The sequence below is a fragment of the Pseudomonas sp. GW823-FHT05G12 genome (assembly GCF_058795575.1).
This window is the reverse complement of sequence record NZ_CM179501.1, coordinates 3,693,793-3,750,545: the sequence shown is the minus strand read 5'-3', so window position 1 is coordinate 3,750,545 and position 56,753 is coordinate 3,693,793. Positions and strand designations below refer to the sequence as shown.

52 protein-coding genes and 2 pseudogenes (1 of these 54 running past the window's edge) are annotated in these 56,753 nt (G+C 59.2%); 37 read left to right on the top strand and 17 right to left on the bottom strand.

The genetic code is table 11. The features are described 5' to 3' along the window. The 7 genes from AC3RCM_RS17055 to AC3RCM_RS17025 form a co-directional block, all read left to right on the top strand. Positions 1–268: the 3' portion of a Dabb family protein gene (locus AC3RCM_RS17055; protein ID WP_103469151.1), read on the top strand. It extends 26 nt beyond the left edge of the window; only the last 268 of its 294 coding nucleotides appear in the window; the start codon falls outside the window, past its left edge; the stop codon is at positions 266–268. A gap of 86 nt (positions 269–354) precedes the next feature. Beyond that, a complete protein-coding gene (locus AC3RCM_RS17050; protein WP_103469150.1) occupies positions 355–1,644 on the top strand; it encodes an MFS transporter in 1,290 nt (429 codons plus the stop codon). A gap of 34 nt (positions 1,645–1,678) precedes the next feature. Continuing rightward, the gene (locus AC3RCM_RS17045) at positions 1,679–2,488 is read left to right on the top strand and encodes an NAD-dependent epimerase/dehydratase family protein (RefSeq protein ID WP_103469149.1); all 810 of its coding nucleotides are present in this window, start codon (positions 1,679–1,681) and stop codon (positions 2,486–2,488) included. Further along, positions 2,485–3,573: a mandelate racemase/muconate lactonizing enzyme family protein gene (locus AC3RCM_RS17040; protein ID WP_103469148.1), complete on the top strand. Its 1,089-nt coding sequence runs from the start codon at positions 2,485–2,487 to the stop codon at positions 3,571–3,573. The genes AC3RCM_RS17045 and AC3RCM_RS17040 overlap by 4 nt, the downstream gene beginning before the upstream one ends. Positions 3,574–3,654: 81 nt before the next feature. Further along, the gene (locus tag AC3RCM_RS17035) at positions 3,655–4,524 is read left to right on the top strand and encodes an aldose 1-epimerase (RefSeq protein WP_103469147.1); all 870 of its coding nucleotides are present in this window, start codon (positions 3,655–3,657) and stop codon (positions 4,522–4,524) included. A 39-nt stretch (positions 4,525–4,563) separates the two neighbouring features. Further along, on the top strand, positions 4,564–5,844 hold the full coding sequence (locus tag AC3RCM_RS17030) for an OprD family porin (RefSeq protein ID WP_103469146.1): 1,281 nt from the start codon (positions 4,564–4,566) through the stop codon (positions 5,842–5,844). Between the two features lie 15 nt (positions 5,845–5,859). Continuing rightward, the gene (locus tag AC3RCM_RS17025; protein ID WP_247726818.1) at positions 5,860–6,789 is read left to right on the top strand and encodes an alpha/beta hydrolase; all 930 of its coding nucleotides are present in this window, start codon (positions 5,860–5,862) and stop codon (positions 6,787–6,789) included. A gap of 12 nt (positions 6,790–6,801) precedes the next feature. Here the strand turns inward: AC3RCM_RS17025 and AC3RCM_RS17020 are convergent, their stop codons facing one another. Beyond that, positions 6,802–7,839 (bottom strand): LacI family DNA-binding transcriptional regulator, encoded by a 1,038-nt coding sequence (locus AC3RCM_RS17020; protein ID WP_103469145.1) that lies wholly within the window; start codon positions 7,837–7,839, stop codon positions 6,802–6,804. Between the two features lie 281 nt (positions 7,840–8,120). Between AC3RCM_RS17020 and AC3RCM_RS17015 the strand changes: the two genes are divergently transcribed. The 4 genes from AC3RCM_RS17015 (at position 8,121) to AC3RCM_RS17000 (ending at position 13,706) form a co-directional block, all read left to right on the top strand. Continuing rightward, positions 8,121–9,506, top strand: a complete 1,386-nt coding sequence (locus AC3RCM_RS17015) for an MFS transporter (protein ID WP_103469144.1) — start codon at positions 8,121–8,123, stop codon at positions 9,504–9,506. A 16-nt stretch (positions 9,507–9,522) separates the two neighbouring features. Next, positions 9,523–10,710, top strand: a complete 1,188-nt coding sequence (locus tag AC3RCM_RS17010) for an L-talarate/galactarate dehydratase (protein WP_103469143.1) — start codon at positions 9,523–9,525, stop codon at positions 10,708–10,710. Positions 10,711–10,775: 65 nt separating this feature from the next. Further along, positions 10,776–12,308 (top strand): UxaA family hydrolase, encoded by a 1,533-nt coding sequence (locus tag AC3RCM_RS17005; RefSeq protein ID WP_103469142.1) that lies wholly within the window; start codon positions 10,776–10,778, stop codon positions 12,306–12,308. A 153-nt stretch (positions 12,309–12,461) separates the two neighbouring features. Continuing rightward, positions 12,462–13,706, top strand: a complete 1,245-nt coding sequence (locus AC3RCM_RS17000; protein ID WP_103469141.1) for an OprD family porin — start codon at positions 12,462–12,464, stop codon at positions 13,704–13,706. An 88-nt stretch (positions 13,707–13,794) separates the two neighbouring features. Here the strand turns inward: AC3RCM_RS17000 and AC3RCM_RS16995 are convergent, their stop codons facing one another. From AC3RCM_RS16995 to AC3RCM_RS16985, 3 genes are all read right to left on the bottom strand, one after another. After that, the gene (locus AC3RCM_RS16995) at positions 13,795–15,102 is read right to left on the bottom strand and encodes a c-type cytochrome (RefSeq protein ID WP_103469140.1); all 1,308 of its coding nucleotides are present in this window, start codon (positions 15,100–15,102) and stop codon (positions 13,795–13,797) included. An 11-nt stretch (positions 15,103–15,113) separates the two neighbouring features. Beyond that, positions 15,114–16,889, bottom strand: a complete 1,776-nt coding sequence (locus tag AC3RCM_RS16990) for a GMC family oxidoreductase (RefSeq protein ID WP_103469139.1) — start codon at positions 16,887–16,889, stop codon at positions 15,114–15,116. An 86-nt stretch (positions 16,890–16,975) separates the two neighbouring features. Continuing rightward, the gene (locus tag AC3RCM_RS16985) at positions 16,976–17,680 is read right to left on the bottom strand and encodes a gluconate 2-dehydrogenase subunit 3 family protein (RefSeq protein ID WP_103469138.1); all 705 of its coding nucleotides are present in this window, start codon (positions 17,678–17,680) and stop codon (positions 16,976–16,978) included. Between the two features lie 206 nt (positions 17,681–17,886). On the opposite strand from AC3RCM_RS16985, the gene AC3RCM_RS16980 reads away from it, so the two are divergent. The 8 genes from AC3RCM_RS16980 to AC3RCM_RS16945 all read left to right on the top strand — a co-directional run bounded on the left by AC3RCM_RS16980 (position 17,887) and on the right by AC3RCM_RS16945 (position 25,329). After that, positions 17,887–18,930 carry a LacI family DNA-binding transcriptional regulator gene (locus tag AC3RCM_RS16980; RefSeq protein WP_103469137.1) on the top strand — a complete coding sequence of 348 codons (1,044 nt, stop codon included), beginning with the start codon at positions 17,887–17,889 and terminating at the stop codon, positions 18,928–18,930. 127 nt (positions 18,931–19,057) lie between these two features. Next, entirely contained in the window at positions 19,058–20,260 is a 1,203-nt protein-coding gene (locus AC3RCM_RS16975; RefSeq protein WP_103469136.1) for a mandelate racemase/muconate lactonizing enzyme family protein, read from the top strand. A 61-nt stretch (positions 20,261–20,321) separates the two neighbouring features. Continuing rightward, a complete protein-coding gene (locus tag AC3RCM_RS16970) occupies positions 20,322–21,710 on the top strand; it encodes an MFS transporter (RefSeq protein ID WP_103469135.1) in 1,389 nt (462 codons plus the stop codon). A gap of 26 nt (positions 21,711–21,736) precedes the next feature. Continuing rightward, on the top strand, positions 21,737–22,924 hold the full coding sequence (locus AC3RCM_RS16965; protein WP_103469134.1) for an L-dopachrome tautomerase-related protein: 1,188 nt from the start codon (positions 21,737–21,739) through the stop codon (positions 22,922–22,924). Positions 22,925–23,052: 128 nt separating this feature from the next. Then, on the top strand, positions 23,053–23,538 hold the full coding sequence (locus AC3RCM_RS16960) for a GlcG/HbpS family heme-binding protein (RefSeq protein WP_232099724.1): 486 nt from the start codon (positions 23,053–23,055) through the stop codon (positions 23,536–23,538). A 64-nt stretch (positions 23,539–23,602) separates the two neighbouring features. Beyond that, positions 23,603–24,115 carry a GlcG/HbpS family heme-binding protein gene (locus tag AC3RCM_RS16955; RefSeq protein ID WP_103469132.1) on the top strand — a complete coding sequence of 171 codons (513 nt, stop codon included), beginning with the start codon at positions 23,603–23,605 and terminating at the stop codon, positions 24,113–24,115. 12 nt (positions 24,116–24,127) lie between these two features. After that, positions 24,128–25,030: a DoxX family protein gene (locus tag AC3RCM_RS16950; protein WP_103469131.1), complete on the top strand. Its 903-nt coding sequence runs from the start codon at positions 24,128–24,130 to the stop codon at positions 25,028–25,030. Positions 25,031–25,104: 74 nt separating this feature from the next. Further along, the gene (locus AC3RCM_RS16945) at positions 25,105–25,329 is read left to right on the top strand and encodes a helix-turn-helix domain-containing protein (protein ID WP_197862837.1); all 225 of its coding nucleotides are present in this window, start codon (positions 25,105–25,107) and stop codon (positions 25,327–25,329) included. Between the two features lie 142 nt (positions 25,330–25,471). Here AC3RCM_RS16945 and AC3RCM_RS16940 read toward each other — a convergent pair. From AC3RCM_RS16940 to AC3RCM_RS16925, 4 genes and pseudogenes are all read right to left on the bottom strand, one after another. After that, positions 25,472–25,963 (bottom strand): annotated as a pseudogene (locus tag AC3RCM_RS16940) (flavin reductase family protein); the annotation flags it as partial. A gap of 94 nt (positions 25,964–26,057) precedes the next feature. Further along, positions 26,058–26,474, bottom strand: coding sequence for an ester cyclase (locus AC3RCM_RS16935; RefSeq protein WP_177410017.1), 417 nt, complete (start codon positions 26,472–26,474; stop codon positions 26,058–26,060). A 23-nt stretch (positions 26,475–26,497) separates the two neighbouring features. Continuing rightward, a complete protein-coding gene (locus AC3RCM_RS16930) occupies positions 26,498–27,379 on the bottom strand; it encodes a phytanoyl-CoA dioxygenase family protein (protein WP_103469129.1) in 882 nt (293 codons plus the stop codon). A gap of 36 nt (positions 27,380–27,415) precedes the next feature. Then, positions 27,416–28,843 carry an APC family permease gene (locus AC3RCM_RS16925; RefSeq protein WP_103469128.1) on the bottom strand — a complete coding sequence of 476 codons (1,428 nt, stop codon included), beginning with the start codon at positions 28,841–28,843 and terminating at the stop codon, positions 27,416–27,418. A gap of 292 nt (positions 28,844–29,135) precedes the next feature. On the opposite strand from AC3RCM_RS16925, the gene qhpR reads away from it, so the two are divergent. Continuing rightward, positions 29,136–30,191 carry an AraC-like transcriptional regulator QhpR gene (gene qhpR / locus AC3RCM_RS16920; protein WP_103469127.1) on the top strand — a complete coding sequence of 352 codons (1,056 nt, stop codon included), beginning with the start codon at positions 29,136–29,138 and terminating at the stop codon, positions 30,189–30,191. An 11-nt stretch (positions 30,192–30,202) separates the two neighbouring features. Here qhpR and AC3RCM_RS16915 read toward each other — a convergent pair whose 3' ends face one another. Genes AC3RCM_RS16915 through AC3RCM_RS16905 form a run of 3 tightly spaced genes read right to left on the bottom strand, consistent with a single transcriptional unit; the run spans position 30,203 to position 33,059 of the window. After that, positions 30,203–31,975, bottom strand: a complete 1,773-nt coding sequence (locus tag AC3RCM_RS16915) for an FUSC family protein (protein ID WP_103469126.1) — start codon at positions 31,973–31,975, stop codon at positions 30,203–30,205. After that, positions 31,972–32,853, bottom strand: coding sequence for an efflux RND transporter periplasmic adaptor subunit (locus AC3RCM_RS16910; protein WP_103469125.1), 882 nt, complete (start codon positions 32,851–32,853; stop codon positions 31,972–31,974). Before AC3RCM_RS16910 ends, AC3RCM_RS16915 begins: the two co-directional genes overlap by 4 nt. Continuing rightward, a complete protein-coding gene (locus tag AC3RCM_RS16905) occupies positions 32,850–33,059 on the bottom strand; it encodes a DUF1656 domain-containing protein (RefSeq protein ID WP_103469124.1) in 210 nt (69 codons plus the stop codon). The genes AC3RCM_RS16910 and AC3RCM_RS16905 overlap by 4 nt, the downstream gene beginning before the upstream one ends. A 95-nt stretch (positions 33,060–33,154) precedes the next feature. Between AC3RCM_RS16905 and AC3RCM_RS16900 the strand changes: the two genes are divergently transcribed. Next, positions 33,155–33,928 carry an IclR family transcriptional regulator gene (locus AC3RCM_RS16900; RefSeq protein WP_103469123.1) on the top strand — a complete coding sequence of 258 codons (774 nt, stop codon included), beginning with the start codon at positions 33,155–33,157 and terminating at the stop codon, positions 33,926–33,928. Between the two features lie 109 nt (positions 33,929–34,037). Here the strand turns inward: AC3RCM_RS16900 and AC3RCM_RS16895 are convergent, their stop codons facing one another. Next, the gene (locus AC3RCM_RS16895; RefSeq protein WP_103469122.1) at positions 34,038–34,370 is read right to left on the bottom strand and encodes a heme-binding protein; all 333 of its coding nucleotides are present in this window, start codon (positions 34,368–34,370) and stop codon (positions 34,038–34,040) included. Between the two features lie 102 nt (positions 34,371–34,472). On the opposite strand from AC3RCM_RS16895, the gene AC3RCM_RS16890 reads away from it, so the two are divergent. From AC3RCM_RS16890 to AC3RCM_RS16870, 5 genes are all read left to right on the top strand, one after another. Continuing rightward, positions 34,473–35,501: a LacI family DNA-binding transcriptional regulator gene (locus tag AC3RCM_RS16890; RefSeq protein ID WP_103469121.1), complete on the top strand. Its 1,029-nt coding sequence runs from the start codon at positions 34,473–34,475 to the stop codon at positions 35,499–35,501. 241 nt (positions 35,502–35,742) lie between these two features. Next, on the top strand, positions 35,743–36,465 hold the full coding sequence (locus AC3RCM_RS16885) for a gluconate 2-dehydrogenase subunit 3 family protein (protein ID WP_103469120.1): 723 nt from the start codon (positions 35,743–35,745) through the stop codon (positions 36,463–36,465). A gap of 17 nt (positions 36,466–36,482) precedes the next feature. Beyond that, complete coding sequence (locus tag AC3RCM_RS16880) at positions 36,483–38,249, top strand: GMC family oxidoreductase (protein ID WP_103469119.1); 1,767 nt, start codon at positions 36,483–36,485, stop codon at positions 38,247–38,249. 8 nt (positions 38,250–38,257) lie between these two features. Further along, positions 38,258–39,577 carry a cytochrome c gene (locus AC3RCM_RS16875; RefSeq protein WP_103469118.1) on the top strand — a complete coding sequence of 440 codons (1,320 nt, stop codon included), beginning with the start codon at positions 38,258–38,260 and terminating at the stop codon, positions 39,575–39,577. 111 nt (positions 39,578–39,688) lie between these two features. After that, positions 39,689–41,014, top strand: a complete 1,326-nt coding sequence (locus AC3RCM_RS16870) for a carbohydrate porin (RefSeq protein WP_232099759.1) — start codon at positions 39,689–39,691, stop codon at positions 41,012–41,014. A gap of 295 nt (positions 41,015–41,309) precedes the next feature. Here AC3RCM_RS16870 and tnpC read toward each other — a convergent pair. The 3 genes and pseudogenes from tnpC to tnpA all read right to left on the bottom strand — a co-directional run. After that, positions 41,310–42,770: pseudogene (tnpC, locus tag AC3RCM_RS16865) on the bottom strand (IS66 family transposase); the annotation flags it as partial. A gap of 57 nt (positions 42,771–42,827) precedes the next feature. Continuing rightward, entirely contained in the window at positions 42,828–43,160 is a 333-nt protein-coding gene (tnpB, locus tag AC3RCM_RS16860) for an IS66 family insertion sequence element accessory protein TnpB (protein WP_146050472.1), read from the bottom strand. Continuing rightward, on the bottom strand, positions 43,157–43,477 hold the full coding sequence (gene tnpA, locus AC3RCM_RS16855; protein ID WP_103469116.1) for an IS66-like element accessory protein TnpA: 321 nt from the start codon (positions 43,475–43,477) through the stop codon (positions 43,157–43,159). Before tnpA ends, tnpB begins: the two co-directional genes overlap by 4 nt. A 344-nt stretch (positions 43,478–43,821) precedes the next feature. Here tnpA and AC3RCM_RS16850 point away from each other — a divergent pair, with 344 nt between their 5' ends. From AC3RCM_RS16850 to AC3RCM_RS16835, 4 genes are all read left to right on the top strand, one after another. After that, complete coding sequence (locus tag AC3RCM_RS16850; protein WP_103469115.1) at positions 43,822–44,724, top strand: type 1 glutamine amidotransferase; 903 nt, start codon at positions 43,822–43,824, stop codon at positions 44,722–44,724. Positions 44,725–44,818: 94 nt separating this feature from the next. After that, the gene (locus AC3RCM_RS16845) at positions 44,819–46,186 is read left to right on the top strand and encodes an aldehyde dehydrogenase family protein (protein ID WP_492629033.1); all 1,368 of its coding nucleotides are present in this window, start codon (positions 44,819–44,821) and stop codon (positions 46,184–46,186) included. Between the two features lie 34 nt (positions 46,187–46,220). Continuing rightward, entirely contained in the window at positions 46,221–47,237 is a 1,017-nt protein-coding gene (locus AC3RCM_RS16840) for an IS30 family transposase (protein ID WP_008435491.1), read from the top strand. Between the two features lie 61 nt (positions 47,238–47,298). Next, the gene (locus AC3RCM_RS16835) at positions 47,299–48,075 is read left to right on the top strand and encodes an N-formylglutamate amidohydrolase (protein ID WP_103469113.1); all 777 of its coding nucleotides are present in this window, start codon (positions 47,299–47,301) and stop codon (positions 48,073–48,075) included. An 84-nt stretch (positions 48,076–48,159) separates the two neighbouring features. Here AC3RCM_RS16835 and AC3RCM_RS16830 read toward each other — a convergent pair whose 3' ends face one another. Continuing rightward, positions 48,160–48,705 (bottom strand): helix-turn-helix domain-containing protein, encoded by a 546-nt coding sequence (locus AC3RCM_RS16830; protein ID WP_104887395.1) that lies wholly within the window; start codon positions 48,703–48,705, stop codon positions 48,160–48,162. Positions 48,706–49,033: 328 nt separating this feature from the next. Further along, complete coding sequence (locus AC3RCM_RS16825; RefSeq protein ID WP_103469473.1) at positions 49,034–49,786, bottom strand: SDR family NAD(P)-dependent oxidoreductase; 753 nt, start codon at positions 49,784–49,786, stop codon at positions 49,034–49,036. A 359-nt stretch (positions 49,787–50,145) separates the two neighbouring features. Between AC3RCM_RS16825 and AC3RCM_RS16820 the strand changes: the two genes are divergently transcribed. The 7 genes from AC3RCM_RS16820 (at position 50,146) to AC3RCM_RS16790 (ending at position 56,729) form a co-directional block, all read left to right on the top strand. Next, entirely contained in the window at positions 50,146–51,129 is a 984-nt protein-coding gene (locus tag AC3RCM_RS16820) for an NAD(P)/FAD-dependent oxidoreductase (protein WP_103469111.1), read from the top strand. Continuing rightward, positions 51,130–51,450, top strand: a complete 321-nt coding sequence (locus tag AC3RCM_RS16815; RefSeq protein WP_103469110.1) for a 4Fe-4S dicluster domain-containing protein — start codon at positions 51,130–51,132, stop codon at positions 51,448–51,450. 62 nt (positions 51,451–51,512) lie between these two features. Beyond that, positions 51,513–52,892: a glutamine synthetase family protein gene (locus AC3RCM_RS16810; protein ID WP_103469109.1), complete on the top strand. Its 1,380-nt coding sequence runs from the start codon at positions 51,513–51,515 to the stop codon at positions 52,890–52,892. Between the two features lie 62 nt (positions 52,893–52,954). Continuing rightward, entirely contained in the window at positions 52,955–54,115 is a 1,161-nt protein-coding gene (locus tag AC3RCM_RS16805; RefSeq protein ID WP_103469108.1) for a cytochrome P450, read from the top strand. A 13-nt stretch (positions 54,116–54,128) separates the two neighbouring features. Beyond that, positions 54,129–54,323 carry a ferredoxin gene (locus AC3RCM_RS16800; protein ID WP_103469107.1) on the top strand — a complete coding sequence of 65 codons (195 nt, stop codon included), beginning with the start codon at positions 54,129–54,131 and terminating at the stop codon, positions 54,321–54,323. 147 nt (positions 54,324–54,470) lie between these two features. After that, on the top strand, positions 54,471–55,208 hold the full coding sequence (locus AC3RCM_RS16795; RefSeq protein WP_158664648.1) for a glutamine amidotransferase-related protein: 738 nt from the start codon (positions 54,471–54,473) through the stop codon (positions 55,206–55,208). A gap of 69 nt (positions 55,209–55,277) precedes the next feature. After that, positions 55,278–56,729, top strand: a complete 1,452-nt coding sequence (locus tag AC3RCM_RS16790; protein ID WP_103469105.1) for an APC family permease — start codon at positions 55,278–55,280, stop codon at positions 56,727–56,729. Positions 56,730–56,753: the final 24 nt, after the last annotated feature.

Here is a 56,753-nt window from a genome sequence, read left to right as displayed (position 1 = left end):
CCGCCTGCCGGGCGTCGAAGCGCAGCCTGAACGGGAAGCGGTGCTGGTGGCGCGGATGCGCGACCTGACTGCAGAAATCGACTTCATCCGCGACTGGCGCGTCGCGGCCAACGAACTGGATCGGCCGATCTGCTGGGACTACATCCTCGAGTCCAGCTTCGACGACGCCGACGCGGTACAGCGTTACCTGCCACACCCGGCGCACCAGGCCCTGGTCGCCGACCTCAAGCAGTACTTCGAGTGGGTGGCAGTGGACTACAGCGTCTGATTGACCCCAGAGGCACCTGGCCCTCTGCGGGGCCAGGCGTTATAACAAAAAAGATCCGGCATCACAGGTGCCGGGCGGAGTCGTACATGAACAAGAAAAACAACTACCGCTGGACGATCCTGACCATGTTGTTCCTGGCCATGATCATCAATTATGTCGATCGCGCTGCCCTGTCGATCGCCATGCCGTTCATTACCCAGGAGTACCACCTCACGCCCGCCGAGAAGGGCATGATCTTCAGCAGCTTCTTCTTTGGCTATGCGCTGTTCTGTTTCGTCGGTGGTTACCTGGCCGACCGCTTCGGGCCCAAGCGTGTGCTGACCTGGTCGATGAGCTTCTGGTCGCTGCTGTGCGGCTCCACCGCGCTGGCCTTCAACTTCTGGTCGCTGCTGATCGTGCGCGCGCTGTTCGGCGTCGGCGAAGGCCCGGTGTCGACCACCGCCAACAAGACCGTCAACAGCTGGTTCCCGATCAAGGAGCGCGCCCGCGCCATCGGCATCAACCAGGCTGGCGGCCCGCTGGGCGGCGCCCTGGCCGGCCCGATCGTGGGTTTTCTTGCCCTGTGGCTGGGCTGGCGCGTGGCCTTCGTGGTGATCGCGGTGATCGGCGTGCTGTGGGCCATCGCCTGGTACCGCCTGGCGGCCTCGACGCCCAAGGAGCACCCGCAGGTGTCGGCCGAAGAGCTGGCGCTGATCAACGAGGGCCGTGAAGCCCCGGTCACTGCCGTCGCAGACGCCCCGCGCACCCCGGTGCTGCAGATCATCCTGCAGCGCTCGGTACTGGTCACTGGCGTTTCGCTGTTCTGCTACAACTACATCCTGTACTTCTTCATGACCTGGTTCCCCAGCTACCTGATCGAGGCCAAGGGCATCGACCTCAAGGCCATGAGCATCGTCACCGCACTGCCGTGGCTGGTGGGTACCGTCGGCTTCATCTGTGGCGGGCTGCTGATCGACTGGGTGTACAAGCGCACCGGCAAGCAACTGTTTTCGCGCAAGGTGGTGCTGGTCAGCTGCCTGCTGGTGGCTGCGGTATGCATCGGCCTGACCGGCCAGGTACAGAGCGTGACCAGCACCGTGGTGGTGATGACCGTGGCCATCGGCTTCCTGATGCTGACCGCGCCCGCCTACTGGTCGCTGATCCAGGACGCCGTGCCGGACCATCAGGTAGGTACTGCCGGCGGCTTCATGCATGGCCTGGCCAACCTGTCCGGTATCGTTGCGCCGACCGTGACCGGCTTCATCATCCAGTCCACTGGCACCTACAGCAGCGGCTTTGGCCTGGCTGCCGTGCTGGGCATTGTCGGCGCGCTGATCGTGGCCTTGTTCGTCGGCCAGAAACCGGCCCGGCAAGCCAATGTCATCGCAGCCGCTTGAACTGAATGCAACCCACGTTTTACGGGACTACACCATGCCTACGCTTCTAGTCACCGGCGCCGCCGGAATCGTCGGAACCGCCCTGCGGCCGTACCTGCGCGAGCGCTTCAGCCTGCGCCTGCTGGACCGCCGGCCGGTCAGCGAGCTGGCCGCCAATGAAACCGCCCTGGTCGGCGACCTGACCGACCCGGCCTTCGTCCGCCAGGCCTGCGAGGGTGTCGACGCGGTGCTGCACCTGGCCTGTGCCCACGGCACCGATATCCAGTTCCAGGCCACGGTAGAGCCCAACTACCACGCCACCCTGTACCTGCTCGAAGCCGCCCAGCGCGCCGGGGTGCGGCGTTTCGTGTTCGCCAGCAGCCACCATGTGCTGGGGCAGTACCGCACCCAGGCTGGCGAACAGTTCGACGACCACCCGGTGGCGCCGGACAGCTACTACGCGTTGAGCAAGGTGTTCGGTGAAGCGGCCTGCGCGACCTTCTCCCAGCGCAGCGAGCTGGCCACGTTCATCGTGCGCATCGGCAACGCCGACGCCAAGGTCGCCGATGCCCGTCGTCTGCGCCTGTGGACCAGTGCCCGCGACCTGGCCCAGTTGGTGCTGATCGGCCTGGAGCACCCCGAGGTGCGCCACGAGATCGTCTACGGCGTGTCGGAATGCCCCCAGGCGCTGTTCCACAACAACCGTGCCCGCGCCCTGGGCTACCGGCCACAGGACCATGCGGCCGAGCACCTGGCCGACAACTTCCTCGCCTATGACGCCATGGCTCCGGTCGGTTCCGGCCGTGACCATGTAGGTGGCGCCTATGCCGGGGTGGCCCTGGCCAGTGTTCTGGAGCAAGCATGAAGATCGTCCGCATCGATACCCAGATCGTCGAAATCCCCTTCCACGACGGCGGTCGCGGGGTGGGCGGCACGCCTTCGGCCTGGCGCACACTGGAGAACGTGCTGGTGCGCGTCGAAGACGAACTGGGTAACGTTGGCTGGGGCGAGGCGTTCGGCTACTTCGTCGCCGACGCCACCAAGGCCCTGATCGACCGCCTGGTGGCGCCCCAGGTGCTGGGCCGCGAGGTCACCGACATTGCGGCGTTGAACATGGAGCTGCAGCAACGCCTGCACCTATTCGGCCGCTACGGCGTGACGATGTTCGCCATTTCCGGCCTCGACATCGCCCTGTGGGACCTGGCCGCCCGCCGGCAGCGCTTGCCGTTGCACCGCCTACTCGGCCAGGCCTATCGCGAACAGGTACCGGCTTATGCCAGCCTGGTGCGTTACGGCGATGACCAGGTGGCCCCGGCCACCTGCGAAAGGGCGCTGGAACAGGGGTTCAGCGACATCAAGCTGCACGAGGCCACCCTGCATGACATCGGCGCTTGCCGGCGTGCTGTCGGCGATGATGTGCCGCTGTCCACCGACGTCAATTGTTCCTGGACCGTGCAGGGCACCCGCGACTGGCTGCCGGCGCTGGCAGAGCTGAAGCTGGCCTGGCTGGAAGAGCCGATCTTCCCGCCCGAGGACTTCACTGCCCTGGGCAGCCTGCGCGGGCAGGGCGTGGATATTTCTGCCGGGGAAAACTGGTGCACCGCCGTGCAGTTCGAACAGGCCCTGGTGACCGCTGCGGTGGATTCCATACAGCCCAGTGTGACCAAAGTCGGTGGCATTTCCGAATGCCTGCGCATCGACCGCCTGGCCGAGCAGCATGAGGCGGTGATTCTGCCGCACTGCCCATACTTCGGCCCGGGCCTGATCGCCACCCTGCACCTGGCCGCCGTACAGCGTCGGGTGCCGCAGGTGGAGTACCTGTTCGTCGAGCCGGCTGGCTGGTTGTACCCGGTGGAGCAACTGCGCCAGGGTAACCAGCTGCAGATCCCTCAGGGCCCAGGTTTAGGCCTGGACATCGACCTGCAAGTGGCCGAGCGCTTCCGCCGCTAACCCGCCCCGTTAACGCCTCACCGCCGGGCCTCGGCACGGCGGCAGAGGCTGTGCATGCCTGAAAATGGCATTGGAGGTTCTATGCACACCGTGGTTCTGAGCAATGCCACCTGGTCGCTGGGCGTGCTGCCGGCCTGGGGCGGGCGCATCGCCCACCTCAATGCCGAGGGGCTGGACATCCTGCTGCCGATCAACGCCAACCGGTTCAACCCGCTGGACTGGCCACGGGCTGGCGCCTACCCGCTGATGCCGTACTCCAACCGCATCCGCAACGCGCGGTTGCAGTTCACCGGCACCGAGTACGCGTTGCCCGCACATCCGGCGGCACTGCCCCATACCTTGCATGGCGTGAGCCACACCCAGCCTTGGCAGGTAGTGGACAGCGGCAGCGATCGCTTGAGCATCACCTGCGACTACTTAGGCGAGCACTGGCCCTGGGCGTTTCGCGCCGAACAGCACTTCGCACTCGACGGCGCACGCCTGCGCATCACCTTGGTGCTGATAAACCTGGGGCAAACGCCCATGCCTGGCGGCCTCGGGCTGCACCCGTACTTCCAGCGCCACCCCGGCATGCGCGTGCAGTACCGCACCGGGCGCGAGTGGCAGATCGATGGGGAGTACATGGCGACCGGCGCGTACCAGGAGGGCGCCAGGGACTGGTCGATCAATGCGGATGCCGGCGAACCGCTCGCGCATTACCAATCACGCTGGAATGGCCAGATGCAGATCGATTACGCCAATGGCCATGTGCACCTTCAGGCCTCGCCGGTGCTGAACCACTTCGTCGCATTCGCCCCGGTCGGCAGCGCGTACCTGTGCCTGGAGCCGGTATCGCATCTGGCTGACGCGTTCAACCAGCCCCGCGACAGCTGGGCCGAAACCGGCACCCATGAACTCGCCCCGGGCCAGCGCCTGGAGGCCACCCTCGAATTCACCTGGCAACACCGCTAACGCAACACCTCACATACCTATAAGAAGAGCACAACAACAATGAAACACTCCTCGACTGGAGCGGGCTTTGCTCGCGTTGCAAAACCCTTGTCCCTGCTGCTCGGGCTCGGCCCGCTGTATGCTCAGGGAGCATTCCTCGAAGACAGCAAGGCCAACCTGACCTTTCGCAACTTCTACTACAACCACGACCTGCGCGATTCGACCAAACCTGCCCAGTCGAAGCTGGAGGAGTGGGCCCAGGGCTTCATTCTCAAGGGCGAGTCGGGTTATACCGATACGGCTGTCGGGGTGGGCGTGGATGTATACGCAGGCCTCGGCCTGAAGCTCGACTCGTCGCCCTCGCGCAGCGGCACTGCGCTGCTACCCGGGGCCTACAATCGCGCCGGCGGGCCGCGCAATGCCGACCCGCGCTCGGTGGACGAGTTCTCCGAGGCCACGGCGGCGGTCAAGTTCAAGTACTCGAAGAGCGAGCTCAAGGTGGGCGGGCTGTTCCCGAAGATTCCGCTGGTCAGTTCTGGCGACGCACGCCTGCTGCCGCAGTTCTTCGAAGGGGCGATGCTGGATATTCGCGAACTGGACAACGTCGATATCGGCCTGGGCCAAATGCGCAAGGTCAATCAGCGCGAGTTCGCCGGGGCCCGGGATATCCAGGTGGGCAACTACTACAGCGTGTTCAGCGACCGCTTCGATTACCTCGGTGGCACCTGGCGCGCCACGCCGCAAACCTCGTTGGGGGTATGGACCGGCCGCCTGGCGGATGTCTACCAGCAAACCCTGTACACCGGCACCCACACCCTCAAGGCCGGTGACTGGAACCTCTCCGGCACGCTCAACTACCTCGACACCGGCGAATCCGGCAGCGAAAAGGCCGGCCAGCTCGACAGCCGCATGACTTCGGCAATGCTCAGCGCCAACCTGCGTGCCCAGACGTTCCGCCTTGGCTACCAGTACAACGCTGGCGACAGTGCCTTGCCGTTCATCCACGACACCGACTTGCCCGGGGTGGCCAACGCCGTGCAGGTGCTGCGCTTCGACCGCGCCCAAGAGCGCTCCTGGCAGGCCCGCTACGACCTTGACTTCGCTGCCCTTGGTGTACCGGGGCTGACGGCATTCGCCCGCTACGTGAAGGGCGACAACTTCAAGGTGGCCGGCGAGGACGGCAGCGAATGGGAGCGCAATGTGGACATTACCTACGTGATCCAGAGCGGGCCCCTGAAGAACCTGGCGCTGCGCTGGCGCAACGTCCAACTGCAGGGCGATGCCACCGGCCGGCGTGATGAAAACCGGGTGATCATCGCCTACACCTTGCCTTTGCTCTGACCTGGAGGATTGCCCGTGGTATCCCGTCCGCTCGACCCTGCCATGCAGGCCTACATCGACAACAGCCAACGCTTCGCTCCGCATGACGGCAGCCTGGCGGCCCGGCGCGAAGCCTTTCTCGCTGCCTGCCTTGCCTGCACGCCGCCGCGGCCGGCGGGCTGGCAGGTTGCCGATATCGACCTGGAGGGCTTGCGCCTGCGCTGTTACACCCCCCCGGGCGCAGTGCCGCCCGGGGGGTGGCCGACGCTGCTGTACCTGCACGGCGGCGGCTGGGACCTGGGCAATCTCGACACCCATGACTGGTTTGCCCATGCCCTGGCGCGGCGGGTGCCACTGGCGATCGTCGCCGTGGAGTACCGGCTGGCGCCGGAGCATGCCTATCCGGCGCCGCTGGAGGACTGCCTGAACGCATGGCTCGGTTTACGGGCCGGGGTTGTCGACCCCCGTCTCAGCACGGCGTGCCTGATGGTGGCGGGGGACAGCGCGGGTGGCACGCTGGCTGCGGGCTTGTGCATGGCATTGCGCCGTGACGGGTTGGAGCAGCCGCGGGGGCAGTTGCTGGTGTATCCGGTGCTGACGGCTCGGCAGCACTTGCCATCGATGCGCGAACAGGCCGAGGCGCCGATGATGACGGTGGCGGGGTTGATGAAGTCATTGGCAGGCTTCGTGCCCGCAGCGCCGCAGCGTAATGACCCCTGCGCCATGCCGCTGGAAGCTGAAGACTTTTCCGGGCTGGCACCGGCGTTGGTGCTGGTGGCGCGAGTCGACCCGCTGTGCGATCACGGGCTGGCCTATGTCGATGCGCTGGCGGCGGCGGGCGTGGCGGCCCGTGCTTGTGTGGGCGAGGGCATGGTGCACTCAAGCCTGCGGGCATTCGGGGTGGCCGAAGTCGAACAGGCCTGGGATCACATGGCGGCGCAGCTGCAGCGCTGGGCTGGCGATTGACGCGCGCAGCCCTCAGGTGCTTTCGCGAACCACCAGGTTGAAGCCCACATCTTCCACCTGTTCCCCACGCCCCAGGCTGCCTTCGATCCGCTGCAGCAGCAACTCTGCCGTACGCAAGCCAATGCGCCCGCCGTCAACATTCACCGTGCTCAAGCGCGGATGGGTGTGTGCGGCGAATTCCAGGTTGCCAAAACCCATCACTGCGAGGTCCTGAGGCACCCGCAGGCCGTTGGCCTGGGCCTCGGCCATGACCCCCTGGGCGAGCAGGTCGATACTGCAGATCACTGCATCCATCGGCACCTTGGCCGCCAGCAGCCGGGCCATGGCTTCACGGCCGTGGCCCATATCCACCGGCACGGCTTCGAGCTCGCAGGCGACCACTTTGACGCCTGCCTTGCGCAGGGTATCGGTACACGCCTGGCGCCGTCGGGTGGCGCGGGCGTCGTCGCTCCAGACCAGGCCGACGCGGCAGTGGCCGCGTTCGATGATGTGCTCGGCCATGGCCTGGCCGACGGCCTCGTGGGAAAAACCGACCACAGTGTCGATCGGGTCCTGCGCCAGCTCCCAGGTTTCCACCACCGGAATGCCACGGGCGATCAGCTTTTCCCGCGCTTCAGGGCTTTGCAGCTGGCGGGTCAGCACGATGCCGTCGGGGCGGCGGGCGAGTATCGCATCGATCAGTTCCGCTTCACTGCTGTTTGCCAGGTCTGACTGGCTCAGCAGCAACTGGTAGCGTGCCGTGGCCAGGCGCTGGCCGAGCTGGGTGATGGTGTCGACGAAGGCACGGTTGGCGATGTTCGGCACCACCACAATGACCAGCCGACTGCGCTGCGAAACCAGGGCGCCCGCGAGCATGTTCGGCACATATCCGGTCTTGCGGATGGCATTGCGCACCTTTTTCTGGGTTTTCTCCGACACCAGTTCCGGCCGGTTGATCACTCGGGAAACGGTGATGGGCGAGACCTTGGCCATCTTCGCCACGTCATCGAGGGTGGCAGGGGCAGCCAGCAGTGGTTTCGGATCAGCGACGGTAGCGGGCGTTTCCAGCATGGGGGCCTCTGGACGGGAGCTTTGAGCATATTGCCGATTCTACCGGAACGGCGCGCGTTTTTTTGCATTTCCTGCTAATTCCCAATGCATGGGAATTCACTGCGAACAGCGATTTGCAAAGCCCGCCAGCTCAGGCCTAGGATTAATGACAGCGCTGTCATTTGGTAACGCTGTCATTGGTCGGAATCAGCTCTTCAAAAGGGCTGCGAGCTGCCAGAATCCGAAGCAGGTGCCGGTGCAAGGCCCTGCACGACGCCAATAAAAACAATGAGGCTACCGCGATGCACAACCACGACACCTACGCCGCCGGGCCTGCCCCTGGCGCCGTGGCCGCGTCCACCACGGCTACCCGCTATCGTTATTTGATCCTGGCCCTGATCACCATGGTCTTGGCCCTGAGCAGCGGTGATCGCGCCGCCCTGTCGGTGGCCGGTTCCGACATGAGCAAGGAGCTCGGCATCAGCTCGGTGGAAATGGGCTACCTGTTCTCCATCTTCAGCTGGGCCTACGTGATCTTCCTGATCCCTTCCGGCTGGCTGGCTGACCGCTTCGGCTCGAAGAAAACCATGGCCCTGGCCATCTGCGTGTGGTCGGCATTTACCGTGTGCATGGGTCTGGTGCACTTCGTCGGCATGATCGTGCCGCTGCTGCTGGCTCTGCGCTTTCTGCTGGGTGTGGCCGAGGCGCCAGTGGGGCCGGCCTCGACGCGGGTGATCGCGTCCTGGTTCCCGTCGGCAGAGCGGGGCATGGCCGGGGCCATCTTCAACAGTGCGCAGTACATCTCGCTGGCGTTCTTCACCCCGTTCATGGGCTGGCTGTGCTACGCCTTCGGCTGGGAATACGTGTTCATCGTCATGGGCATCGTCGGCTTCGGCATCGCCGCGATCTGGTGGAAAAACTACTACCTGCCGGTCAGCCACCCAAAGATGAATGGCGAGGAACTCGACTACCTGCGCAAGGGTGAAGCGCTGGTCGACCTCGAAGCCCAGGCCTCGCTGCCCAAGGAAAAGCGCCGCAGCTCGCTGGCGGAAGTCGGCCTGCTGTTCAAGAGCCGCATGCTGATCGGCATGTTCATCAGTCAGTACTGCGTCAGTGCGGTCACCTGGTTCTACGTCACCTGGTTCCCGATCTACCTGGTCAAGGAGCGTGGCTTCGACATCCTCCAGGCTGGCCTTGTCGCTTCGATTCCGGCCCTGTGCGGGCTGATCGGCGCGGTGTCGTCGGGCTTCTTCTCTGACTACCTGCTGCGCCGCACGAAGTCTCTGAGCATTGCCCGTAAAACGCCAATCATCACCGGCGTGCTGCTGAGCTCGACCATGATGCTGTGCAACTACGTCGATGCCCAGTGGCTGGTGATTGCGGTGATGAGCCTGGCGTTCTTCGGCAAGGGCTTTGGCAACCTCGGTTTCAGCGTGGTGGCCGACACCGCGCCGCGGGAAATGATCGGCATGACCGGCGGCGTGTTCAACGCCCTGGGCAACACCGCCGGCATCGTCACTCCGGTGGTGATCGGCTACCTGCTGCACTCCAGCGGCTCGTTCAACAGCGCACTCATCTATGTCGGCGCCCACGGCCTACTGGCGGCGTTCTCCTACCTGGTGATCGTCGGCCGCATCCAGCGTTTGCAGCTCTCCGACCTGACCGGCAAACCGGCCAATGCTCAGTGATTCAGAGGACCACGCCATGATCGAAAGCAACGTCTACATCGACCCGAAGATCGCCGCCCTGCAACCTGGGCCAGCGACCACTGACAGCATCGCCTGGATCAAGCTGTCGTACACCGTGCTGCTGCTCGGCGCGCCAATCAGCGATGCCAAGGTACTGACCGGGCGGCAGAAGCCGCTGACCGAAATCGCGTTCATTTTTGCCGAGATCCGCACCCGCGAAGGCCATGAAGGCATCGGCTTCGGTTACTCCAAGCGCGCCGGTGGCCCAGGCATGTACGCCCACGCCCAGGAAATTGCCCCGACCTTGCTGGGCGAGGACCCCAACGACATCGCCAAGCTCTACAACAAGCTGCTCTGGGCCGGTGCCTCGATGGGCCGCAGCGGCCTGACCACCCAGGCCATCGCGCCGTTCGACATCGCCCTGTGGGACTTGAAAGCCAAGCGCGCCGGCTTGCCATTGGCCAAGCTGCTGGGCGCTCACCGCGACTCGGTGCAGTGCTACAACACCTCCGGCGGCTACCTGTCGACGCCGCTGGAAAAGGTTCTGGAAAACGTACAGACCTCCCGTGGCAATGGTATCGGCGGCATCAAGATCAAGGTCGGCCAGCCGGACACCAGCATCGACTTCAATCGCGTGCAGGCGGTGCGCGAGCAACTGGGCGAAGGCTTCCCGCTGATGGTCGACGCCAACCAGCAATGGGACCGCGTCACCGCCCAGCGTTTCTGCCGCAAGCTCGAACAGTTCGACCTGACCTGGATCGAGGAGCCGCTGGACAGTGCTGACGTCGAGGGCCACGCCGCCCTGGCCGCATCGCTGGACACTGCCATCGCCACCGGCGAGATGCTCACCAGCTTCAACGAGCACGCCCAGCTGATCACCGCAAACGCCTGCGATTTCGTCCAGCCCGATGCGCCGCGGGTCGGCGGTATCACGCCGTTCCTGCAGATCATGAGTCTGGCCAGCTTCAAGGGCCTGAAGCTGGCGCCGCACTTCGCCATGGAAATCCACCTGCATCTGGCCGCGGCGTACCCGGAAGAGCCATGGCTGGAGCATTTCGAATGGCTCGAGCCGATGTTCAACGAGCGCCTGGAGCTGCGTGAAGGCCGCATGTGGGTACCCAATCGCCCGGGCCTGGGCTTCTCCCTCAGCGAACAGGCCCTGGCCTGGACCCAGCACAGCATCGAGTTCGGCAAACGCCCTTGAGCAAGCCATGGCGGTGGCGCTTGTGTCGCCACCGCCATGGGTGACAACACCCACAGGAAAACACCATGAGTCACCGTGAAGTCAGTCCAGTCATTCGCCTCGATGCCGCCGACAATGTCGTGGTCGCGCGTATCGAAATCCCTGCCGGCACCGCCATCACCGGTGAAGGTGTCACCACCCAGCAAGCCGTGCCGCTGGGGCACAAGGTCGCTGCCCGGCTGATCGCCAAGGGCGAGCCGGTGCTCAAGTACAACACGGTGATCGGTTATGCCGCCGAGGACCTGCCGCCTGGCACCTGGATGCACAGCCACAACATCGCCTTCGGCGAAACCGACCGCGACTACCGCTACGGCCTGGACTACATCCCCACCGACCTGCTGCCGGCCGAACAGCGCGCGACCTTCCAAGGCATCGTCCGCGAGGACGGCCGCGTGGCCACGCGCAATTACCTGGGCGTGTTCGTTGTTGGCAACTGCGGCGCCACGGTGGCGCGCAAGATCGCCAACCACTTCGACGAGCGCCGCCTGGCCGGCTTCCCCAACATCGATGCCGTGGTGCCCTATGTGCACGAAATCGGCTGCGGCATGGAAATGACCGGCGAGCCGATGGACCTGCTGCGGCGCACCATCGCTGGCTACATCAAACACCCCAACACCGTGGGCGCGGTGGTAATTGCCCTGGGCTGCGAGCGCAACAACATCCATGGCTTCTTCGAGCAGGAAGGGCTCGTGGAAGGCGATATGCTGAAGAAGCTGGTGATCCAGGACGTTGGCGGGGTCAAGAGCGCCACCGACCAGGGCATCGCGCTGATCGAAGGCATGCTGCCCAAGGCCGACCAGGCGCGGCGCGAGCCGGTGTCCGCCGAGCACTTGATGATCGGCATGCAGTGCGGTGGTTCAGATGGTTTCTCCGGCCTTTCGGCCAACCCGGCGCTGGGGGCGGCGGTGGATATCCTGGTGCGCCATGGCGGCACCGCGATCCTTTCGGAGACTTCGGAAATCTTCGGTGTCGAACACACCCTGACTGCCCGCGCCGCCACCCCGGCGGTGGGCCGAAAGCTGATCGAGCGCATCGAGTGGTGGCTGGAGTACAACCGCGGCCGCGATACCCAGATCAATGGCCGGGTCAGCCCCGGCAACAATGCCGGTGGCCTGGCCAACGTGCTGGAAAAGTCCCTGGGCGGCGCGAAGAAGGGCGGCAACGCGCCGCTGATGGACGTGTACGAGTATGCCCACCCGGTGAAGACCCACGGGCTGGTATTCATGGACACTCCCGGCTACGACCCGGTCTCGGCCACCGGCCAGATCGCCGGCGGTGCCAACCTGATCGCCTTCACCACCGGCCGCGGCTCGTGCTTTGGCTCGGTGCCGGCGCCGACCTTCAAGCTGGCAAGCAACTCGCCCATGTACCAGCGCATGAGCGACGACATGGACATCAACTGCGGGCAGATCATCGACGGCGACAAGACCATCGCCCAGATGGGCCAGGAAATCTTCGAGCGCCTGCTCGCCCATGCCTCGGGGGAGGCAACCAAGAGCGAACTCAACGGCCTGGGCGAGGATGAATTCTGCCCGTGGCAGATAGGCGTGCTCGCCTGACCCGGCCTCTTCGCGGCTAAAGCCGCTCCCACAGGATTCACCTTGATCCCAGGGGCTGCACAGTCCCTGTGGGAGCGGCTTTAGCCGCGAAAGGGCCCTCTCGGAAAATCACAACAACAATGGCCGGTGCGAAACCCGGCCAAGGGACCTGTCATGCATAAAAACAACAAGACGCTGCCCGCTGCCATCCTGCTGTCCGCTACGCTCCCGGCCCACGCCCAAGGTTTCCTTGAAGATAGCCAGGCCTCGCTGAAAGCCCAGAACTTCTACCTCAACCGCGACTTCCGCGAAGACGCGGGCATTTCCAAGCGCGAAGAATGGGCCCAAGGCTTCATCCTCGACTTCCGCTCCGGCTACACCCCCGGCACCCTCGGTTTCGGCGTCGATGCCCTCGGCATGCTCGGCCTGAAGCTCGATTCAGGCCCTGGCCGCAGCGGCACTGGCCTGCTGCCGGTCGGCGACGACGGTCGCGCCCCGGACCAGTACAGCAAGTTCGGCATCACCGCCAAGGCGCGGCTGTCGAAGACCGAACTGAAGATCGGCACCCAGCTGCTCAAGTACCCGACCATCGCCTCCAGCACCGGACGCATCCTGCCGCAGACCTTCCAGGGCGGTGTGCTCACCTCCAAAGAGTTGGATAGCCTGACTTTCACCTACGCGCAGATCGACCGCACCACCAAGCGTGACTATTCCCACACAGAGGCCATGAGCCTGGTCAATAAGAACCGGCGTTTCAGCGGCACGCCCGAGGCTGACGACTTTCGCATGGGCGGTGTGGACTTCGTGGTCAACCCCAACTTGAGCCTCAGCTACCAATACGGTGAGCTCGACGAGATCTACGGCCAACATTATTTCGGCCTGCTCGGCAGCACCGCGCTGGGCCCTGGCAAATTGGCCCTGGATGCGCGCTACTTCATAAGCGACGACAAGGGCGAGGCGCTGGCCGGCCCGGTCGACAACCGCACGCTCAATGTGCTGCTCAGTTACAGCCAAGCCGGGCACACCTTCGGCGTCGCCTACCAGGGCCTGTCCGGCTCCACGGCCATGCCTTACCTAGTCGGCACCGACGCCTACTTGACCAACTACATGATGGCCGCCGACTTCATGGAAACCGGCGAGCGCACCTGGCAGCTGCGCTATGCCTACGACTTCGTCGCCCTGGGTATTCCGGGACTTACGTTCTCGACCCGATATAACCATGCCGATCATGCCAACCCGGCCACCTTCGCCGGGGAAGGGCGCGAGTGGGAGCGCGACACCGACCTGGGTTACACCATCCAGTCCGGGCCACTGAAGAACGTCAACGTGCTGTGGCGCAACGCGGCGCTGCGTTCCAACTATCAACGCGATATCGATGAGAACCGGCTGATCGTGAGTTACACCTTGCCGCTGTTCTGATTGCTCAAGTCATGTACGAGGAGTAGCCGCCGGGTATTGGCGGTGTGGCCGGTAAAGTCTTTTACCGGCCTTTTTTTCAATGGCGGACTCAGAAATGATTTTTCATCGTCGGCTGCAGGCCAAGGTGCTCCCGTGTGCGAGCTACCGCCTGAGCCTCGACCTCGGGGGCGGCGTTGCCCCAGCTATTGCGCACATAGGTCAGCACGGCGGCGATGTCGCTGTCACTGAGCTTCCAATCAAATGAAGGCATGCCGGCCCCGGTGACGTTGCCTTCGGTGACCACCGCCTGGCCGCCCTTGAGCACCGTGCTCACCAGGTTCGCACCACTGGGTGTGCGGATTCCGGGGTTGTCGGCAAAGCCCGTGACCATGCCGGGCAGGCCTTCGCCCCTGACATTATGACAGGCCATGCAATTGAGCTCGTACACCTGCGCACCGCGCTGCATGATCGGTTCGCTGGCGGCAATGGCGGGTGGCGGGGTGGTCTTCGAGCCGTCGACTGATTTGAGATATTCGGCGATCGCAGCCAGGTCCTGGTCGTTCAGGTGCTGAGTGGAAAATTCGACCGCTTCACCCATCGGCCCCGAGGCGATCGCCTGGTGGTTGGCCCCGGTCCTGAGGTAGACCGCTATCTGCTCCGCGCTCCAGCTGCCCAACCCGCGATAACGGTCGCCGGTGATCTCCGGCGCGTAGCTGTCGAGCAGCTCGGCACCCTGCAGGTAACGACCGGTGTCGCCACCGAGCAGGTTCTTCGGCGTATGGCAGGCCGCGCAATGGCCGGCGCCGTCAACCAGGTAGCGCCCGCGGTTCCATTGTGCGGACTGTTCGGGCTGTGGCACGAACGGGGTGTTGTCGAAGAACAGCAGATTCCAGCCCAGCAGGGTCTGGCGAATGTTGAACGGGAAAGCCAGGGTGTTGGGCGTGGGCGCCTGCTGCACCGGTTGCACTGTGCGCATGTACGCCCACAGGTCGTGCAGGTCGGCGTCGCTGATCTTGACGTAGGCGTTGTAGGGCATGGCCGGGTACAACCGTTGCCCGTCCTTGCGCTGGCCATGGCGCACCGCACGGAAGAAGTCGCGCTCGGTCCAGCGGCCGATGCCGGTCTGCGGGTCGGGGCTGATATTGGTCGAGTAGATCACGCCAAAGGGCGTCTGCAACCCGTAGCCGCCCGCGAATGGAGCGCCGCCTGGCGTGGTGTGGCAAGCGGCGCAGTCGGCCTGGGCCGAAACGTACGCGCCGCGGGCGACGGCGGCAGGGTCGACCGCAAGGGTGTCGGCGCCAGTCAGTTGGTCATCGGCGACGTTGTCAGCGGCACTGTCGTTGCTGTGCAGCACGGCGGCGGCGAGGCCGGCCAGCGCCAGCGCGATGCAGCTGGCCAGCAAGGTCTTGGTCTTCATGGCAGCTCCTTTCACGCCTGCACCAGCGGGCCGGGGTTCTTGATGTATTGCTCGATGATCGCCTTGGCCGTCCACAAGGCCAGGGCGCCGATGGTCACGGTGGGGTTGTAGCCGGCGTTGTTGGGGAACGACGAGGCGCCGAGCACGAACACGTTGTGCGCTGCCCAGCACTGTTGGAAGCGGTTCAGGGCACTGGTGCGCGGGTCGGTGCCCATCACCACACCGCCATTGGTGTGTGAGGAGTCGTTGGCGCGGAACGGCGTGTAGTGGTCGGCGGCGAAGTTGTAGGACTCGATGTGCTGGCCGCCGACGGCCTGGGCGATCCGATCGCACTGCTTGCGGATGAACTCGCCCGAGCGCTTGTCGTTGAGGTTGTAGTCGAAGGTCATGCGCATCAGTGGCCGACCGTAGTTGTCCTTGTAGGTCGGGTCGAGGTCGAAGTACATGTCCTCGTGGGCATAGCTGGTGCCCTGGCCCTGGATCATCGCCCAGTTCTGGTAGCTGTGCCGGAAGGCCTGCTTCCAGCCTTTGCCCCAGGTCGGCGCGCCTTTGGGCAGCACGCCGGCCATGCCGATCGGCAGGCCGCTGTTGGACAGCGACTGGATGCCCGCGCCGCCAATGAAGCCCAGGCCGCTGTGGTCGAAGTTGTCGGCGTTGAAGTCGTCGATCTGGATGGCCAGGCAGCCGGTGTTGATGAACGGGTTGAGGTGCTCCTGCTCGAACCACAGGTAGGCGTAGGAGAGTGTCTGGAAGCTGTAGTTGCGCCCGATCACGCCACGGCGGGTGCGCGGGTCATAGGGCTCGCCGATGCCCGAAAGCAGCATCAGGCGCACGTTGTCGAGCTGGTAGGCGGCGACGATGACGATGTCGGCGGGCTGTTCACCCTGCATGCCGTGCTTGTCGATGTAGCTGACCCCGGTGGCGGTCTTGCCGTCGGCGGACTTGTTGATGTGCAGTACTTCGGTTTCGGTCAGCAGTTCGAAGCTCGGGTGGCGCATCAGCGCCGGCACCACGCAGGCGTTGGGGCTGCTCTTGGACCAGTTGCCGCAGCCGAACAGCTGGCAGTAGCCGCAATAGGTGCAGGGGCCCATGCGCACGCCCAGCGGGTTGACGTAGGCCTGGGAGATCGTGCCGGCGGGGACCGGGAAGGGGTGGTAGCCCAGCTCGGTGGTCTTGTGGGTGAAGATGTCATTCCAGTGGCTGGGCACCAGTGGCGGTGTCGGGAATTCACGGCTGCGTGAACCTTCGAAAGGGTTGCCGCCGGGCATCACCTGGCCCTCGATTACCCCGGCCTTGCCGCTGGTGCCGGCGATGCGCTCGAAGCGGTCGTAGAAGGGTTCGAGTTCGGCGTAGGTCACACCCCAGTCCTGCACCTGCAGGCCCGGCACCAGTTGCTGCTTGCCGTAGCGCTCCACGGTCTTGCTGTACGGCTCGAAGTCGAACGGGTTGAAACGCCAGGACGCGGCGGCCCAGTGGGTACCGGCGCCGCCAACGTTGTTGCCGAGGGTCAGGTTGCTCCACTCGCGCACCGGCAGGGCTTGCTGGCCGGCGTGGTTGCGCACGGTGTAGGTCTCCAGGCGCGGCGGCTGGAGGATTTCCTTGCGGGTGGCCCAGCGCAGTTCGTCGGTGTCCACCGAGGGCGGAAAGTCCGTGGCGGTGTCGCGCCAGGCACCACGCTCGATGGCCACCACCTTGAGTCCGGCCCGGGCCAGTTCCTCGGCGATGATCGAGCCGGACCAGCCCAGACCGATCACCACCACGTCCGCTTTGGCTCTTGTCGTTTTCATCTGTATTCCTTGGGGCGCGCGCAGGCGGGGGCCGGCAGGGCCACGGGGCTGCCTCGCGCAAAATTGGGGGGAAGGTCCGGGTGGACTCAGCCTGCCCGGTCGAGCAGGCTCACCGGCTCCAGGTCGAGCGGCAGGCCTTTCCTGTGCAGATACGGGCGATAGTCGTAGCGGGCGCCGGGGAAGCCGATCAGCCGCCAGCCCACCATGTCGCGGTTGCCGCCATACATGGGGTCGGCCAGGTAGCCTTCGCGCACGTTCTGCAGCAGCAGTGCGAAGAAGTCGGCATCCAGGGGCGCAGTACCGGCTTCCATCGCTCGCAGCAGTGCATCCTGCTGTTCACCGGTCAGGCCGCTGAACGGCCGGGCATGCTGCTGCTGGCAGTACTGACCGAGCCGCGCCAGGCCATCGCGGTAGCGCTGCGCAGGCGTCAGCCTGAACTGCGGCCCTTGCTCGGGCGTTCCCTGCACGTAGGGGCCGAGGCGGTAGGTGCTGGCGGCCTGGCCGTAGGGCCCGGCCAGTTGCCGGTCGATAAACACCACGCAGCCGGCCTGGCTGGCGCTCATGCCCAGTTCGTCCTCGGGGATCAGGCGGTCGAAGATGGCCGCCACTTCCCGGGCTTCGTCTGAGGTGAGGTAGGCTAGGGCGCCGGATTTCGGCGGTTGGGGCAGGGCGTCGGCGTGGGTGCCGCTGGCCCGCGGGCGGTCGCTGGCGAGCACGCCGGCACTGGCGCTGCCGATGGCGCCAAGGGCGCTGATTTGAACGAGTGAGATCAGGGCTTCACGTCGATTCATGTCCATCATCCTCAGGACGTGCGTCGGCCAAGGGGCACTGGCGACGCGTGCGTTATTGTTATGGGGCCGGCCTTGTGGCTGGCGGGGCGAGTCTAGGGGCGCAGCGACGGCCCGCGCCATGACTGTTTTGACGGGTTTCCTTCAAGATTGTCGCAGGCTACTCTTGCCCGACTTCAGCAACGGTGCATCCACGGGGTAGGGCGGGTATGGCTTCAGACGGCAAAGGGCAGGTGCGTGCGGCAGTCACCTTGAGCGATGTGGCGCGCTTGGCCGGCGTCGCGCCGATGACGGTGTCGCGCTACCTCAACCAGCCGGACACCGTGCGCGAACCGACCCGCCTCAAGGTGCGCCGGGCCATCGAGCAGACCGGTTACGTGCACAACCGCCTGGCCGGCGCGCTGAAGTCCAGCCGCACGCGGCTGGTGGCGGTGGTGGTGCCGATGGTCACCAACCCGATCTTCTCCGACACCTTCCAGGCCATCAACGAGCGCCTGATCAAGGCTGGCTACCAGGTGCTGCTGGGCGTCTCGGGCTACCAGACCGAGCAGGAGCAGGAGCTGCTGGAGGTGATCCTCAGCCGCCGCCCGGACGGCATCATCCTCACCGGCACCCTGCACACCAGCCTCAGCCGCAACCGCCTGCGCGCGGCTGGCGTGCCGGTGGTGGAAACCTGGGACCTGTCTGCCGAGCCGATCGACATGCTGGTCGGGTTTTCCCACGAACAGGCCGGGCGCGAGGTGGCGCGGCAGCTGGTGGGCCAAGGCTACCGACGCTTCGCCCTGCTGGCCGTTGACGACCCGCGTGGCTTGCGCCGTGCCGACAGTTTCGTCCAGGCCCTGGCCGAGCAGGGCATCACCGACGTCCAGCGCCAGACCTGGCAGGGCCTGCCGTCCCTGGCCCAGGGTCGTGAAGGCCTGAGCGTGCTGCTCGAGCAGTCCGCCGTCGATAGCGAAGGCCCTTGCGCCGTGGTGTGCACCTCCGACACCATTGCCCAGGGCGTGCTGACCGAAGCGGCCGCCCGCGGCATCGCGGTGCCCGGGCAACTGGCGGTAATGGGCTTTGGTGACATGGCCTTCGCTGCGCACACCTTCCCGGCCTTGTCGACGGTACGTATCGACGGCACCCTGATGGGCGACACGGCCGCCAGGATGTTGCTGGAGCGCCTGGGCGGCGATGCGCAATCGCCCGCGACCGTTGATATCGGCTTCAGCCTGGTGCAGCGCGAGAGCACTCAGACGCTGGAAAGTTAACGTTAACATTTTCACGCTTCGGCAAACTTTTTTCTAAATCCTCTTGTCCTGTATTTCTGGATGCGCTAGGTTTTTTAGCGGAAATGGTAACGATACCATTTGCTGGAATGGACTCAGGACAAGAACAATGTCGAAGATCACCTGTGTTAGAACCCTGCGCCTGCCCGAACGCCCCAAGCTGCTCTGGCTGGAGATCGAAACCGATGAAGGCCTGATCGGCCTGGGCGAAACCTTTCGTGGTGCTGCCACCGTCGAGGCGGCCATCCACGAACTCATCGCCCCAGGATTGATCGGCCGCGCCTCACGGCAGATCGAAGCAATCTCCCTGGAACTCACCACGCCCTACGTCGGTTACCACAGCGCCAGCGCCGAAATCCGCGCCGCCAGCGCTGTGGACATCGCCCTGTGGGACCTCAAGGGCCAGCGCCACGGTATCCCCATCCATGAAGCGCTCGGCGGTGCCTGCCGCGAGCGCATCCGGGTGTACAACACCTGCGCCGGCTACGAATTCAACACCCAGCAGGGTGCCCGCCGCGAGATCAGCGCAAGCGACTGCGCCCAGGGCCCTTATGACGATCAGTTGGCCTTCAGCCGCGACGCCGGCGCCCTGGCGATCAGCCTGGTGGAGGAGGGCTACACGGCCATGAAGATCTGGCCGTTCGACCAGTTCGCCCGCCAGCCCGGGGCCAACACCATCAGCCTGGACGAGGTGCAGAAGGGCTGCGAAGCGTTCCGCCAGATTCGCGCGGCGGTGGGCAACCGTATCGAGATCATGTGCGAGCTGCACAGCCTGTGGGACACCACGGCAGCCCTGCGCATCTGCCAGGCGCTGGAAGCCTTTGACGTGTACTGGGTGGAAGACCCGCTGTGCAAGATGGACGACGCCCAGGCCCTGGCCGACCTGCGCAAGCGTACCCGGGTGCCGATCTGCGCCAGCGAAACCCTGGGCGGCAGTACGGCCTACCGTGACCTGCTCAAGGCCGACAGCCTCGATTACCTGATGCTCGACCTGGTGTGGTGCGGCGGTTTCACCGAAGCGCGCAAGATCGCCGCGCTGGCGCAGGCCTACAACAAGCCGCTGGCGCCCCACGACTGCACCGGCCCGGTGGCGTTGTTCGCCGGCTTGCACCTTGGACTGCATGCGCCCACGGCCGTGCTTCAGGAAGTGGTGCGGGCATCGCTGTCGAGCTGGTATGGCGAACTGGTTACCCAGCTTCCGCAGATCGATGGCGGCTTCGCCCTGGCACCGCAACGGCCTGGCCTGGGCACGGCACTGCGGCCTGAAGTGCGCCTGCGTACCGATGCGATCGTGCGTGAAACCCACTGCTGACTGATTGCTGCGCGGCAGCCTCCCAGGTTGCTCGCGCTTGCAAACCGGTATCGAGAATACAATGAAAAAAATACATTCTCTGCGCCGCTTCATCGCCGAACACCGGCGCCATGAAGTCATTGCCCTGCTGTTCGTGATGATGATCATCAACCAGGGCGACCGCGCCACGCTGTCCATCGCCGGCGCCAGCCTGGCCGATGAAATGGGCCTGGGGCATGCCCAGATGGGCTGGCTGTTCTCGGCCTTCGCCTGGGCCTACATGCTCCTGCAACTGCCGGGTGGCCTGGCCATCGACCGCTTCGGCAGCATTCGCGTGCTGGGGCTGGCGATCGTCGCCTGGTCGCTGTTCACCGGGTTGATTGGCACTGTCGCGATGATGCCGGTGGGCCTGGCCTTCGTCGCCGTATTCGCCCTGCGATTTCTGGTCGGCGCTGCCGAGGCACCGTGCTTTCCGGCCAACAGCAAGATCGTCTCGATGTGGTTCCCCACGGCCGAACGTGGCACCGCGACGGCGATCTTCAATTCGTCCCAGTACTTCGCTGCGGTGGTGTTCACACCATTGCTGGCGTGGGTCTCGACCCGCTGGGGCTGGCCGTGGGTGTTCTATGTGATGGGCGTGGCGGGCGTCGCCATGGGCGTGGTGTTCATTCGCCGGATCAAGGCGCCAGTCGAGCACCCGACGCTGACGGCGGTGGAACTCGAGGCCATGCGCCTGGGCGGGGCCAGCCTGCGCGAGCACGCTAGCAGCCGGCCGCCAGGGCAGGGCTGGCGCGACACCTGGACGCGCGCCCGTGGCCTGCTGCGCCAGCGCATGTTCCTCGGCATCTACCTGGCGCAGTTCTGCATCAGCACGCTGACGTTCTTCTTCCTCACCTGGTTCCCGGTGTACCTGGTGCAGCAGCGCGGGCTGTCGTTGCTGGATGCCGGCCTGTTGGCGGCGGTGCCAGCCATCTGCGGATTTGTGGGCGGGATTACCGGCGGCATGGCTTCGGACTGGATGTTGCGCAAGGGGATGTCGCTGACGTTGGCGCGCAAACTGCCGATCTTCATCGGCATGGCGCTGTCGATGAGCATGATCCTGTGCAACTACGTGGAAACCAACCTGCTGATCGTGCTGTTCATGGCCCTGGCGTTCTTCGGCAAGGGCGTGGGCGCGCTGGGCTGGGCGATCATCGCCGATGTCTCGCCCAAGGACAGCATCGGCATGAATGGCGCGATCTTCAACACCTTTGGCAGCCTGGCCGGCATCGTCACCCCGGTGGTGATCGGCTACATGGTGCAGTCGATGCACTCGTTCAATGGTGCCCTGGTGTATGTCGCGCTGAATGCCGTGGGTGCGTTCGTCAGCTACCTGCTCATTGTCGGCCCGCTGCAACGCCCCGACGACAACTCGAACCCGCAAGACCGCGACCGGCCCGCGCCATCGCTCAAGCCTGCTACTGCGCGCTGACTTTATTACTGACAAGGACAATAACAATGAATACATCAGGACGTACCTCCCGCGCATTGCGCATTGCCGGTTTTGCCCTCGGCCTTGCCTGCACCCCGCTGGTACAGGCGCAGGACCTGCCGCCCAGCGGCCAGCCGCTGACCGAGGTCGCTCGCCTGGACTGGCTGTGCAACGCCGTGGCACTGACTTCCGGTGGTCGCCTGTTCGTCGGCCTGCCGCGCTGGCCAGGCTTCGAGAAAACCCCGTCGATCGCCGAGGTGCTGCCCGACGGCAGCCTCAAGCCGTTCCCGGGCGGGCAGTGGAATGCCTGGGCACCGGGCAAGCCGAGTGCTGCGGCGCTGGTAAAGATCAACACCATCCATATCTTCGACGACGACACCCTGTGGGCCATCGACCAGGGCGAGGATGCCGGGCCCAAAGGCATCAACCCCGGGCAGAAGATCCTGCAGTTCGACACCCGCGACGGCAAGTTGCTGCGCAGCATCAGCCTGCCCGCCAGCGTGTTGCCGGCCGGCGCCCACCTCAACGACCTGCGCCTGGACAGCGAGCATGCCTATGTGACCGACTCGGGCCTGGGCGCGATCATCGTTGTCAACCTGAAAACCGGTGAAGCCGTGCGCCGCCTGGCCGGGCATCCGTCGACGCAGATGGCGCCCGAACGCCGGCCGATCGGTGAAAACGGCCAGCCGCTATTGCTGGCTGACGGCAGCGATCACCAGGTGCATTCCGACCCTATCGAGATCAGCCCCGACGGCCAATGGCTGTACTACCAGCCGCTGAGCGGGCCGTTGTGGCGGGTGCCGACCGCAGCGTTGCGCGACACGCGGATCAGCGAAGCGGAGCTGGGCAAGCAGGTCGAGTTCGTGCATGACACCAGCCCGCTGACTGGCACGGCGATGGACAGTGCCGGCAACGTCTACCTGGGCGAGTATGACCGGCCGCGCGTGTCGGTGTACGCGCCGGACGGCACGCTGCGCGTGGTCGCCGAAGACCCGCGGCTGTGGAACCCGGATGCGATGATCATTTCCGACCAGCGCGAGCTTTATATCCCGGTGCCGCAGAGTGCGCGCTTGGCCTCCAACCGTGGTCCTGGCGGCCAGGACGCGATCGTGCGGCCATTCATGATCTACAAGGTGCAACTGCCGGCAGCCCTGGGGGGGCGCGAGAAAGTCCCGGCCGTGGTCGGCAAGCCGCTGACCACCGTCGCCCGCTGATCCACTTACCCCATTAACCCACTTGATGCACTTGCGAGCCCCTGCGGCTCGCGAGCAGGGCGCCCCTGCGCCCGCATTCAGCCAGCCCTGCGCAAACACGCACAGGGCACCAACCAGGAGATGTACCGATGAAAACAACAATGACCATCGCCGCCTTGTCCCTTGCCTTTGCCATGGCGACTTCTGCCCAGGCCGCCAGCCCGGCGCCGACGGTGGTGGCCCAGGAAAACCTGTCCACCGCCGCTGCCCTGCAGTTGACGCAGCAAGCCACCGAGCTGGCCGCCAGCCGGGCCATGAAGATCTGCATCGCGGTCACCGATGCCGACGGCCACCTGCTGGCCTTCACCCGTATGCAGGGTGCATATGCCGGCTGCGTCGAGGCCTCGATTGCCAAGGCCACCTCGGCAGCGCGCTTTGCCATCAACACCATCACGTTCTATGACCTGGCGCGCAAAGAGAACCTGGCCATCGGCACCATCCCCGGCATCCTGCCGGCAGTGGGCGGGGTAGTGGTCAAGCACGGTGGCAATGTGGTCGGCAGCGTTGGCGTAAGCGGTGCCACCGACCTGACCGAGCAGAAACTCGCCGAAGACGTGGCGGCGACCTTCCGCTGATGGCCGTGGCCCTCTGTGCGAATGCGCGGAGGGCCAATCTGGATCGATTGAAAAGGAATTGCAGATGAACGTTTATTTCCGGCGCCTGCTCCTGGCTGGCCTCACTCTGTTTGCTGCGCCATGGGCCCAGGCCAGTGAAGGCACTGCCTTGCGTGGCACCACTCAGCTGTCCCTGGGCGGCGCGGCAGCGCTGCTCGACAGCGCCGTGGCCAAGGCTCGCGCCGAAGGCACTCACCCGTGCATCGCGGTGACCGACACCAATGGTTACCTGCTGGCCTTCAAGCGTATGGACGGCGCCGCCCCAGGCTGCATCGAGGCGGCGATCAAGAAGGCTAACTCGGCGGCGATCAACGACGTCGACACCGTGGTGTTCTACGACCTGGCGCGGCAGAAGAACCTGCAGCTGGGCAGCATTCCCGGGATCCTGCCCGCCGTCGCCGGGGTGGTGATCCGCCAGCAGGGCCAGGCAGTCGGTGCCTTGGGCGTGGCCGGCGGTGCCAGCGATGACCAGGAGCAACGCATGGCCACGGAGCTTGCGCGTGCCTTCGAGAAAACCCTGCCTGTCAGCCACCCTTGATCGAGGTTCGTGATGAACAGTCCTGTACGTTCCCTTGATGTGGTCGAGGGCGCTTATGCCAACGACTACGGTCTGCTCAAGCCGTCGCGCATGCCCAACGCACTCAGCGTGGCCGGGCTGGCGGCGACTCTGGTGGCCGCCCTCTATTGTGGTTGGGGCAACCATACGTTGCCAGATTTCGCCGCCTGGTCGAGCACGCTGTGGATGTGCGTCGCCTTGTTCAGTGCGGCGCTGATCACCCCCAGGGCGTTCGCCCCGGGCTTTCTGCTGTCGTTGCTGCCGTTCCTGATTGCCTGGCGCGTGGCGGCGATGAACGATGCACTTGTCATGGTCTGGGTCGCGAGCATCGCCGCCGTGCCGTTGCTGTTGCAGTTCGCCGACTGCGTGCTCGGCGACCTGCGTCGTGATCGCAAGAAGCCAGGGGCCTGGCTGGGGTTGCTGTTGTGGCAGGCGACGATCGTGCGCATGTACTTCGGCCTGAACGAGCTGTGCCACAGTTCCGAGAAGATCTTCGCCGGGCTGGGCTGGTTCCATCGCTTGGAGACGGGCTTCCAGGGCTTTGGCCTGGGTGAGGTCGCGGCGTACTTCGTGGTGCTGGGCGGGCTCATCGAGTTTGCCAGTGCCGTCAGCGTCGGGCTGGGGTTGTTCGCACGGCTGGGGGCATTTGTGAGCCTGGTGTATTTCCTGGTAGCTACGGTCGGTTTCGGCGGTGAGTGGAGCCGGGGCTATGCCTGGGCTTCGCCGGGCGGGGGCGGCTGGGAGTACGTGATGCTGCTGATGGTGGTGTTTGCCGGGGTGATGGTGACCGGGGCCGGCAAGTTCTCGCTGGATGGTTGGTTGTTGCGTCGGGGCTGGATGCCGCGTCGCTTGATGTGGTTGGCATTCAACGTTAAGGGTGCCAGTCCCCGCGAGTAGAGAAGGCAAGCGGAGTAGGCGAAACTTGCACAGCCATGGCAGACTCCGCACCTTTTGTTAGTGGATGTTTCCAGGTGGACAAGATTGACCGTCGCCAAGGCATGGCGGATGTCGCCCAACTGGCTGGCGTCAGCCTGAGTACCGTCGACCGTGTGTTGAACGAGCGCGGCAGCGTTTCCGACAGCAAGCGTCGCAAGGTGCTGCAGGCAGCCCAGGTGTTGGGGCTCAAACGCCTGCTGCCGTCTGCGCTGCATGGCTTGCTGCGCTTTGCTCTGATTAAGTTGATCGTCATTCGGTGAGATGAAAATTTGCTGGCGAGGCACCATGTTAAAACGGCCGTGTCCCAAAGGCGTGTGGCCGGCGACATACATCGAGGTGTGTTTTTCCAGAGGCCTGAAGACTAAAAGGAATCAACAAATCTCATCCAGATGCTAAGGAAATGTACGCTCCCTTGTGGAACACCAAGGGGGCTCTACCGTGATCGGTGAATGCAACGACTTGTCCAAGGATGACATGGTGGTCGCCTGCATCGATTTGGCCAAAAAGCTCACATTCAAGATGAGCAGAACACCCATAGAACACTGGGGCTCCCCCGGCCCCGCAGGTATGTTCGACTGCGGCGAACTTCTCCTCACCACTTCTGGCGAATCTGTTAGATAAGTCGATTTGTTCGGCGGCCAAGATGTTCACCGCGAAATGAGACGCTTGGCTGAATACCTCATAGCTAGAGGAGCGCTTGTCGATGCTCCACAAGATGAGGGCCGGATTTAACGATACGGAGCTGAAGCTGTTCGCCGTAACGCCCACCTTTCTGCCTGCTAGAACTGCGGTCATGATGGTTACCCCAGTTGGAAAATTACCAAGCGCATTTCTAAATGCGCGGGGATCTATTTGGGGGGGATACTTGAGTTTGGTTACTGGCGAGCTTTGCATCGGCGTGTTCCTTCGCGCTGCTGATATTGTTGGCACAATTTATCCATGGCGGGCCTCCAGGTGCATATCGTGGGATGCGCCTGGAGGCTTTTCGTCACGCCCAGCCCAGTTGCTTACCCGCGTGGCTGTCGTTCCACACCTTCGTCACCTCGGCCACTTTGCCGTCCTTCAACCTCATGACGAAAACGTAGTCCGAAATTACTGGTCTGCCGGTGGCTGGTACAGGTTCATTGATACCAGTGTGAGTCCCGCAGAACCGAGCAAACGCGATAACGGTTTGACGCTTTTCATCAGTCGCAACGTTGACCAGTTCGTAATGTGCGTCCGGCAAAATTTCGAGAAGATGCGGCATCGAGTCGCTATATGCTTCAACTGTTTTCATCGCCTCAAGAGACTCAGCTTGAACGTTGAATACAGCGCCGTCGTGGCAGTAATGGCGGCACTCCTTCCATCCTTTGCCAGACTCACAGACTTCAAAGAATGCCATGGCAGTTTCGGCGATAGTGCTCATGAGGTAGTCCTTCCAGTGAGTGATCAGATGAGAGAGTCTGCATATGCAGCCGAGCTCGAGTTCGCTGTACTACTCAAGGCGTTGAAGCCCGAGGAGCGACGCTCGGTACTGCCCTTGAGGTAAGCGAGCGGGTCTTCAAAATCGCGGACATAGCCCATGGCGAAGCATCCACACTGGTAGCCCATCAGCTTCAGCAAATCGTCAGGGAGAGTACGAGCTACTTCTGGTGGGGTGGCCAGATACTGGTTTTCTTCTTGGCGTACCCAGCCTACCGCGTAGGTGATGTTCAAGGCCTGGCGAACCTTGTCGCTCTTGTTCTCACCAGCGCCGTGGTAGATCTTGCCGGTGTAGAGCAAGACGGAGCCCTTCTTCATTTCCGCTGGAATGCCAGCTGTCGGAGAGTACTTCTGGCCAGGCCCGGCGAACTGGCTGTCTGGAACGATACGAGTAGCACCGTTTTCGGCGGTGTAATCCGTCATCGCCCACAGCGTATTGCACTGAACCTCGTAGTCGTTCGGGAACTGGAAAAAGTCCCAGGCCAGCTGATCCTGATGCAGCACCTGGGCGGGCGAACCCGGATGTACAGAGATCACTTGTGTCAGGTGCAACTGGAAGGTTGAAGCCTTACTCAAGTGTCTAGCAGCCACCCCAACCACCAAAGGATTCATGATCAGATCACGCGAGGTTTCCGAGCGGAGGATCATTGCGCCGGTACGCTGGGTAGAGAACCCTACAAATTTATCCTCTCCGAAAGGCGTGGTGTCGATGTACGGGCCCATCTCAGCGGCGACCTTGTCCATGACATCAGCGCTCACGAGTTCATCGATCACGACGTACCCATGCTCTTTCAAGGAATTACTGACTTCTTCGATGGTGGCGGTATTGGGCAAGCGGTTAATGAGCATTTTGATTTCCTCTTTGAATGCAGTGAAGGGACTGGGTTACGCCAACTGGCGCAGTGCCTCGTAGCGAACGGGATGTCGGGTTCGGAAACGCTCCGCTACCCAGAAGCCAAAGGCGAAGGTGGCCAGGAGAAACGAGACGACAAAGATCGAAACCGTTTTTGCACTATCGCCACCTATGAGATCGGGCAAGTTGGAAACGGCGACCCAAAGGCATCCCAGGATGCCCAGCAGACCTGCTGAAGGCGCGATGAGGGTCTTCCAGACTTGCCCCCGAACCTGCTCCCGCCGGAAGAACACCACCACCGCCGCGCAGGTCAGAGAGAGGATGGCCATATAGCCAAGTGTTCCGGCCATGGCACCCCATGCATAGATCTGGCTTGCCGGGTCAGCACCTATGGCTATCAGTAGGGCAAAGGCGATGACGCTGAAGAGTGACAGTACGATTGACGAAACGTGTGGGGAGCCATGCTCCGGGTGGACGCTGGAAAAACGGTCATTCAGTACACCGAACCTTCCAAGGGTGTACTTGTAGCGCACTACGATGTTGTGTAGTGACAGAGCACAGGCGAACAGGCTGGTGATCAGCAGCACATGCATCACGTCCATGAAGAGGACGCCGAAGTAGTGCTCGGTGACTGCGAGGTACATATCAGCACCGTGTGCCTCAGAGAACGCTGTGATGTTGTCCTTGCCGATAGAGCTGACCGCACACCACATTGAAATCACATAGAATGCTCCAACCAGAAGCACCGCTGTGTAGGTGGCTCGCGGGATTGTACGGTCGGGGTCTTTAGCTTCCTCTCGGTAGATGACGGTGGACTCAAAACCGATGAAACTGAAAATGGCGAACAGAATTCCCAGTCCTGGGGAGCCCGAGATGATGTTGTCGAGATGGAAGGATGCGCTCTCCAGACCGGTAGGGCCTTTATCGAGGATTACTGCGATATCAACCAGGATGACGACGGCGATCTCCAACACCAAGGCGATACCGAGGAACTTAGAGCTCAGTTCAATATCTCGATAACCTAGGCAAGCGATGACGCCAACCGCCATGAGGGAGTAAACCCACCAAGGTACTGATACTCCCAAGAAGTCGTTCACAACGGCGGCGGACGTGTAGCCGATATAGCCCTGCAGCGCGACAAGGATGAGGGCATAGGAAACCACGGCGAGGGTCGCCGAACCCAAGCCTACTGAGCGTCCCAGACCTTTTTGAATAAAGGCATAAAACGCCCCCGCATTGGAGATGTACTTGGACATCGCAACGAAGCCTACCGTGAAGAGAAACATGATCACGGTTGCGATGAATGCATCCACCGGAGCGGCGATGCCGTTACCCAGCGACACCATCAGCGGTGTGTTGGCGACCATCACGGTCAAGGGGGCTGCGGTGGCCACGACCATCATCACGATGGGGGTGACGCCAAGCGACCCCTTTAATTTTTGCTTCTCAACCTCTCCCATGGGAGCCTCCTCAATCTTTAGCTATCAGGTCATGAGTGCATGGACAGAGGCTGGATGCCTGCCACGACGCTGATGTCAGTATCGAGAAATCCCCTCCAGTAAAACTTGTTTTGATATGACAACTCGTTGTCTTCAGTCCACAAGCCAATGAACCGAAATAGCGCATCGAGCACGGGGATGGTGCGCTTTTGTCCCCTCGATATTCCCGGAGCCTTGTCCGGTTGGGCTTACGTGGGGTGGTATACGAGTTGCATAGTCAGGAATGCTTGGCTCTGTAACGATGGAGGTCTGAATGTACCGATCCACTGCTCAAGATTCCTCAAGACCCGCGACCGTGATGGGGGCTGTGGTTTCTGGATTCGCGTCTTTCCTGCGCCTTCAGGGCGCAGAGGCTGAAGACATATTCGAGCGCTCTGCGATAAATCCGGACGTGCTTGGTGACCCTAATCAACCCATTTCGCTGCCGGCCTTTCTCAAGGCTGTTGATACGGCGGCGACGTTAACGGAGAACGATAATTTCGGTCTCTGGCTGGGTAATCAGTACCGTCCCGAGTACCTGGGGTTATGGGGATATGTTGGGCTTTCGTCTGCAACACTCGGTGATGCCTTATTGAACATGAGCCGATTTTTCCCCGAGTTTCAGAGCCGTAGTTTTTTCAAGGTCAATCATTTCCAGGGCAAAGTTCGCCTGGAGTATGGGTTGTTGGACAGCACTATCATCAGTCGCCGCCACGATGCTGAGATGACGCTTGGGAACGTCTTCAATGTGATGCGTAGGGCTTTAGGTGAGCGCTGGGCACCCTTGGAGGTTCACTTCAGTCATGCTAGGCCGGAGTGCTGGCAGGATCACCAGAAGGCTTTTCGGACAGACGTGCGATTCGAACAGTCGTCGAATGCGATCATCCTCAATGCTTCTGATCTCTCCCGAGCGATGCCTGGGGCTGACCCGCAACTGCTTTTGATCGCACAGCAGAGTTTTGGTGTACTGCGGGTCGCAGGCTCAGTTCGGCTAACGACAGCCGAGCGAGTACGCTCTGAGATCATCGATTCGATTCCAGGAGGAGTGCCGCGTATTGAGCAAGTTGCTGACCGATTGGGGATTCCCGTGTGGACGCTGACTCGTCAACTCAAGGATGAAGGGCAAACTTTTTCGGGCTTGTTCGACTCGGTACGCAAGGAGATGGCCTACTACTACCTCGAAAAGACTGCGATCAACATATCGAAGCTCGCCGAGCTTCTTGGATATACAGAGACGTCTAGTTTCACCCATGCGTTTAATCGTTGGACTGGTGAATCGCCGAAACGCTGGAGGGATCAAGCTCGCTACGCCGAATCCTTAGGGGAATAGCAGGTATCAGCTCACTCTTCTTCAGTCCTACGCCTCGAGTGAATGTGGCCTCTTTCCAACAGGGAAAATCCGAGAGCTGTGAGCTCCTGCCCTTGCGATGACGCCGGCTCATAGGCACTGAGATAAGAAAGCCTTTCCCCTGCTCGTCGATTCAGCCAGGAGCGGGATTTACCCATCGACTGCATCACCCTGAGATCCCTTTCCAATGTTTTCACCACTCGCCGTTGTAGCCAAAGCCCCTTTGGCGGGCCTACTAGCGAGAATCCAACAAAAAGTAGTCCCAGGCCAGCTACGATACCTAAGTCGGTAGTTAGGGACTGATCCACCGCGAACGTCATGTAATTACTCGGCTGTATGGTTACCGCAAAGGTAAGGCAGAAGCCAAGACCATAGGGTGTCAGAGCAGGTGAGGTCATTGCCATAAGGCCTAGGAAAAGTGGCCCGGCCAGAACCACCATCAGCGCTAGGAAATGATTCGGGCCCTGGGCAAGCAGTGGCAGCACTATCAAAACGACAATAGGCACCGCTAATGCCACTCCGACGATAAGTCTCCGCACGATCAACGTCGGCGCTGGAGCTGCAGCGAACATTTGCGAAAAGAGCGTTGGAAGAACCATCATCATGATCAGTGTAGCAGGCCCATCCGACGATACCCAAAGCGTCGCCGCTGCCATGAAAACAAGGCTATTCCGAGTCGCTGATCTTGCAGCCGCGTGCCAATCACGATGACGCTTCAAGCGTTTACCTGGATGAGAGCACGGCTCGCCATTGGGAGAGGATTGAGTAGCTTCGAGTATGCTCAGCAGTGCACCGGTGAATGCTTGAAATGCATCGTTTAGACCGGCGTCAAGCCACTCCTCAGCAACAACCTGCATTTTCTCTAGTAGCGTTCTCAGCCCAATAGTTTGGCTGTTGGAATCAAGCTCAGAAACTCTGGTCAGTTCTTTCGCAAATAACTCGGTGATGTCTGTGAAGGCCTGGCTGGTAGCGCCATCCTGCTCACTGAGCAAACGCTGAACTGTGTGGCCACTGGCCGCTAGCGTGAGCGCGTTTTGGCACATCCGCAGTGCCCTTGGTACGCTGTTCGCCAGTTCATACCTGCCTGCGTTTGAATCATCATTTATCTGCGTAACCAAGCTGATTATTTCAGTGCGCTCCTTATGAAGCGTCGCTTGATCTTCAGGGGTATGAACGAGCGTTTGGGCGTACCCTAAGCATGCCAGATGCAGACGACGGGCGTGGCCGGTAAGCAGTGCTTCAACCTTGAAGGGAAAGAAAAAAACACTGGCTAATGTCGCGCAGCTCGCCCCAACAAGTACCTCTGTCAGGCGTGCCCGAACCACCAGAAAAATCGACTCACTGGTCGTGATGGTGGGGTCGGCCATGGCAAACATCACGATAAGGACGGCGGTTACGGATACTAGAGCCGTGCCAAAGATGAAATTTACGTGGCGCTCCGTTGAGGCAACTGCAGATGTGATCGCAACACAAACGGTCAACGCGCCGATCGCAAGGCTGGGATATGGCAATAGGTTGTTCAGGATGAGCACAGCAACACAAGCTCCGAGGGTTGAGCCGATCACTAGGCACATAGCCTTCTCGATCACTAACCCTGTCTCAGGCCGAGCCTGCAACATCATCGACGCAACCATGGCCCAAAACGGCTTGTCGAGATCCAAGCTCATCGACACAGCGAGTGCCAATGTGACTGCTGACAGCCCTTTGGCTGCAAAGAGGACGCTGCGCAGGCTGGGTTGCAAGTAATGAGTCAGGATCGCTTTCATAAGTTCACGACTCGCGAAAGCGATGGCGAAAGCTTCACCGAAGCGTTCATCCCGGCGCTTAATCGTGTCCCATCGGGAACTGAATCGAGTTTGATATCGACAGGAATACGCTGTGCCAGTCTCACCCAGTTAAAGGCCTGCTGCACTTGGGGTAATAGCATCGGATCAGCTTGCGTATTCGAGTTCGCTACCCCTTTTGCGATGCTTATCACGTGCCCCTTAAGCGGCTTACCTTCGCTCATCAACCTCACATCAGCAGCATCCCCCTCGCTGATGCCGGGCAATTTAGTTTCTTCAAAATAGGCGGTGACGTAAAACGAGCCGTCTTTGATTAGAGAAAATGCTGGGCCGCCCTGAGTAACGTAGTTCCCCTCTTGCAGTTTGACGTTTGTGATAGTTCCGTCAGCAGGGGCTGTCACTCGTGTGCGGGCAAGGTTGATCCGAGCTGTCTCCCATTGTGCTTTGCTAATCTCATAGGCGGATTTCGCTATCAAAACTTGTGATCGTGCATTGTCTAGATCCTCCGCACTGATGGCGTTGATCTTAGCGAGAGGGACACGCCGTCGTTCTTGAACTCGAGCAAGTTCCCAAGCATGCTTGGAGTGTTCCATCTTGGCCTTTGCTTCATCCAGGGTGGCTTGATAACGAGCCTCATCGATTTCAAAAAGCACATCGCCTGTCTTCACCATTTGGTTATCTCTCACATGGAGCTTGGTGACCCAACCCGCGACGTCCGGTGCAACGATCACCACATCAGCTCTCACTCTGCCATCGCGTGTCCAAGGTGACTGGCGATAGTGATTCCATACCCACGCCCCCGAAAAAACGGTTGCCGTTGCAATCAATAGCGTCATGGTGACTCGCAATGCGCCGTTCATTTCAGATCCCCGTCCAGGAATGCCACTGTTGCTGCGACGTAGCAGACGAATAGCGAAAGCCCCAGCCATGAACGCCTGAGCGTCCAGTGTTTGAGCAGTGTGTGAGGAACCAGCAACTGGGTGATCACCGTTAACCCGCCCGCGATGAGGGCGCATAACACCATCGGGCTGACCAGGAGGCCGGCAACTGAAAATTCTCGAAGCATGCATCACTCTCAGGGCGTGTACCACAATACGGTAACTGTATCGTCAATTGCCTCGTACCGCAATGTGGTACAGTGCTCGAAAATTGGAGGTGCCGATGGACGTAGTCAATCAACAAGGCGGAAACGAAGAGAAAGGCGGCGGAATTCAGGTCATCGCTCGAGCTGCCAAGATCATGTATTTACTAGGGAAAAAACCTGATGGTCTGAGCCTTGGGGATATTGCTCAGGAGGTAGGGCTACCTCGCTCGACTGTGCAACGGATCGTCGGTGCGCTTGAAGAGGAGGGAATGATTCGAAGTGAGGGTATTGGCGGGATTCGCCTGGGTGCAGGCCTCTTGAGACTCGTTACCTACGCTCACGCAGATCGAATCACTGTCCTTCGACCATGGTTACATCGGCTAAGCGAAGCAGTTGACGAGACCGTTGTGTTATCGAGGCCCAATGGATTGCAGCTGGTGATTGAGCATCGAGTTGTAGCTGACCGAGAGCTGCTAGTGATGCCCCGGTTAGGCCAACTGGATAAGCCGCTTTATGGTACGTCTGCTGGTCGGGCGATTATGGCCTTGTATAGCGACGAAGAGTTAGGTGTCTTGTTTCAAGGCCAGGGCAGCAGGGAACCTGACTCGGGTTCGGTTGCGAAAATCTTCAAGCAAGTGGGCCTAATTCGAGATACTGGCGTGTCATGTGACCACGGCGAGCTAATGGAAGGGATTACCACGACTGCCGTTGCCCTAGACACAGTGTTGGGTCGGTTCGCTATTTCCATGCCTATCCCGACCTTCCGTTTTGAAAAAAATCGGGAAATTTACATCCGGGAATTGCTTCACTGTAAAGCTGGAGTGAGCAAAGAAATCGCCTGCACGGGGTGACCAGCGCTTGCAGTGGCTGAGTCACCCAGTCACTTTAAGTTTTTTTAGAACTCCCGTAACCAGCGGAGCTTGGGTAAGTGTGCTTCCGTTAGGCGTGGTACAGCTCGTTCTAGCCGAAGGCCATCCGCATGATCGTCGTCTGCCACAACAGCGGCCCCAGCCAGGCCCTTGACGCCGAGTTGGCCTTCTTGATCACCGCCTCGATGTAGCCTGGGGCGGCACCGTCCATGCGCTTGAAGGCCGGCCGGTAACCATTGGCGTCGGTCACCGCGATGCACTGGTATGCCTGGGCGTCGCCGGGCGGGGGCAGTTGGGAATACGTGATGTTGCTGATGGTGGTGTTTGCCGGGGTAATGGTGATTGGGGACGGCAAGTTCTCGCTGGATGGCTGGTTGTTGCGTCGGGGCTGGATGTCGCGTCGGTTGATGTGGCTGGCATTCAACGCTAACGGCGCAAGTCTGCGCGGGTAGGAGTGGAAAGCGGAGTAGGCGAAACTTTAGCAGGCATGGCAGACTCCGCACCTTTGGTTACTGGATGTTTCTAGGTGGACAAGATTGACCGTCGCCAAGGCATGGCTGATGTCGCCCAATTGGCCGGCGTCAGCCTGAGTACCGTCGACCGTGTGTTGAACGAGCGTGGCAGCGTTTCCGACAGCAAACGTCGCAAGGTGCTGCAGGCAGCCCAGGCGCTGGGGCTCAAACGCCTGCTGCCTTCTGCGCTGCATGGCTTGCTGCGCTTCGACTTGCTGCTGGTAGACAGCGCCACCGATCATTACCGGCGCCTGGCGGCTGCCTTTGTCAAACAGGCGCAGATGCACCGCTCGCGGCTGGTGCTGCAGCGCCATGTCTGGCAGGAACGCGATCCTCAGCAACTGCTGGATCTCATCAACCAGCCCAGGGTGCCGCGCCAGGGGTTGATCGTGGTTGCCCAGGACACCCCACAGGTGCGTGAAGCCCTTAGTGCGCAGGTCGCTGCCGGCGTGCCGGTGATACTGGTAACCAGCAGCCTGCCCGGGCTGGAAGGGGTGATCTACGCGGGGATCGACAACCATGTCGCCGGCCGCGCTGCCGGGCGGCTGATGAGCCAATGGGTTGCCCCGACCCATGGCCGTGTGCTGCTGGTCACCAACTCATTGCTCTATCGCGCCCATCAGCAGCGTGTACAGGGCTTTCTCGAGGTCATGGCCGAGCGGGCGCCGCAAGTCGAGGTGCTCGGCCCGGTGGAGTGCTTCGACGACAACCAGCTCAATGCCGCAACGATCAGCGAGTATCTGGCTCAGGATGCTGGGGTGGTCGGGCTGTACACCACCGGCAGCGGCTCGACGGGTGTGCACCAGGCGCTGTCCGGCCATGCCGGGCGGCTGGTCTGGATCAGCCATGAGGCGACTGCGCAGCATGCCGACATGCTCCGCGCAGGGCTGCTGTCGCTGGTGCTCGATCAGGACCCTGAAGGGCAGGCCGAAGCCGCCATCCAGCAACTGCTGTACGCCAACGGTGACTTGGACGCACCGCCACAGGTGTGGCCGCAGCTGCGTATGGTGATCGACGAGACCCTCCCGCCTGCCACGTGTTGAAGCTATTTTGACGTAAACACGTCAACGCTTCGATGGCGCGGCGTTATGTCGCGCCATAGACTGGCCCCGCTGTGATCGGCAGGTTGCCAGGTTCACTCCCCAGTACACCGCGTTTTTCGTTCATCCGCCCAGATCCCCATCGCCCCTGACGAGCCTGTCTGTGCTCGCCGTGTGCCTTTGCGCGCCCGAAATTCCGCGACCTGCCGCACGGATCCCCGTGATTGTCGATAAGGAGAACTCCATGAAACGTAGGGACGCCTTGCGTTCAATGGGTGCGTTGTTCGCCGCCGCTGGCCTGGCCAAGGTCGGCGCAGTGGAACTCAAGTCGGTGCCGCCGGAAACCGGTCTGAACCGCGAAATGCTGCCATCGCCGGTGATGAGCGGCGGCCAGGGCAATGTGTTCAAAGGCCAGGCCCGTGCCACCCTGACTGCCGTGTTCGACCGCCTGATTCCCCATGACGAGCTTGGTGCTTCGGCCAGCGAAGCCGGCTGCGTGGATTACCTCGACGCGCAGATGAGCGGCCCCTATGGCGAGTCGAAGGACCTGTATCTGGAGCGCCCGCTGCAGGCCGACGAGTCTGCGCTGATGGGCCTGACCATCAGCCTGCGCAGCCGCCGCGACTACACCCTGGCCGGCCTTGCGTTCATCGACCAGCACGCCCGCCAGCTGCACGGCCGCGCCTTCGCCGAACTCGACGGCGAGCAGATGGACGCTATTTTGCGCCAGCTGGACGAAGGCCGCCTGGACTGGGAAGGCGCCGGCAGCGGCAGCCGCCTGTTCGAATTCCTGCTGCTGAGCGTGCGCGAAGGTTACTTCGCCGACCCGCTCTACGGCGGCAACCGCGGCATGGTCGGCTGGAAGCTGGTGGGCTTCCCCGGCGCTCGCTACGACTACCGCCAGTACATCGATCGTCGCGGGCAGGACCTGGGCCTGACGCCCATCAGCCTGATCCCGGTGAGCTGAGGCCAGAGGAAACCAACATGGCAATTACACGTAAAAAAGCTGACGTAGTCATCGTCGGCCTGGGTTGGGCTGGCTCGCTGATGGCCGAAGAACTGACCCGCGCCGGGCTGGAAGTGGTGGCGATCGACCGCGGCCCGTGGCTCGACACTTCCACCGACACCCCGCCTGCCGTCGACCCCGACGAGCTGCGCTGGACCATCCGCCGCGAGCTGCTGCTGCAGCCGGGCGATTACACCCTGACGTTCCGCAACCACTCCGGCCAGACCGCGGTGCCGACCCGCGAGCTGAAAGCCTTCCAGATGGGCAAGTCGGTGGGCGGTGCGGGCTTCCACTGGGCCGGCATGGCCTGGCGCTTCTCCGAGTGGGACTTCCGTGTGCGCTCGGCCACCCTAGAGCGTTATGGCGCGAGCAAGCTCAAGGGCCTGGAACAGGTACAGGACTGGGGCATCACCTACGCGGATCTTGAGCCGTTCTACGATCGCTTCGAACGCATCGCCGGCATCTCCGGCATTGCCGGCAACCTGAACGGTGAGATCCGCCCCGGCGGCAACCCGTTCGAAGGGCCGCGCAGCCGCGAATTCCCGACGCCTGCGCTGAAGGATTCGCGGCTGATGCAGATGTACCGTGACAGCACCGCGCAGATGGGCCTGCACCCGTTCTACATCCCGGTAGCTCACGTTGGCGCGGCCTACGTCAACCCGCTGGGCGTGAGCATGGCGCCGTGCACCTACTGCGGCTACTGCATGTTCCATGGCTGCGGCAACTACTCCAAGTCTTCGCCCCAGGCCTGCGTGATCCCGGCACTGATGCGGCGCAAGAACTTCACCCTGATCACCCAGGGTTATGTGACGAAAATCCACAAGGCCGAAGACGGCAAGACCGCCACCGGCGTCAGTTACTTCGACGAGCAGGGCCGCGAGGTCATTCAGCCTGCCGATATCGTCGCACTGTGCTCGTTCACCTACGACAACGCCCGCCTGATGCTGCTCAGCGACATCGGCAAGCAGTACGATCCGGTCAGCCAGACCGGCACCATCGGCCGCGCCTACAACTACCAGACTTGCGCAGGCGCCCACGTGTGGTTCGAGGACGAGACTCTCAACCCGTTCATCGGTGCCGGCGGCCTGGGCATCCAGGTGGACGACTACAACGGCGACAACTTCGACCACAGCCAGCTCGACTTCATCGGCGGTGCCGGCTTGCTCACCGTTTCCCGCGAGGGCATGCCGATCGGCCGGGCAGGGCTGTTGCCTCCGGGCAGCCCGCGTTGGGGCAAGGGCTTCAAGCAGACCTACAAAGACAACTACCAGAACTACGGGATCATCTTCGGCCAGGGCACCTCGATGCCGGCCCGCGATGCCTACCTGTCGCTGGACCCCAACTACAAGGATCGCTGGGGCACGCCGCTGCTGCGCATGACCTTCGACTGGAACCAGAACGACCGCAACATGGCCCGCTTCATCGAGCAGCGCGCCGTCGACATCGGCAAGAAGATGGGTGCCAAGCACGTGCACACCTTCAACTCGGCCGCCAAGGCGTGGAGCCCGTACGACGAGAACTCCAACCACACCCAGGGCGGCATGGTCATGGGCGAAGACCCGCGTACCAGTGCGGTCAACACCTACCTGCAGAGCTGGGACGCGCACAACGTGTTCGTGGTCGGCGCTTCGGCGTTCCCCACTAACGCCGGCTACAACCCCACCAGCACCGTGGGCGCCTTGGCCATCCGTACGGCGCGGGCGATCCATGAGAAGTACCAGCACAACCCCGGTTCCCTGGTGTGAGGCCTGTCATGATCAACAAGAAAACCGCCCTGATCGGCGGCGGCGTGGTGGCCCTGGCCGGCGCCGTGATGCTCGGCCTGGTGATCCAGGCCAACTCCACCGCGCGCTCGCAGGTGGCCGATGACAGTGTGCGCCTGAGCGACTTCAAGTCCACTGACGCGGCACTGATCAAGCAGGGCGAGTATGTGATGCGCGGCGCCGACTGCGCGGCCTGTCACACGGCCAAAAGCGGCGACTTTGCCGGTGGCTACGTGATCGGCACGCCGTTCGGTGACATCCAGTCGTCGAACATCACCCCCGATCGTGAAACCGGCATCGGCAATTACACCCAGCGCGACTTCTTCAATGCCGTGCGTCAAGGGCAGGGCCGCCATGGCCTGTTGTTCCCGGCCATGCCGTACACCGACTACACGCGCATGAGCGACGATGACCTGCGCGCATTGTGGGCGTTCTTCAGCACGCTCGAGCCGAAGGCGCACAAGGTCGACGAACTGGTCGGCATGAACTTCCCGTTCAACCAGCGCCTGTTGATGGCGGGCTGGAACTGGATGTTCTTCGACAACAAGTCGTATGTCCTGGACCCGGCGCAAAGCCCCGAGTGGAACCGTGGCCGCTATCTGGTCGATGGCGCTGGCCACTGCGCCGCCTGCCACAGCCCACGCAACGCCCTGGGCGGGCCAATCGCTGCCCAGGCGCTTCAAGGTGACCTCCTCGGCACCTGGTTCGCGCCGAACATCACCAACGACCCGCACCAGGGCTTGGGCGACAGCAGTGTCGAGCAGATCGTCGACTACCTGAAGACCGGCAGCGACGGCGTTGCCGTGGCCAGCGGGCCGATGGCCGAAGCGATCGAGAACTCCACCCAGCACCTGACCGACCAGGACCTGCGCGCCATTGCGGTGTACCTCAAATCGTTGCCCGGCAACCCGCAGCCAGCACCGGCAGCGCTGGCCGGTAATGATGCCCGTATGCAGCGTGGTGGCCAGGGTTACGAGGTGCATTGTTCGGCCTGCCACGGCACGGCGGGCGAGGGTGTGAGCCACATGATCACCGGATTCGCCGGCAACAAGGCGATCCTCGCGGACAACACCGACACGTTGACCAGCGTGGTGCTGGGCGGAGCGCGGGCGGTGCATACCCATACCTACGTCACCGGTGCGGGGATGCCGGCGTTCGACTGGAAGCTCAGCGACGTCGAAATTGCCGACATTCTCACCTTTGCACGCAACAGCTGGGGCAACAGTGCGCCGGCAGTGACGGCGGAGGAGGTGGCGGAGATGCGCAAGCAGCTCGACTTGCCGCAGCAGATGCGCGCCAGCGTTCAGTAAATACCAGGTCCGGCCCTATCGCCGGCAAGCCGGCTCCTCCAGATCTTGTAGGAGCCGGCTTGCCGGCGATAGGGCCCTGACAGGCACCACACCAATAACAAAGAGAACATGATGTTTACTTTCAAATACCGCGTACTGCTGGTCGCCATGGCTTGCGCTCAAACGGCCCACGCCGCCGATCCCTTCGCCAGCGATTCCCCCTGGGCCCTGGGCGACTGGAACGGCACCCGCACCACCCTGGCCGAAAAAGGCATCGACTTCGAATTCGCCTACGTCGGCGAATTCGGCGCCAACCTCGGCGGCGGCTACAACAAGGACCGCAGCGCCAGCTACAGCGACCAGTACTCGCTCGGCGCCAGCTTCGACCTGCAGAAGCTGCTCGGCTGGCACGACGCCCGCTTTCAGCTGACCGTGGCTGACCGCAACGGCGACAACATCTCCAACGACCGCGTCGGTGACCCGCGTGTCGGCACCCTGAGCTCGTCCCAGGAAGTCTGGGGGCGTGGCTCGCACTGGCGCATGACCCAGCTGTACTACCAGCAGGCGTTCTTCGACCGACGCCTGGACATCAAGGCTGGCCGCTTCGGCGAAGGCGAGGACTTCAACAGCTTTGACTGCAACTTCCAGAACCTGACCTTCTGCGGCTCGCAGGTCGGCAACTGGGGTGGCATCTGGTACAACTGGCCGATCACCCAATGGGCGCTGCGGATCAAGTACCAGCTCACCCCCGAGCTGTTCGCGCAAATCGGTGCGTATGAACAGAACCCGTCCAACACCCAGAACGACAACGGCTTCAAACTCAGTGGTAGCGGCACCGAAGGTGCGGTACTGCCGGTGGAACTGGTGTGGCAGCCGCGTATCGGCGGCCTGCCGGGTGAGTACCGCGCCGGCTATTACTACAGCACCTCCGATGCCAAGGATGTGCTCAAAGATAGCAACGGTCAGCCGGCCGTGATCAGTGGCGCGGCTTATCGCAGTGCCTCGAGCAAGCACGGGTTGTGGCTGGGCGCAATGCAGCAGGTTACTCGTGAGGCAAGCGATGCGTCACGCGGATTGAGCCTGTTCGCCATGGCCACGGTGCATGACAAGAAGACCAGCAAGGTCGACCACTATGTGTCGGTAGGCGCGGTGTACAAGGGGTTGTTCGCGGCACGGCCGCAGGATGACATCGGCCTTGCAGTGTCCGAGGTGCATGTGAACCCGGCGTACCGCAAGAATGCGGCGCTGACCAATTCGGCCAATGGTATCGAGGATTACGATGACCCGGCTTACCTGCCGGTCCAGCAAATCGAGTACAACGCCGAGCTCAACTACGGTATTCACCTGGCCGAGTGGCTGACGGTGAGGCCGAACCTGCAATTCGTCCGGCACCCAGGCGGGGTGAGGCAGGTGGACGATGCCTGGGTCGGTGGGTTGAAGGTACAGGCGACATTCTGATTTCCATCATCACGTGCTGAAGGCGCAGGACAGAGGTAAGCTTTGCCCGTCAGCCTTTCTACAACAACTGCTGGGCGCCGGCCGTGGCCTAGGCGCGTAGGCTTGCCAGATCCAGTCCAATCAACTGGCCTGTGCACTTGACGATGCGGCCGTCCGCGATGACGGTATCGACATCGGCAGGGCTTGCCGACTGGACGATGCATGCCAACGAGTCGTTCACCGGAAACATCCGCAGCCTGCGGCTGTCGACAAGCGGCAGGTCGGCTCGCTTGCCTACAGTGATCGAACCCGTTTGTCTGCCACTGTCCAGCCGCGTCAGCACATCCTTGAGATAGGCATACGGATCATGCCCATTCATACGCGCTGTTTGGATCAGGCTCATGATTGCAGCTGCCCATTTAGCACTGCGCAGCGACCCGGCAAACAGCCGGTTCGAGCGTCCAAGTGCCCATGGCAGCATCTGATTCTCGACCTGATTGTTGTCGATGGGCACAGCCCCATCGCCCAGGTAGCGCGTCAGCGCTACCCAGCGTTTCAGACTGTAATCGAAGGCTTTCGCCGTAGCTGATCCGCTGGGCACCAGGTCGCGCTGGGCCAACATCCAGTCATGCAGTTTGTTGATTATCGGTGCCGCCATTTCCTGCCGTATTCGCCAACGGTCATCATCACTCATGTCTCGCGCTTGGAGTTCGATCTCGTACAAACCGCTGATCGAGTGCAGCGCCTGTTCGGCCAACTGGCTTTTGTTCGCCACGTGCAGATCGAAAAACCTGCGACGGGCGTGGGCCATGCAACCGATTTCAGTGATGCCTTGCTCAAAACCAGCTTTGTAGCCTGCGAAGTCATCGCAGACCAACTTACCGTTCCAGTTGCCTAGGAAGTTACGCGCATGTTCGCCAGCACGGCTTGGGCTGAAGTCGTAAACCACCGCTTTTAGCGCCGAAAATGGCGTAGTGCTGTAGGCCCAGACGTAGGCCCGGTGCGTTTTCTTCTCGCCTGGCGCAAGCATTTGCACCGGTGTTTCATCGGCTTGAATCACGCCCTGGTTCAGCATGGCTTCACTCAGTGCATCGACCAGCGGCTGGAGCCGCACGCCGGTTTGCCCAACCCGCTGCGCCAAGGTCGAACGAGCTATTACCAGCCCGGCACGGCCAAAGATTTTCTCCTGCCGGTACAGCGGCAAGTGATCGGCAAACTTGGCCACCATTACGTGGGCCAGCAAGCCTGCGGTCGGGATACCTTTGTCGATAACCTGCGCCAGCACCGGCGCTTGGAGCAGGGCTTCGCACTGGCGGCAAGCCCACTTACCACGCACGTGTTGCTCGACGGTAATCACGCCCGGCGTGTAATCCAGCTTCTCGCTGACGTCTTCGCCAATGCGCTGAAGTTGGCAGCCACAGGCGCACTGAGTGTTTACGGGTTCGTGACGAATCACGGTGCGCGGAAACTGCGGCGGCAATGGCGCACGTTTCAGGGATTGCCGTGGTTCGGCTTGTGGCGAAGCTGGAAGGAGCCGTTTCAGCTCTGCTTCGATAGCTGCAAGGTCTGTGTCGAGCAGATCATCCAGAAAGCTGCCTTGCGCTGGGCTGATCTACTCGCTGCGCTTGGCAAACTTGTGGCGTTTAAGAAGGGCGATTTCGTAAGTGAGTTGCTCGATGATGGTTTCATCGTTCTGGATCCTCCTGCTCATCGCCTCAACTTGGGACTGCAATTGCAACGCCTGTGCCGCCAAGTCACGAAACTGTTCCGGGGGCATCTGGTCGAGGTTGAGCGGGAAGGCCAACGACAAGCAGACAGGTCAAATGGCCGGCGATTAAAGCATGCTGATCACACCACCTAAGCCGACTCGCTGCCACGGCAACCGCAGTACCAGCGCCTGGGGTTGTTCACTGTCGAGTTCGACCTCGCAACCATGGCGAATGCCGGGCCAGTGAAACTTGCCTTGATTCAGTCGCCGCGCGGCAAGCCAGATACCCACGCCATTGTGTACCAGCACTTTCATCCGGTTGGCCCGGCGATTGGCGAAATAAGCGCAGTGCGGCTTCGCCGCACCGAACACCGCGATCACCCGGGCTAATGCGGTTTCGGTGCCAGCGCGCATATCCATCGGCTCGGTGGCCAGCCAGATCGCATCGATGCGGATCATTGGGCCACAGCCCGGATAAATTGCGCGCAGCCCTCAGGATCTGAGACTGGCCATTTCACCGTGATCAATTGCCCGGCGATGGGCAGTTCGATGACCACTGACACTTCGGCTGGCCGTTTAGGGGCGGTCTTCAGCGGGACGAATGCTGGTAGCGAGGTTGTCGCGGGCTGATCTCGATAGAGCGGCATCCATTTGCGGATGACGTTGGCATTGATGCCGTGGCTGATGGCGACACTGGACTCAGTTGCGCCAGGTTGCAGACATTCCTGAACGACCTGGGCCTTGAATGGTTTGGGATAAGAGCTTCGTTGGCGCATGGAAATCCTGGCGATTACGGGTAATCGCGTCCGCTTAAAAATATGCGGACACCATCGCCCTTAACGCAGGAGTTCGGAAGGTGAGTTCGCCGGATGCTTACCAGCTACGGGCTGCATTCCAGCTCCTTCATGTAAACACCGGTTTACAAAAGCCAGCCTTTCAGTGTGGTTGCTTCGTTGCCCGACCGGCAGCTCCTACGGATGTGTTGACTTTTGATCGCGTGTTTCGTATAAGGAAACACGAGGTATTTTTGGATACGCCGGCGACGCGAGAAGTTACAGGTGCCGCTGGCGGTGAAGCTGGATATTGATGAGTGGTGTACGACCACACAGAAGGTATCGGAATGAAAATCCTTGTGGCTGAAGGGAATGTGCAGTTCGCTCGTGAGTGGTACCGATCGATAACGGGAGAGACGCAAGGCGAGCAGTACGCTTCAGTGATCAAATCACTGAGCTCAAATATTCAGGTAGACATCTTGAATCTACCGGATAGCGATCAAAACTCGCTGCTCGACTTTGATAGGTATGAGGGTATCGTACTAACTGGTTCATCATTGAATGTATATAACCAATCTCCCGAAGTGGAACGCCAAATAAAATTTGCGCGTCGTGCCTTTGATTCGCAGGTTCCGTTTTTCGGATCTTGTTGGGGGCTTCAAGTGGCTAACGTGGCTGCTGGCGGCGAAGTAGAACTGAATCATCGCGGGCCAGAAGTAGGAGTCGCTCGCAGAGTATCTCTCACAGATTTAGGCGCTCAACATCCTATGCATAAAGGGCGTAAAACTTCCTTTGATGCTTTAGCAATTCATTCGGATCATGTCACACGCCAGGCCGAAGGCATGAGTGTTACGGCTACTAACGAGATTAGCGAAGTTCAGGCGGCGGAAATTTTATATAAAAATGGCTGCTTTTGGGGTGCGCAGTTTCACCCAGAGTACAGTTTAAATACTCTGGCAGATGTATTGGGTATGTACGATCAAACGCTGATATCAAATAGAAATTTATTTTTGGGTGGGAAAGAATTCAAGGGCTACATTGAGGCGCTGCGAGTTCTGCACAAAGACTCTAGTCGTCAAGATATTGCGTGGCAGTTAGGTTTAGATGGTGACATTCAAGACGATTTTAGTCGAAGCTGTGAAATCAGAAATTGGCTTGAAACCAAGGTGGGGGCCCCAGTAAGGCAAAAAAGTGATAGATCTGTATTATTCAATTACAGCTATCTAGTAACAGCTACATTGCCGTATTGAGTGCTCGCTCGGTGAGAGTCTACGGCCTCGCTAAGCGCGTTGATGGATGTCTACGATTTTCAATGTACAAACAAAAACAAAATGAGGAAATCCTATGTCTAGTTACAAAATCGTTTCGCCTATCGATGGAATGCCTTTTCTGTCAGGTAACACTGCTAATGACACCGAGGTAGCTGCAGCCTTAAATTCGGCAGAGGAAGCATTCCAGTCTTGGCGATTCTCCTCCAAGCGCGAACGAGCAGACCTGGTAATTGCGCTGGCAGATGAGCTGATTCGGCGGTCGGATGAGCTGGCCAAGGCTGTATGTGTATCGATCGGGCGGCCAGCCGGTCAAGCTAACGAAGCGCCTAGATTTAAGAATGTGACTTTGGCGCAGATCGAGGCTCTTGAAGAACTCTTGGACGAGCGATACCCAAGTGACGAGCAAGTGACCCGATTCGTGAGACGGTATGGACAAGGCGTACATCTTTCGATTGCCCCCTGGAACTATCCTGTAGGATTGTTACCTTGGTTGATCGTAACGCCAATCTTGGGTGGCAATACAGTTATCTTGAAGCATGCTGCTCAAACGACTCAAGTAGGGCGTATAGTCAGAGAGGCCTATAAAGCTATTAATGGACCGGCTGGCGTTCTGCAGGTTCTCGAACTTGAACATCGCCAAGTCGATAGCATCATCAAGTCCGGGCGAGCGAAAGGAGTTAACTTTATTGGCTCTGTTAGCGGTGGGCTTTCAGTTCATGCTGCAGCTGCAGGAACACTGACTCATGTCCATCTGGAATTGGGTGGCAAGGATCCGGCTTATGTTCGTAAGGACGCAGATATTGAGCTTGCTGTGGCTGAGCTAGCGGATGGTTGTTTCTCAAATGCAGGCCAGTCATGCTGTTCGGTTGAGCGGATCTATGTGGATAGCAATATTCAAAACGATTTCATCGAGTGTTTCCGCAACGAAATGCTCAAATATCAGATCGGAAACCCAAATGACGCCAGAGCAACTGTCGGACCTGTTGTAAAAGCTTCGGCGGCTGAGTTTATCAAAAATCAGATTAAACAAGCAGTGCAGATGGGCGCTGCATCTTTTGAGAGCCCCATGCTTGACCTGGATGTAGCAGACCAATCTGCTTACGTGCGGCCGACTCTCCTTACGGGTGTCACTTCTCACATGGAAGTAATGCGAGAGGAAACATTTGGTCCAATCGCTTGCGTTCAAGTCGTTGCCAATGATGACGAAGCTATTCGTCTCATGAACGACAGTCAGTTTGGCTTGACGGCTGGAATCTGGACGCGTGATCAGGAAAGTGGATTGCGCATTGCTGATAAAGTTGACGCAGGAACAGTGTTTGTAAACCGTTGCGATCATGCAGACCTTTATTTGCCTTGGGGCGGGCTGAAAAACTCGGGTATCGGACGAGGAAATGGTAAAGAGGGGCTGTTAGGAGTGATGGGCGGCGGCGGCAAAAACTGAGTGCAACACCTGACCTTTCCGGTAGGGTGTTGCCATGTCTTATCACGAACTCAGCGTTGAAGAACGCTCCGATATCCAGGTCAGTCTGCTGCGTGGCATGAGCCAGCGCGCCATTGCCCGAATGCTCAACCGCAGCCCCTCAACGATCAGTCGCGAGATCCGTCGCAATCGTGATGCCCGGGGTGAGTACACCACCCAGCATGCCCAACAAGCCATGCGCGATCGTCGATTGCCCTGCCGGCCCCGGCAAAAGCTGGTGCCCGGCAACGAATTGTTCGAGCTGGTCGCCCACCTGCTGCGACAGCGCTTTTCTCCCGAGCAGATTGCCGGCAAGCTGCGAACCATGAAATCCCCAAGCTTCGAAGACGCCTACGTCTGCCGCGAGACGATCTACAACGCGATCTATGCCCTGCCGGTCGGCGAACTGCGCAAGGAGCTGATCATCTGCCTGCGGCAAGGCAAAACCTCCCGCCGTCCGCGTTCTGGCGGCGTAGATCGCCGTGGCCAGATCCCGGACATGGTCAGCATCCATGTGCGTCCGCCGGAGATCGAGGATCGCGTGATGCCGGGACATTGGGAGGGCGACTTGATCAAGGGCAAAGCCAACGCATCGGCCGTGGGTACGCTAGTCGAACGCACCAGCGGCTACCTGATGCTGGTGAAGATGCAAGACGCGACGGCGACCTCGGCCGTGGAAGGCTTCAGTTCGGCGCTGAACCATATGCCGCTGGCGGCCCGCAAGAGCATGACCTACGACCAAGGGCGGGAGATGGCGCGTCACGCGGAAATCACCCAGAAGACCGGGGTGGCAATTTACTTCTGCGACCCGCACAGCCCCTGGCAGCGCGGCAGCAATGAGAACATCAACGGACTGATCCGCCAGTACCTGCCCAAGGGCACGGATCTGTCGGTGTGCAGCCAAGAGCAGTTGGATGCGATTGCCTACGAGTTGAACATCCGACCGCGTAAGCGCTTCGGTTTCAAGTGCCCCATCGAGGTCATGACCGAGCTGATGGCCAAGCATCACGAGGCTCCCGCCTCAATCCAGTAACTGTGTTGCACTCAGCTCCTGCAACCGCCGATGCTAAGTCTTTCCACGTGAGAAAGCTGTCATGAGTATTGATGCTTTAGAGCCCAACATACTCGCGCGCTATGTTGATGCTGCGGTAGAAATAATTCCAGGAGGCGCAAATGCGGAAATTGTCCTGATCTGCGAACACGGTGGTAGCGCGGTACCGTCTGCTTGGAATAACTTAGGTTTGCCTGAGGCTTTATTTGCCACGCATTATGGACAAGATTTAGGTTCGAAAGAACTGACGCTGAGTGTTGCCAGGCGATTAGGCGCGACTGCAGTTGTTGCAAATTATTCACGCTTGTATTTGGATTACAATAGGAAGTTTGATGATCCCGACTGCATTAGGTTAGATGTGGGCGGCATCCCGATTCCGGCTAACATAAATATAACTGAGCGTGATAGAAAGCTTCGTGAAGATATCGCGCGCAGGCCTTTAGAGCGCGCGATTGCAAGTTGGATGGAGGGCACTTTATCAAAGGCTAAAGTAGCCGTTTCCATTCATTCATTCACGCCGGTCTGGTATAATAAATTTCGCTCGTGCGAAGTTGGCGTGATGTGGCGTGATAGTGAAGCATTCCCTGCTAATCTACTCCAAAAAATCGCAGAGCAGGATGTCTATCGTGTCGATGAAAACCAACCATATAGCTTCAAGGACAGTGATTGGTTTACGCTCGATCGGCATGGTTTATCAATCGGGGTCGCAAACGCGTACATTGAGGTGCGCAACGACCTAATTGATACGAAAGCCAAGTTGGAATCGATGTCTGCAGTACTTGCTAAAGCAATTATACGTTCCGCATCAGAGTTTAAGTAAGCTAACGCAATGTTGTCAGAAGCGGGGTCAATTTATTGATTCCGCTTTTTTTATTGTCAAGCACAAAACTCTCAGACGTCTGGATTAAACCATGCTATTGATCATTAGCACGTCCACGGTCCCTTCCGGGGCTACGTACGCATGGGGCTGCTCTGAGTCAAACAGAACGCTCTCACCCTCGTTCAAAATAATTGGGTCGTAATACTCGCTCAGCAGTTGGAGTTTACCTCTAATTACGAAAATGAACTCTTGACCTGGATGCTGACGCCAACCACCAACTTCTTCAAAAGATTTGGCGGTGATTGTGACCTTCCAGTAAAGATTGTGATACTCTTTGAAGTCGGCACAGAGGCTTTCAAGTCGCATGCCTTGAGTGGACTGTACTTCGGCGGAGTTGTTTCGAGTAATAGTACGCCTGCCGGTTGCTTTCGGTTTGCTTGATGATAGAAAATTCGATGCAGGGACTTTGAGAATGTCGGCAATCCGAAGTGCGACGCTTACGGTAAGCTTAGTTTTACCTGTCTCAATTTTGGACATTTGCGAAGCTGAAATACCGAGTTCTCGAGCCAATGAACGAAGGCTCATGCCTCGCAGGTTACGCTGTTCACGGATCTGGTTGACAATAGACACCTTAATGTTCCTACTCAATTATGCCTAGCGAAAATCGCTGAAATGTGAGCTTTATAGCACAGGATTTCCTAAATCTACAAATTATTCCATTTAGGAAACTCGATTGTCGCCCCATGCGTCAAGCATCGAATGCAGCGGGCAAATTGCATCGAAACGGTGCAGGCTAGAGGGGAGGTGTGGATTACTGAACAGTGACCGAGCAGTCATACTCAAATGCTAACGTATTGATAAAAAATAAAATTTTTTAAATTAAAATGTTACAAAAAGACGGGGGCTGCTTCAGCCCCCGCCCAGTCAATCCGCGCCTTGACGGCCGAACAAGTACCTTTTAATACTTGAGCATAAGACCGCCATCGACAATCAAGTCTGTGCCAGTGATGTAAGCCGATGCGTCAGATAGCAAGAACATAGCTGCATTCGCCATGTCGGCGGCTTCACCGACCCTACCCATGGGGACATAGTCAGCTGCGTTCTTGAGCTTCTCAGGTGAATCCCAGCGTGCCTGCATAGGGGTATGGGTGATACCTGGATAAATAGTATTGGAGCGAATCCCTTCAGCGGCTAACTGCATTGCAATTGATTTGGAGATCGCTGGGATACCAGCTTTAGAGGCTGCATATGCGTCTTGAGGAGCGGTGTCGCCACGCAAGCATTGGACAGTGGAGAAGTGCACCATTGAGCCGCCGCCTGATTTCCGCATGTAGGGAACAGTCGCTCGGATCGTATGCACCAGGGTTTTCAAATCGATGTCCATGACCTGATCCCAGACATCCAAATCGATATCAAGCAGCGACACATCCTTACCGAACCACAGTACACCTGCGACGTTGGCCAGGTAATCAATGCGGCCGAATCGATGATAAGCATTTTCAACTGCTTCGTTGACGAAGCGTGGGTCGGTCAAGTCGCCTTTTGCAAACAGGACCTTGTCAAAGCTGGCCAGCTCTTCAGGCATGTCTTTGACGTCAATTGCTAGTACCGAGGCGCCTGCCTCGAGCATTTTTTTTGACAGAGCCAAACCCATACCGCCACCTGCTCCAGTCACAACTGCCACTTTGCCAAAGAAATCGTAGTTAACCATGTCCACTCCCGCTTGATTGTTGTTCTGCATTCACAAGCTCAGATGATCCAGGGATGCCGGAGTTGAGCTATTGGTGTTTCCAGTGTGGAAACATGTTTCTTTTTATAGAACCTGGTGTGTTCTGTCAACACGCGCTTTGCGGAGCAATGGGTCAGTAGAAACGGTCGATACCATGCGCAAATGAGAGGTATTCGCATGGGGATTGCTGTGCTAGAGCTGGCAAAAATACGGCGATGTGGGCTAACTGACTGATTATTGGAGGGAAAAAAAATATGCTACAAAGCCGGCAAAAAAGTCTTGTCGTGAAACATGTTTCCAAATAGGATACACAAAACAACGACAAAAAGGGTGGCCGGATTATGAGCAACTCCAAGGAATTCGATCTAGTGATTGTGGGCGCGGGCCCGATTGGGTTGTATGCCGCCTACTACGCGGGTTTCAGGGGCCTTAAAACGGCCTTGTTCGACGGGTTGCCCCAGGTTGGTGGGCAGGTGGCAACCATGTACCCTGAAAAGCTGATCCATGATGTAGCGGGTTTCCCTGCCATCAAAGGCAGTGATTTCATTTCGAATCTGCTTGAGCAGTCGCGGCGGCAAGAATATGAACTGCATCTCGGTGAACTGGTTGTCGATCTGGTAGCGGAAGGTGATGGCTATGTACTCCAGACCGACCTCGGTGAGACTTACCATACAAAGGCAGTTGTACTTGCCGCCGGACTAGGAAAATGCACGCCGCGCTCTCTACCTGCATTGGAGGGTGTTCACTCTTCAAACGTAATGCATTTCATTTCAGAGCTCTCAGCGTTAGACAACAAACACGTAGTCATCGCGGGCGGTGGTGATAGTGCTGTCGACTGGGCAAATGCGGCGGCAGAAAGAGCTAAGTCAGTCACCGTTATACATCGTCGCGCACGCTTCCGAGCTCACGAGGCGAGTGTCAAGGAGATGTACAAAAAAGGTGTGCGAGTCATCGCCCCAGGCGAGGTTGTCGCTTACCACGAGGAGCAAGGACTCGAGTTCTTGGAAATCACGGGTGCTAACAATGAAAGTAAAGAAATTATTTCTTTTGACAAGTTTATTGTTGCGCTTGGGTTTCATTCGGATCTGGGCCCAATTGCTGAGTGGAAAATCAATATCGATGGTTTCAGGATTCCTGTTAAAGAGGATATGGAAACCAATATGCCACGCATATACGCTGTTGGCGATGTAAGTGAGTATCCAGGCAAGGTTCGGTTGATTGCTGTTGGGTTTGGAGAGGCAGCTATCGCTGTGAACCATGCTGCAGCTGCGATTTCTCCTGAAATGTCGGTTTTACCTGGCCATAGTACAAATGAGGTGAGCTAAATGCCTTATGTAATTACAGATGCTTGTATACAAAGTCGTGATCAAGCTTGCGTCGACGTATGTCCAGTAGATTGCATCTATGAAGCGAACAGCCGGCTATGGATTCAGCCGGACGAATGTACTGAATGCGGGGCTTGCGAGTCCGTATGTCCGGTAGAGGCAATTCACTACGTGGATATGTCGAGTGATAGTTCAGATCTGATTGAAGCTCGACAGTTCTTTGAAGAACCTCTACCTGGTAGAGGGGAAGTGATAGGTAGCCCGAAGGGGTCGCAAAAGATTGGAAAAATCCTGAGTGATCACCCAAGGCATCATGGTTGAGGTAGAAAACTAATAGCTGAGTTGTGCTAGTGCTCAGTCGGAATCTGAACAGGACATGCAAAATGAACAAAGACAACAATAAAGATCTCCTGAAAGTCCGTGAGTTTATTGAACGAAATAACATCGATACGATTCGGGTTGGAGCCGTTGATATTGATGGTGTCTGGCGAGGTAAGCAAGTTGGAGCTGAGTATTTTCTGGAACGAGTCGCCGTTACCGGAACTCAGGCTTCAAACGTATTGTTTGGATGGGATGTAACTGACACGTTGGTTGATGGCCTGTCTTATACAGGGTGGGACTCAGGCTATCCTGATATTTGTTTTATTCCAGACCTCAGTACCCTATCTCTTGTGCCTTGGCAGGCTAGAACTGCTTCAGTGATTTGTGATTTTTATACAACTGCCGGCAAGCCGTTATTTCTCTGCCCGCGGGGCATTTTAAAGCGTTCGATTGCTAAAGCAAAAAACATGGGCTACCAGTGCTTTGCGGCTTATGAGTTTGAGTTTTATCTAATTGAAGGCAGCGCTGATGATATTGCAGATAATAATTGGCAAAATATCGCGCCAGCCCGAAAAAGTGGGCACTGCTATAGTATGCTTCATTACTCGAGTTCTTCCGATGTCATGGGTGAAGTTCGCCAGTTTATGCGCGAAGCGGGCATACAGCTGGAGGCAACAAACAGCGAGCATGGACCAGGACAATACGAAGTCAACATCAAATATGGCGATGCACTCCAAGCAGCCGATGATGCGATTTTCGTGAAAAACGGCATCAAAGAGATTGCAGCTAAGCATGGCTTGGTTGCTACCTTCATGGCAAAGCCAAATGCAGAATGGGCAGGGTCTTCAGGCCATGTACATATGAGCCTGGCAGACGGTAACGGCGAGTCGCTGTTTGCAAACCCAGAAGATCCAGGCCAACTTTCGGCTCTTGGGAAGCATTTCTTGGCAGGCATGGTCAGCCATGCAAGAGAAATGTCCGCCATTTTTCTTCCCACCCTCAATTCTTATAAGCGTACTGCGGGTGCATCTTGGGCGGGCGGAAATGCTTCATGGGGGTTCGATAATCGAACCGTCTCACATCGCGCAATCACTTCTGCAGGTAGTGCAGCACGTGTCGAAAACCGCATTCCAGGAGCTGACACAAATCCGCACCTGGTGGTTGCGGCAATTCTTTTATCGGGTCTGGAAGGCATACAGAAACAGCTAAACCCGAATGAACCGATCCTAGGTAATGCTTATCACGTCAGCGCTGAGAAAGCAGATCCACTTGCGACTTCTCTGGAAGAGGCGGCGCGGCTCTTTAGTCAGAGCGAGACGGCACGTGAGATGTTTACCCCGGAATTTGTTGATCACTATGTACAAATGAAGAAATGGGAGCTCAGGCAGAACGCGGCGTTTATTACTGACTGGGAGCTTAAGCGGTATCTGAGCATTATTTAAGTTAGGAAATATCTGCCGTCGTCGATCTGGGCGGCGGCTAAAGAGTAGCGAGGAATGATGGGATGAGCGACGTAAATAAAATTGCTGAAAATTTTGATTTTCATGGCGAAGCACTAGACAATATTTTTGATACGTACGCAGCGTTGCGTAACGGTTGCCCAGTTGGACGCAGCAAGCACTATGGCGGTTTCTGGTTTTTGACCAAAAGTGACGATATCTTTGCCGCAGAGCAAGATCCTCAGGCATTCTCTGTTGCCCCGTCGATGATGGTCCCTTCCGTATCTGAAGGAATTCAGCTGCCTCCAATCGACATTGATCCGCCAGAACATACAGCCTATCGGCGAATCTTGCTGCCTTTGTTTACTCCACAAGAACTCAAAAAACTAGAGCAACCAATTCGAGATACTGCTCGAAGCTTGGCTGAAGAATTTGCTAAGAAAGGTAGCGGTGCTGACGCCTCGTATCAATATTCTCGACCATTGCCGACTATCATCTTTAGTCGTCTAGCTGGCTATCCAGAAAGTGACTGGCCAAAGTTCGATAAATGGGTCGATGACATTATTTATGAGCGGGTAGAAAAACCTGAAGTTGCTCAGCAAGCATGCAGAGATGTCTTTGCATACTTCGGGGACCTTCTCGATAAATGGGAAGATCCAGGTGAAAATCAGACCCTGATGGACTATCTCTGCAAGGCTAAGTTGGATGGGCGTCCACTGACCCGCGACGAACTTCTTCGCTATTGTTATCTGCTTTTCCTGGCAGGACTCGATACTACGGCATGGTCCATTCGAGCCGGTTTGTGGCACCTCGCAAATAACGTTGAGGATCAGCGCAAACTTCGTGAAAATCCCGAGTTGATCCCCATGGCCTGTGAAGAGTTTCTCCGTACATTGTCTCCAGTTCAAGTGATGGGGCGAACCTGCCTGAAGGACACCGTGATCAGAGGTCAAGAGATCAAGGAAGGTGACCGCGTCATGTTGGTCTTTGGCGCGGGCAATCGTGACGAAGAAATCTTCCCGGATCCAGACAAGATTGATATCGGGCGCCAAGAAAATCGTCATTTGGCTTTTGGCGGTGGTATCCATCGTTGCCTGGGTTCAAACCTGGGCCGTCGTGAGCTCGTTGTAGGGATCGAAGAGTTCCTGCGAGCCGTACCTGAGTTTCGCCCTGCAGACCCTAGTGAAAAATGGCATGGGGTCGGTCCGCTGAAACTCGCTTTTTGATGAGGGGTTAACTATGAAAGTTCAAGTTGATGAAGCTCGCTGCCAAGGTCATGCACGTTGTGTTTATTTTGCTCCGGAAGTATTTGAAATCGATGACGAGGGTTATGCAAAAGTAAAGCCTGGTTTTGAAGATGTCCCGTCAGAGCTACAGGATAGCGTAAAGAAAGCCTGCGCTAACTGTCCCGAATTGGCCATCAAAATTTCCTGACAGTGAGGGGCAGGGTTCGTGGTGATTATCCGAGTTTTGATTTGTGACGGTAATACCAGGGAAGATAGGGCGTCGTTCACTGAGTACACCGGGTGTACCCCAAGCGAGCATATAGCTGGGCTGCTCTTGGCTATGGACAATGACATAGTGATCGAAATCGTATTTCCGGCGGACCCTGATCCTGTGCGAACGCTCCCTTTGCATTTGTACGACGGCATACTCTTCACCGGATCAAATTCACACATTTATGATGGGCAGCCGAGTACTGCCAGGCAGTTGGATTTTGCGCGTAAAGCTTTCGCGTCCGGCGTACCGCTTTTCGGTATTTGTTGGGGGTTACAACTCGCCGCTGCAGCTGCTGGAGGCCGGGTGGGTCCTAACCGGGCAGACTATGGGATATGTGAGACGCCATTCGCTGCTGGTATCCAGCTCACGGATGCCGGAACGAAACACCCAATGCATAAGAGCCGTAACCTGCGATTCGATGAGTTTTCCTTTCATTCCGATGAGGTGATTGAGTTGCCTCAAGGTGCAGTTGTTACGGCTCGAAATGGAAAGTTCATACAAGCTGCTGAAATCAAGTTCGATAAGTCGATATTCTGGGGTGTTCAATACCATCCTGAACTTTTGGGAAGGGACCAAGCTGGATACCTTCGTGAAAGCGCAAAGTCGCTAGTTGCAGATGGGACGTTCGATAGTCTTAAAAATGTTGAGGAAATTGCAGCATTAATTGAAGGCTATAATCATGAATTAGATTCTCCTCGCTTGAATCAGCTTTGCTGCGGAGTTGACATGACACTGTTTGAGTACCGGCCGCTTGAATTAATAAACTGGCTGCAGCACCTTGTGATTCCTCGGGCCGCGAGCGACCGCGCTATTGGGTAAGGATGCCTCAACTCACAATTCCGTAAATGTGTGAAGAATGTTACGTATATCGTTAACGGAGAATAAGAAATGACTTCACCAAATGTTGAGCGCTCTGAAGATCCCGGAAATAAACAGCTGAAAGGGAACTTGGGGCCTATCGGAATCGCAATGATGGTGGTTGCCACTGCAGCACCACTAACGGTAATGGCTGGTATAAGTCCTCTCGTTATTAGTTTTGGTAATGGTATTGCGGCTCCGGTTGATGCCTTAACAGTTGGTTTTGTCATGCTGCTGTTTTCGGTTGGATTCGTTGCGATGTCTAAATACATCGACAATGCAGGAGCTTTTTATGCTTACATTCTGAAAGGAATGGGGCGAGTATTTGGCTTGGGTGCAGCTTCTCTGGCTGTATTTTCATATACACTCGTTTTGATAGCGCTTGAAGCCTATCTGGGGATCGTACTTAGCAATACATTTTCATCGTTGACTGATATGCATGTTCCATGGTGGGTCTTCACTGTAATGGTCATCGGTTTTGTTGGGTTTCTTGGCTATAGGAATGTGGAGCTCAGTGCCAAAGTTCTTGGTGTGGCTTTGGTGTTGGAGATTTTAGTTATTATGTTTGTCGATTTGTCCGTAATTATTAATACGGCACACGGTGGTTTTTCGATCGAGCCATTTTCTGTGTCTGAGGTACTGTCCGGATCACCTGGCCTTGGCTTGCTATTTACAATTTTCGGATTCATTGGGTTTGAGTCAACAGTTGTTTATAGAGAGGAGGCGGTTGATCCAGAGCGCTCTATTCCGAAAGCAACCTATATCGCTGTGGGGTTTATCTCATTGCTCTATTGCGTCTCCTTTTACTGTGTTGTAACGGGTATTGGTCTGGATAAAGTAGTTGATGTGGCGACGCATAATCCTGAAGGCATGTATCTTGATTTGGTGTCCACTTACTTAGGTCATGTCGCAAAGGACGCAGCTCAACTCCTCCTGATTACAAGTCTTTTTGCCGTCGTGATATCAATTCATAACATCGTAGCGCGCTACAAGTACGTGTTGGGCTCTTGTGGTGTTCTTATGGCACAGTTAGCTAGGGTCCATGATGTGCATTGCTCTCCATATGTTGCCTCGGCTGTTCAAACTATCGTGTCAATTATTCTGATTGCAGCGGCAGTTTTACTCGGTCTTGACCCAGCAACCGAAGTCTATGCTACTGGCGCCGCAGCTGGCACGCTCGGTTATATGATGATCGTTGTGTTGGCTTGCTTGTCGGTAATTCTGTATTTCGCACGGCACCAGGGCTTGGGAAGCGCTTGGAAAACAAAATTTGCGCCAGGTCTCGCATTTGTGGCGCTTAGCGGCTTTCTTTATATAGCCCTGATGAACTTGTCAGCCCTCACAGGTTCGGAAGGGAGCTTGGTAAACACACTGATTATTGTAGCCCTGGCAGTTGCGTTTCTTATAGGAAGTCTTGGTGGGATAGTTATGAAAATAAAGGCACCGAAACGGTTTGATGCGATTTTGGATGCTATGCGTTGACTTGTGCCTGCGCCACCGTTAGCC

What these genes read in the sequence shown, in the direction of transcription:
- AC3RCM_RS16985 (WP_103469138.1), bottom strand. Translation starts at nt 17,680, where the DNA reads ATGAATCGACGTGAAGCCCTGATCTCACTCGTTCAAATCAGCGCCCTT.
- AC3RCM_RS17000 (WP_103469141.1), top strand. Translation starts at nt 12,462, where the DNA reads ATGCATAAAAACAACAAGACGCTGCCCGCTGCCATCCTGCTGTCCGCT.
- AC3RCM_RS16950 (WP_103469131.1), top strand. Translation starts at nt 24,128, where the DNA reads ATGAACAGTCCTGTACGTTCCCTTGATGTGGTCGAGGGCGCTTATGCC.
- AC3RCM_RS16850 (WP_103469115.1), top strand. Translation starts at nt 43,822, where the DNA reads ATGAAAATCCTTGTGGCTGAAGGGAATGTGCAGTTCGCTCGTGAGTGG.
- AC3RCM_RS17010 (WP_103469143.1), top strand. Translation starts at nt 9,523, where the DNA reads ATGATCGAAAGCAACGTCTACATCGACCCGAAGATCGCCGCCCTGCAA.
- AC3RCM_RS17040 (WP_103469148.1), top strand. Translation starts at nt 2,485, where the DNA reads ATGAAGATCGTCCGCATCGATACCCAGATCGTCGAAATCCCCTTCCAC.
- AC3RCM_RS16990 (WP_103469139.1), bottom strand. Translation starts at nt 16,889, where the DNA reads ATGAAAACGACAAGAGCCAAAGCGGACGTGGTGGTGATCGGTCTGGGC.
- AC3RCM_RS16880 (WP_103469119.1), top strand. Translation starts at nt 36,483, where the DNA reads ATGGCAATTACACGTAAAAAAGCTGACGTAGTCATCGTCGGCCTGGGT.
- AC3RCM_RS16900 (WP_103469123.1), top strand. Translation starts at nt 33,155, where the DNA reads ATGGACGTAGTCAATCAACAAGGCGGAAACGAAGAGAAAGGCGGCGGA.
- AC3RCM_RS16965 (WP_103469134.1), top strand. Translation starts at nt 21,737, where the DNA reads ATGAATACATCAGGACGTACCTCCCGCGCATTGCGCATTGCCGGTTTT.
- AC3RCM_RS16885 (WP_103469120.1), top strand. Translation starts at nt 35,743, where the DNA reads ATGAAACGTAGGGACGCCTTGCGTTCAATGGGTGCGTTGTTCGCCGCC.
- AC3RCM_RS16960 (WP_232099724.1), top strand. Translation starts at nt 23,053, where the DNA reads ATGAAAACAACAATGACCATCGCCGCCTTGTCCCTTGCCTTTGCCATG.
- AC3RCM_RS16820 (WP_103469111.1), top strand. Translation starts at nt 50,146, where the DNA reads ATGAGCAACTCCAAGGAATTCGATCTAGTGATTGTGGGCGCGGGCCCG.
- AC3RCM_RS17020 (WP_103469145.1), bottom strand. Translation starts at nt 7,839, where the DNA reads ATGCTGGAAACGCCCGCTACCGTCGCTGATCCGAAACCACTGCTGGCT.
- AC3RCM_RS16975 (WP_103469136.1), top strand. Translation starts at nt 19,058, where the DNA reads ATGTCGAAGATCACCTGTGTTAGAACCCTGCGCCTGCCCGAACGCCCC.
- qhpR (WP_103469127.1), top strand. Translation starts at nt 29,136, where the DNA reads ATGTACCGATCCACTGCTCAAGATTCCTCAAGACCCGCGACCGTGATG.
- AC3RCM_RS16790 (WP_103469105.1), top strand. Translation starts at nt 55,278, where the DNA reads ATGACTTCACCAAATGTTGAGCGCTCTGAAGATCCCGGAAATAAACAG.
- AC3RCM_RS16870 (WP_232099759.1), top strand. Translation starts at nt 39,689, where the DNA reads ATGTTTACTTTCAAATACCGCGTACTGCTGGTCGCCATGGCTTGCGCT.
- AC3RCM_RS16825 (WP_103469473.1), bottom strand. Translation starts at nt 49,786, where the DNA reads ATGGTTAACTACGATTTCTTTGGCAAAGTGGCAGTTGTGACTGGAGCA.
- AC3RCM_RS16955 (WP_103469132.1), top strand. Translation starts at nt 23,603, where the DNA reads ATGAACGTTTATTTCCGGCGCCTGCTCCTGGCTGGCCTCACTCTGTTT.
- AC3RCM_RS16980 (WP_103469137.1), top strand. Translation starts at nt 17,887, where the DNA reads ATGGCTTCAGACGGCAAAGGGCAGGTGCGTGCGGCAGTCACCTTGAGC.
- tnpA (WP_103469116.1), bottom strand. Translation starts at nt 43,477, where the DNA reads ATGCGCCAACGAAGCTCTTATCCCAAACCATTCAAGGCCCAGGTCGTT.
- AC3RCM_RS16835 (WP_103469113.1), top strand. Translation starts at nt 47,299, where the DNA reads ATGAGTATTGATGCTTTAGAGCCCAACATACTCGCGCGCTATGTTGAT.
- AC3RCM_RS17030 (WP_103469146.1), top strand. Translation starts at nt 4,564, where the DNA reads ATGAAACACTCCTCGACTGGAGCGGGCTTTGCTCGCGTTGCAAAACCC.
- AC3RCM_RS16800 (WP_103469107.1), top strand. Translation starts at nt 54,129, where the DNA reads ATGAAAGTTCAAGTTGATGAAGCTCGCTGCCAAGGTCATGCACGTTGT.
- AC3RCM_RS16935 (WP_177410017.1), bottom strand. Translation starts at nt 26,474, where the DNA reads ATGAGCACTATCGCCGAAACTGCCATGGCATTCTTTGAAGTCTGTGAG.
- AC3RCM_RS16970 (WP_103469135.1), top strand. Translation starts at nt 20,322, where the DNA reads ATGAAAAAAATACATTCTCTGCGCCGCTTCATCGCCGAACACCGGCGC.
- AC3RCM_RS16905 (WP_103469124.1), bottom strand. Translation starts at nt 33,059, where the DNA reads ATGCTTCGAGAATTTTCAGTTGCCGGCCTCCTGGTCAGCCCGATGGTG.
- AC3RCM_RS16995 (WP_103469140.1), bottom strand. Translation starts at nt 15,102, where the DNA reads ATGAAGACCAAGACCTTGCTGGCCAGCTGCATCGCGCTGGCGCTGGCC.
- AC3RCM_RS17050 (WP_103469150.1), top strand. Translation starts at nt 355, where the DNA reads ATGAACAAGAAAAACAACTACCGCTGGACGATCCTGACCATGTTGTTC.
- AC3RCM_RS16925 (WP_103469128.1), bottom strand. Translation starts at nt 28,843, where the DNA reads ATGGGAGAGGTTGAGAAGCAAAAATTAAAGGGGTCGCTTGGCGTCACC.
- AC3RCM_RS16915 (WP_103469126.1), bottom strand. Translation starts at nt 31,975, where the DNA reads ATGAAAGCGATCCTGACTCATTACTTGCAACCCAGCCTGCGCAGCGTC.
- AC3RCM_RS16910 (WP_103469125.1), bottom strand. Translation starts at nt 32,853, where the DNA reads ATGAACGGCGCATTGCGAGTCACCATGACGCTATTGATTGCAACGGCA.
- AC3RCM_RS16930 (WP_103469129.1), bottom strand. Translation starts at nt 27,379, where the DNA reads ATGCTCATTAACCGCTTGCCCAATACCGCCACCATCGAAGAAGTCAGT.
- AC3RCM_RS16875 (WP_103469118.1), top strand. Translation starts at nt 38,258, where the DNA reads ATGATCAACAAGAAAACCGCCCTGATCGGCGGCGGCGTGGTGGCCCTG.
- AC3RCM_RS17005 (WP_103469142.1), top strand. Translation starts at nt 10,776, where the DNA reads ATGAGTCACCGTGAAGTCAGTCCAGTCATTCGCCTCGATGCCGCCGAC.
- AC3RCM_RS16840 (WP_008435491.1), top strand. Translation starts at nt 46,221, where the DNA reads ATGTCTTATCACGAACTCAGCGTTGAAGAACGCTCCGATATCCAGGTC.
- AC3RCM_RS17015 (WP_103469144.1), top strand. Translation starts at nt 8,121, where the DNA reads ATGCACAACCACGACACCTACGCCGCCGGGCCTGCCCCTGGCGCCGTG.
- AC3RCM_RS16845 (WP_492629033.1), top strand. Translation starts at nt 44,819, where the DNA reads ATGTCTAGTTACAAAATCGTTTCGCCTATCGATGGAATGCCTTTTCTG.
- tnpB (WP_146050472.1), bottom strand. Translation starts at nt 43,160, where the DNA reads ATGATCCGCATCGATGCGATCTGGCTGGCCACCGAGCCGATGGATATG.
- AC3RCM_RS16815 (WP_103469110.1), top strand. Translation starts at nt 51,130, where the DNA reads ATGCCTTATGTAATTACAGATGCTTGTATACAAAGTCGTGATCAAGCT.
- AC3RCM_RS17035 (WP_103469147.1), top strand. Translation starts at nt 3,655, where the DNA reads ATGCACACCGTGGTTCTGAGCAATGCCACCTGGTCGCTGGGCGTGCTG.
- AC3RCM_RS17045 (WP_103469149.1), top strand. Translation starts at nt 1,679, where the DNA reads ATGCCTACGCTTCTAGTCACCGGCGCCGCCGGAATCGTCGGAACCGCC.
- AC3RCM_RS16805 (WP_103469108.1), top strand. Translation starts at nt 52,955, where the DNA reads ATGAGCGACGTAAATAAAATTGCTGAAAATTTTGATTTTCATGGCGAA.
- AC3RCM_RS16810 (WP_103469109.1), top strand. Translation starts at nt 51,513, where the DNA reads ATGAACAAAGACAACAATAAAGATCTCCTGAAAGTCCGTGAGTTTATT.